Below are 45,374 nucleotides of genomic sequence, written 5' to 3' on the forward strand. Positions count from 1 at the left end.
CCGCGGGTTTCCAACGGGGTTTTCTTTGGCAGGGTCAGTTTTGTTTAAGAGACAGGCAACTACGGCGTCATCAGGGTCTTCGCCTTCGCCAGTGTCGACGTCCGCGACCCCAGTACTGCCGTCTCACCCCCCGGCACCGGCACCAGCGTGATCCCGTCGGCCGAACCGAAGGGAATGATCAGCGGGGTCCGCCGGATCGGCCGGTACAGTCGCGGTTCCTTGCGGTGCCTGCCCGAACTCTCCAGGTACGCGCGGATGTTGTGCGCGGCGATGTCCGCCTGGGCGAACGCGACGGGGGAGACCTTCAGCTCGCTCACATCGTTCACGTCACCGACCGCGAACACGTCGAGCCGCCCGTCGACCCGCAGCATCCGGTCGACCTTGACCTGCCCGGCCGCGTTCAGCCACGCCCCGTGGCCGGCCAGCCGCAGCCAGAGTGTGTTCGGGGTGGTGCCGTTGGCCCAGAACGCGAGGTCCGCCTCGAAGAGACCGCCCCGGCCGTCCCGGTACGTGCCGAAGTCGGGTCCCTGGGAGACGAACGAGTCGAGCCGTACCTCGACGTCGTGCGACTCCAGCCAGGTCAGGGCCCGTCGGCCCGCCCACTTGCTGCCGGTGGAACTGAGCAGCTCCGATCCGGCGTGCGCGAGGGTGACCCGCGCGTCCGGCCGGGCCAGCCGGATCTCGGCGGCGAGCTCCACACCGCCGGGCCCGCCGCCGACGACCAGGACGTGCTCGGCGGCCGCCACGCTCTCCTGGTGCGCGGCGAAGGTCTTGCCCGCCTCCTCGGGGGTGGTGCCCAGGAAGCGGGCCGGCTCGGGATAGTCCGCGCCGGTCGCGATCACCACCACGTCGTACGGCAGCCGCTCACCCGTGGCGAGCTTCACCCGGCGCTCGCCGGTGTCGATGTCGACCGCCTTGCCCACGACCACTCGGCCGTGGCGCAGCAGTCGGTCGTACGGGATGAAGGGGGTGGTCGTCCATGCCTCGTGCACGCCGGCGCGTAGCGCGGCGATGCGGTGGAAGAAGACCTCCTTGCGGTCCACGAGGGTGACCCGTGCGATCCCGTCCAGTTGTCTGGCGAGGCGGATGCCTCCGTATCCGCCGCCGATCACGATCACTTCGCCGTCAGGCACGCCGATTCTCCTGTGCTGGGTGGGGGGAGAGATGACGACCCTAACGTTTGAAACCTCAAGCTGCTGGCGGGGTTCGTGGTTGTTGTGTGAAGCGACGACGGACGACACGAGTCAGCCGCTGCCTAGGCTGGTGCCGTGACCGACAACGACCGGCCCCTCGCCGTATTCGACCTGGACAACACTCTCGCCGACACCGCGCACCGGCAGCGGTTCCTGGAGCGCAGCCCGCGCGACTGGGACGCGTTCTTCGCCGCCGCCCCGCAGGACCCGCCGCTGGCCGAGGGCGTCGCGCTCGCGCGGGAGAGCGCCGAGGAGTGCGAGGTGGTGTATCTGACCGGGCGCCCCGAACGCTGCCGCCGCGACACCGTCGACTGGCTCGCCGCGCAGGGGCTGCCGGAAGGGCGGATCTGGATGCGCCGCAACAACGACCGCAGGCCCGCCCGCCGCACCAAGCTGGAGATCCTCCGCGACCTCGCCCGGACGCGCGAGATCCGCGTCCTCGTGGACGACGACGAACTGGTCTGCGAGGACGCGGAGCGGGCGGGCTTCACGGTCGTACGGGCGCGCTGGGCCGCGACCTCCGCCGCGCTGAAGGTGGCGCAGGAACGGGAGGGCCGGACCTGAGGGCCGGGGGCCCTCAGGCCGGACCGTCGCGGCGGTCCGTCATTCGGCGTCGTCCAGCCGGAAACCGACCTTGAGGCCTACCTGGTAGTGCGCGATCTGCCCGTCCTCGATGTGCCCCCGGACCTGCGTCACCTCGAACCAGTCGAGGTTGCGCAGGGTCTGGGCGGCGCGGGCGACGCCGTTGCGGATGGCGTGGTCGACGCTCTCGCCCGAACTGCCGACGATCTCGGTGACCCGGTACACGTGGTCGGTCATGCGGGTTCTCCTTGTCGCGTGCTCCACCGGTGGCAGATGCGCCACACGTCACTCCACGGTGCCTCAGGCCCCGCCGGTTCGCGAGGGGGCGGGGTGGGGGTGCCTGTTTCGTCGCCGGGTGCGGGTGAGTGGGGGCTGGTCGCGCAGTTCCCCGCGCCCCTGAAAAGCCGGGGCTACGCCCCGTGCTTTTCAGGCCCGCAGGGGCCTGGTCTTTTAGGGGCGCGGGGAACTGCGCGAGAAGCCCCACCGGGCCGCACCCGACAACGCACCTCACCGCGCTCCTACCCCACCCCGCTCAACGACAACGCGAACCGCCCCTGCTCATCCGTCCACCAATGGGTCAACTCCAGCCCTACAGAACCCAGTTCGCCCCGCACCCCCTCCCTCCTGAACTTCGCCGAGACCTCCGTCCGCAGCTCCTCCCCGGCCTCGAAATCGACCGCGAGATCCAGCGCCTGGATCTTCACGGTCTGCGCCGTACGGGACCGCAGCCGCATCTCGATCCACTCGCACTCCGCGTTCCAGAGGGCGACATGGTCGAAGGCGTCGGCGTCGAAGTCCGCCCCCAGCTCCCTGTCGACCACGTCGAGGACGTTCTTGTTGAACTCGGCCGTCACCCCGGCCGCGTCGTCGTACGCGGCGACCAGCACCGCCTCGTCCTTGACCAGGTCCGTGCCCAGCAGCAGCGCGTCCCCCGGCGCCAGCAGGGCCCGTACGGCGGCCAGGAACGCGGCGCGCTCCACGGGCACCAGATTGCCGATCGTGCCGCCCAGGAACGCCACCAGACGCGGCCCCGGCGTCTCGGGCAGTTCGAGCCCGGCGGTGAAGTCGGCGATCAGGGCGTGCACGTTCAGCCCCGGCCGCTCGGCGACCAGCGCCTCGCCGGCCTGCCGCAGCGCGCTCTCGCTCACGTCGACCGGCACGTACGTGTGCAGGCCCGGCATCGCGTCCAGCAGGTGCCGGGTCTTGTCGGAGGAGCCGGACCCCAGCTCGACCAGGGTGCGCGCACCGCTCGCCGCGGCGATCTCGCCCGCCCGGCCGACGAGGATCTCCCGCTCGGCACGGGTCGGGTAGTACTCGGGCAACTCGGTGATCTTCTCGAACAGTTCACTGCCGCGCGCGTCGTAGAACCACTTGGGCGGCAGCGTCTTCGGGGTGCGGGTCAGGCCCTCCAGGACATCGGCGCGCAGGGCCGCGTCGGTGGCGTCCTCGGGCAGGGTGCGGGTGAGAACGAACGGGCTCACGCGGAAGGCTCCTTCGGCGGTGCGGAGGCGGACTCGTCGTGCGGGCGGCTGGGTTCCTCCAGCTCCTTGAGCGGGGTGAGCAGGACGTCCGTACGGCTCGCCGCCAGCAGCGTGCGGTCCGGGACCTCCACCCAGTGCGGGTCGTCGTCGTACGGCTCGGACGCCACGACCGTGCTGCGGCCGGGCTCGGCGAGGTACCAGAGCGTGTCGCCCCAGGCGGTCGCCGCGATCGCCTCCCCGTTGGTCAGGAGCAGGTTGAGCCGCGAGCCGGGAGCCGCCCGGGCGACGTCGAGCACCGTGTCGGCCAGCGCCTGGCCCTCCTCGTCGCCCGCGCGCAGCCGGTTGAGGACCAGCGCCCACACGAGCGCGGAGTCGTTGCGGGCCTCCATCGAGAGCAGTTCCGCGGCGGGCAGACCGTCCGCGAGGTGCCCGAGCGACCGGGGCCAGCCGGCGACCGCCCCGTTGTGGCTGAACAGCCAGGGCCCGGCGGCGTACGGCGCCGCGGCGGCCTCGTTGTCCGCCCCCGGCACCGTGGCGTCCCGTACGGCGGCCAGCAGCGCCCCGGAACGGACCACCCGGGCCAGGTCGGTGAAGGACAGGTCCCCCCAGATGGGTCCGGACCGGCGGTAGCGCCCCGGCACCGGGTCGCCCTCGGCGTACCAACCGACCCCGAACCCATCGGCGTTGACCGTCCCGTGCCGCTGCCGCCGCGGCGCCCACGACTGGCGGAACAGGCTGTGCGGCGGATCCACCAGCACCCTGCCCAGCGCCGATTCCGGCCCGAGATAAGCGAGATGACGGCACATCAGCGGACCTCCGAAGAGGCGTCCCGGGCGGTGCGGAAGCCGCTGAAGATCTGCCGCCGGATCGGATAGTCCCAGTTGCGGAACGTCCCCCGGCACGCCACCGGGTCCACGGCGAACGCGCCACCGCGCAGCACCTTGTACTCGGGGCCGAAGAACACCTCCGAGTACTCCTTGTACGGGAACGCCGTGAACCCCGGGTAGGGCAGGAAGTCGCTCGACGTCCACTCCCACACGTCACCGATCAACTGCCGTACACCCAGCGGTGATTCCCCTGCCGGATAGCTGCCGGCCGGTGCCGGGCGCAGATGCCGCTGCCCCAGGTTGGCGTGCTCGGGCTCCGGATCGGCGTCGCCCCACGGGTAACGGCGGGAGCGGCCGGTGACCGGGTTGTGGCGGGCGGCCTTCTCCCACTCGGCCTCCGTGGGCAGCCGCCGCCCCGCCCAGCGGGCGTACGCGTCGGCCTCGTACCAGCACACGTGCAGCACCGGTTCGTCGGCCGGTACGACCTCGGTGACCCCGAAGCGCCGTCGCAGCCACTGCCGGCCGTCGCGCCGCCAGAACAGCGGCGCGTGGATGCCGTGCGCGCGGATGTGGTCCCAGCCCTCGGCCGTCCACCAGCGCTCGTCGTCGTAGCCGCCGTCCTCGATGAACGCCTGGTACGCGCCGTTCGTCACCGGCGTGGTGTCGATGTGGAAAGCGGGAACGGTCCGCCGGTGCGCCGGCCGCTCGTTGTCCAGCGCCCACGGCTCGGTCGAGGTGCCCATCGCGAACTCCCCGCCGGGCACGAGGACTTCGGGCGGGCCGGTGTACAGCGGTACCGGCTCCGGGTCCGGCGCAGACAGCGCCGCAGGCCCCTTGCGGAGCTGATGAGTGATCAGCATCGTCTCGTCGTGCTGCTGTTCGTGCTGGGCGATCATGCCGAAGGCGAAGCCCGCGTCGGTGAGCCGGGTGCCGTGGAAGTCGGTGCTCTCCAACACGTCCAGAGCCCGCCCCCGCACCTCCGCCAGATAGCGCCGGGCCTCCTCGGGCGGCAGGAGCGGCAGCGAGGGCCGCTCGGCGCGCGGGTGCTCGAAGGCGTCGTACAGCCCGTCGATCTCGGGCCGCATCGCCTCCCGTCCGGCGACGTTCCGCAGCAGCCACAGCTCCTCCTGGTTGCCGATGTGGGCGAGGTCCCACACCAGGGGCGACATCAGCGGCGAGTGCTGCGCGGTGAGATCGGGGTCGTCGACGGCGGTGGTCAGGAGCGCGGTGCGGGCCCGGGCGGTGGTCAGCGCCGCCAGCGCGCGCTCCCGGAGTATGTCGGGGTCGGCGTCGGCCGCCGGGGCCGGCGTCTGCGGTGCGGTCATGCGGGGAGGTCCTTCCCGTGGAACAGGTCGAGCAGATCGTCGGCGGGGCAGCGGCCCCGGGCCACATAGCGGTCGGTGTACGCCGCGACCGCGTCCAGCACCTCGGAGCTCGCCCCGAGTCTGGGCAGCGCCTCGGCCGCCGCCGCGAAGCAGACGACCGCCGCCTCCCGCAGTTCGGGATCGGCCAGCCCGTCCCGGGAGGCCGCCTCCCACAGCGGATTGCGTGGTGGCGGTTGCGAACCGGCCCGTTCCGCGAGGGGCTTGACGGTCCGGTAGGCGGTCTCGGCGGCCGCCGGGTCCTCGAACAGAGCCGCCGTCACGGCGAGCGGCACGATCCACCCGTCCTCGCCCGGCTGCGCGTCGATCATCCGGAACTCCAGATGGCCGCGCGGGCGCACCGGAGGGAACAGCGTCGTCAGGTGGTAGTCGAGGTCGGCGCGGCTCGGCGGGGTGTCGGACCGCGTCCACTCCCGGAACGTCATCGCTCCGGGCACACCCCAGGGGCCCTCGTCGGCGCGGACGCACATCACGGGCGCGTCCAGTACCAGCCGGGCCCACGCCGTGCGCGGGTCGCCGTCGAGCGAGGGCGCGTCCGTGCGCCCGGGGTCCATGGCGGCCCACAGCGCCTGCCGGGTCGAACGCCATCCGGTGACCTTGCCGCGCGCCAGCGGGGAGTGCGCGAACGCCGCCACCAGTACGGCGCCCAGCTGGTGCGACAGCCACCAGCGCCGCTGGTGGCCGAGGGGGCCCGGCTCCTCGTACCCGGCGTCGAGACACACCTGCACCGAGGCGGAGGAGCACATCATGGCCCGCCCCTCGGGCCCGAAGCGGTCGAGATAGATCTCCATCGCGTCGTAGCGGGGTTCGTGGAGGTAGCGGGTCGGGGGGTTCCAGGGTTCGTGGCCGTAGCCGCTGATGCCGAGGTCCGCCTCGCGCAGTGTCGCGCGTACGGCGGTGAGGTCGGCCGAGACGGACCCGACGCACTCCATCAGGGAGCCGGCCGGTGCCGAGCTGAGCTCCAGCTGGCCGCCGGGTTCGACGGTGAGGGCCGAGTTCAGGGTCAGGGTCCGCAGTGCGGCGTAGGCCGCTTCGAGTCGTTCGGGTGTTGCCGGGAGCCGTGGGTCACGCAGCTCGTGGACGTGCCATTCCAGCTCGACACCGAGGGTGCGGGGTGGGCCGGTCTTGAAGCAGATGCCCCGTACCAGGGCCTCCACCTCCGCCTCGGTGACCGGGGAGCGGTGCTCCGTACAGCCACTCGTCGAATCTGACATGTCGGGATCCTCCTGAGATGCCATCTCGTCAGCCAAGCCGCCGATCCCCGCCCGGTGGGGCCGGACCGGCAGCGCTCGTCCCACCCAAAACCCTCGCGCCGCATTCGCACAAGGGGGCACATCGTGGCAATGCGGATCGGTGATCTCCGTTTCCGGGGACTCCTGGCACCTCTTCCCGTACCCGTACCGGGTCATTCACTCGAGGAAATTCCGTTGTGGTCACTCACCAGCATCGTCCAGGATGCGCCCATGAGCACGACGGGGGAGCACGCGCGGGCAGCGCTCGCGGAGCACACGGAGTACGCGGAGCCCATGGAGTACACGGAGCCCATGGAGTACGTGGAGCCCGCGGAGCACACGGCGGTGACGCGATGAGCGCCCGCCTCCGCGGAATCGCACACGAGACCGAGCAGATCGTCGCGGCGGGCGGCTACCGCGCCCCCGCCGGCCACGAGGTCTCCCTCACGGCCGAGATCGAGGCCGCACGGTCCGGCACCCGCCTCTACGGCCCGGCCCCGGTGCCGATCCCACCGGTCGACCCCGTCCCGTCGACGGTCGAGGTCACGGGCGAGAGCAGCCTGGAGGCCGCCCACCGCCTGACGGCCACCGGCGCCACCCCCGTGGCCGTCCTCAACTTCTCCTCCGCGCGCAACCCCGGCGGCGGCTACCTCAACGGCGCCCAGGCCCAGGAGGAGGCCCTCTGCCGGGCCTCCGCCCTCTACGCCTGCGTCCGCGAGGCCCGGGCCTTCTACGACCACCACCGCGCCCACCGCGACCCGTTCTACACGGACCGGGTCATCCACTCACCCGCCGTCCCCGTCTTCCGCGACGACCGGGGCACCCTCCTCGACACCCCGTACACGACCGGCTTCCTCACCTCGGCCGCCCCGAACGCGTCGGTCGTCCGCCGTACGACGCCGGAGCGCGCCCAGGAACTCCCGCGCGCCTTGGCCGTACGCGCGGAACGCGTCCTGGAGACGGCCGCTGCGCACGGCTACCGCCGCCTGGTCCTGGGCGCCTGGGGCTGCGGGGTCTTCGGCAACGACCCGGCGCAGGTGGCGACCGCCTTCCGTACCCTGCTCACGGACGGCGGCCGGTTCGAGGGCCGCTTCGCGCACGTGGTGTTCGGAGTGCTGGACCGCACGCGGGGTGCCACGGTCCGCACCGCCTTTGAACGAGCGTTCAGCCCCGGTCCCGCACGGCTCCGGTAGGCGGCGCGATCCGCCCGGACAGCCCGCGAACGACCGTGACAGACCGCCCGGCCGACGTTCACGTGCCGTCACCCGTCGTGGGCGGCAGGTCGGCGAGGGCCTTCTCCGCCGCCGCGAGGACCGCCAGCGGCGCCTTGTCCAGCGGTTCGCGCAGCTCCCGCCCCCGCCACCTCCGCGTCGTACGCCGGAACGCCTCCGCGCACGCCTCGCCGATGTCACGGATCGCGTCCAGCGCGGACCGGTACGCCGCATCTGGCCCGGGTTGACGGAGCCGTCCTCCAGCATGAAGTCCCATCGTTCCCAGACCGTGGTCGCGCCCATGGTGACGGGACCGATCCCGGCGTGGGCCTTGGCGTCCCCCGGCCGCTCGGGCGGCGCGTCGGGGTCCAGTCGGTCGCCGAACTGCAGCCCTCCTCCCACAGCACAACTCGCGCCGCAGGCCGCCGGCTTGGCCATGGAAGTCCCGGCGGCCCGGGTCACGGTTGGGTCACGGCATCGGCCGGACGGAACGTGTCAAAGCGAGGCACCCATGGGATTCCCCTGACCCATCAGATACCTCGCCGTTATCGCCGTACATAACTGTGAAGCGCGGCTGTCGGTCGCCGCACACGACCTCCACGGACGTCTGGCACATTGCGTGCGCTCCAACTTTCAAGCACCTGGTGTGCACCCCCCACGGAAAGGCGCAAGACCCATGAACAGTGCTGGACAGCCGCAGCGCAGAGCCATACTCGCCGGAGGGCTGCTGGCCGCCACGACAGCCCTCGTCACCGGCTGTTCGTCGAAGGCCGACGGCGCGGAGAAGAACGTGGTGGGCGCGGCGAAAACCCCCTCGACCGCGGCGAGCCCGAGGCCGGAGACGCCCTGGGCCGCGTTCGCGAGGCTGATGGACGGCAACAAGCGCTGGGTCGACGGGAAGCTGCAGCACCCCGACCGTGACCCGAAGCGCCGCGAGTTCGTCGCCGAGGAGCAGGACCCCTTCGGCGTGATCCTCTCCTGCATCGACTCCCGGGTGCCGCCGGAGCTGGTCTTCGACACCGGGCTCGGTGATCTCTTCGTCATGCGCACCGGCGGTCAGGTGGTCGACGCCGTGGTCACCGGATCCGTCGAGTACGGCCCCATGACGTCCGGGACCCCGCTGATCGTCGTCCTGGGACATCAGCGCTGCGGCGCCATCAAGGCCGCGTACGAAGCGATGCGCGACGGCAAGGAGTTGCCGGGCAACCTCCAGGCGATCTCCGAAGCGCTGCGGCCGGCCTACGAGGCGACCTCCAAGGACTCCGACGACCCGGTCGACGCCATGATCCGCGTGCACGTGAAGCAGACCTCCGCCGGCCTGCGGTCCAACAAGGACCTCGCCCCGCTCGTGCGCAAGGGAGACCTGGCCGTGGTCAGCGCCTACTACTCGCTGGACACCGGTCGGGTGGAGGTCCTCACCGGAGCCCCGTCCCGCTGACCGGACCGCGCGACGGCCGCACGCCGTGACCGAGGCCGTTGAGGAGTCGCGGACGGGCGCGCGTGTCCGAAGAAAAGGGCACCCGCACAAGGGCACCCGCCCGCCCGCGACCTCACAGCGACAGACCGAGCGGACAGGCCCTCGCGTCTACCGCCACCCGTACCGTTCCCGCAGCCGGTGCACCACGGAGTTGAACCGCATCCGGTCCAACGCGCACGCCTCCCGCCGCATCCCCGCCTCGTGCAGCCGCAGCACCCGGTCCACGTCCACCCACGAGTCCCGCCCCGACCGGTCCCACGGCCCGCTCCCGATCGGCACCCACTCCCGGTCCCCGTCGTGCCGCTTGCTCGACAACTGCACGGCGAGCAGGGTCCCTCCGGCCTCCCGGGCCACGACCAGCACGGGCCGGTCCTTCCCCCGCCCGTCGTTCTCCTCGAACGGCACCCACGTCCAGACGATCTCCCCGGGATCCGGATCCCCGTCGTACGCGGGCGAGTACTCGGTCCGCACCCGCCCGACCTCTCGGGGATCGGCCTCGGCGGTGGCGGAGGGCCCGTAGCGCCCCGGCGCGTCCTGCTCGGCAAAGGAAGTCACAGCGCACACGCTAACCCGCGCCCCGTCAGGGGCGCGGGCCAGTGTGTCGAGGTGCGACTCCGCCGCGTGGGCGCGCTCAGCCACCTCCCGCCTGCGGCTGCCCGCCCATGGCCGGAGCCACGGCGCTACGACTCCCTGTCGACCTGCACCTTCTCCACGGCCGTCTTCTCCACCGGCACCCCATTGACCCCGGCCGAGCCGCCGGCGGGCACCCCGTTCTGGTTCATCGAGGCCAGCAACTGCCGAGCCAGCCCCAACCCCGTCCCGCCCATCGTGAGCGCCTTGGCGAACATGTCCGCCATCCCGTCGGCCCCGTTGAGCAGCACCATGTTGTCGACGTTTCCGAAGGCGGACGCCCCCGCCTGCACGATCTCCGGCCACCGCTCGGCCAGTTGCTGCGCGATCACCGCTTCCTGGTTCTCCGCCAGCGCGGCGCTGCGCGCCTTGATGCCCTCGGCCTCGGCGAGCCCCTTCGCCCGCGTGGCCTCGGCCGCCGCGAGTCCCTTGGCCTGCCGGGCGGCGGCCTCGGCCTCACCGGTGACCTGCGTCGCGGTCGCCTCGGCGGCGGCCGCCAGCTCGGTCTCCTTGGCCTTGGCCTGCGCGGCGGAGATACGGGCGTCGCGCTCGGCCTCGGCGAGGGTCCGCTTCTCGTAGGCCTTGGCGTCGGCCGGCTTGCGGACGTCCGCCTGGAGCTGCTGCTCGCGCCGGGCCGCCGCCAACTCCGCGACCCGCGTCTCCTGGACGACGACCTCCTGGAGGGCGGCCGCCTCGGCCAGCGGACCGGCCTGCTTGGCCCGCGCCGAGGCGTTGTCCCGCTCCGCCTGGTAACCGGCCTGGAGGATCTCACTGTCCCGGGTGGCCTCCGCCATGCGCGCGGCGGCCTGCTGCTCGGCCTCGGTGGCGAGCCGGTTGGCCTCGGCCTGGGCGATACGGGCGTCCCGCTGGACGGCCGCCGCGTGCGGCATGGCCAGGTTCTTGATGTAGCCGGTCGGGTCCTCGATCTCGTGGATCTGCAGCGAGTCGACGATCAGACCCAGTTTCTCCATCTCAGTCCCGCACGCGGCCCGCGTCTGGCCGGTCAGTTTCTCGCGGTCGCGGATCATGTCCTCGACCGTCAACCCGCCCACGATGGACCGGAGATGACCGGCGAACACGTTGTGCACCCGTTCCGAGACCCGTTTCTGCTGGCCGAGGAAGCGGCGCGCGGCGTTGGCGATGGACACGAAGTCGTCGCCCACCTTGAAGATCACCACGCCCCGGATCTTCAGCGGAATGCCTTGGAAGGTCACGCACTCCACGGCCAGCTCGGTCTGGTTGAGGTCGAGCGACAGCTTGCGCACCGCCTGCACACCGGGGAGCACGAGCGTGCCGCGCCCGGTGACGATACGGAAGTTCATGCCTTCCGTCAGGCCCTCCATCTTGTGCTTGGAGCCCGAGATGATCAGAGCCTCGTTCGGTTCGGCGACACGCCACATGAGCTTGAACAGAGCGATCAGTACCAGAGCCACCGCTGCGGTCGCCCCCGCGATGATGCCGATGAACATCGGCACACCCCCCTCGGCCAGGTGCCCTTTCGGCACCGAACGTCGGGAGTGTCCCGCGTGGTGCAGCGGGGGTACAGGTACCGGGAGACCGTTGTTGCAGTCCTGATGCCAACCGGTTCCCGAAAGCCGACAGAGCGCGGCCCGAGCATCTCACGGACCGTCAACTGTCGTACGCCGCAGACACATACACGGTGCGCGGCGGCAGGTACTCGATCACCATCACCAGGGTCCCCGGTTCGATCCGGTCCTTCGCGGAGGCGGGGTAGGCGAGGAAATGCTCGGCGCCGCCCCGCACCCGGACGATCACCTCGCCGACGAGCCCGGGACCGACCGCACCGGTCACCCGTCCCATCAGACCGACCATCGACGCTTCGTCCATGGTCACAGCCTACGGGGCATGCCCCGTGCTCCGAACCCGCTCACACGGCGGGCGAGTTCGCGGTGGTGTGCTCCGGCGGCCACCTCTCGTGCCAGCGCTGGTCCGCCTCCAACTGCGCGGCCAGCGACAGCAGGAGAGGCTCGCTGTTCGCGGGGCCGAGCAACTGCGCGCCCACCGGCAGCCCGCCGTCCACGAACCCCGCCGGGACGTTCACCCCGGGCCAGCCCAGCACGTTCCACGGCCAGGCGTACGGGCAGGCCGCGATCATCGCGCGGTCGGTGCCGAGTCCGCCGAGGTTCAGCATGGACCCGACACGGGGCGGGGGTGCGGCGGTCGTCGGCGCCAGCAGCACGTCGTACGACGAGAAGAGCGCGCCGATCCGCCGGTGCAGCGTGACCTCCGCGCGGCGGGCCAGCCGCAGGGGCGCCCCGCCGAGCAGCCGGCCGAGGCGGGCGGCATCGAGGGTGCGGCGGTCGAGGAGGCCCTGCTCGGTGATGGCGCCGACCCGTTCGGCGATACCGGCGGTGGCGCGCGGGACGAACGTCAGTCCGATCTGCCCGTACCGGGGTTCCGCCTCCTCCACCACGTGCCCGAGCGCGGCGAGGCGCTCCGCCACCGCCCGCACCCGCTTCTCCACCCGCGCGTCGAGCCGCGCGGGCACCGCGGTGAACGGCGGCTTCAGCGACAGGGCGATCCTGAGCCGGCCCGGGTCCCTCCCGACGGCCTCGGAGGCGTTGACCGCGGTCGGCCGGTGCAGGTCGCCCTCGTGGTTGCCGCTCGCCGCGTCGAGGAGGAGCGCGGCGTCGGCGACCGTGCGGGCGAGGGTGCCGTTGACGGTGATGCCCTGGAAGGACTCCGCGTGCGGCCAGGTTGAGATGCGGCCCCGCTGGGGCTTGATGCCGACGAGGTGGGTCCAGGAGGCCGGGATGCGGACCGAGCCCGCGCCGTCCGAGCCCAGCGCGGCCGGTACGAGTCCGGCGGCCACGGCCGCCGCCGAGCCACCGGAGGAGCCGCCCGGGGTGTGGTCCGGGTGCCAGGGGTTCCGGGTGGCGCCGAAGGCCGGCCCCTCGGTGAACGGCCACTGCCCCAGCTCGCAGGTGTTGGTCTTGCCGACGACGATCGCCCCGGCCGCGCGCAGCCGCCGTACGGCCTCGCCGTCCTCCGGCAGCGAGGGGAACTCGCCCTGGCAGCCGAACGCGGTCGGTTCCCCCGCCACGTCCATGTCGTCCTTCACGGCCACCGGGACGCCGAGCAACGGCCGCCGCCCGCCCGCCGCCAACTCCCTGTCCGCCGCCTCCGCCTCCACGAGCGCCGCCTCGGCGCGCACCCGCCGGAACGCGTTCACGGTCCCCTGGCTCGCCTCGATCCGCGCCAGCGCCGCCTCTGCCAGCGTCCGCGACGTCACCTCCCCGGCGGCCAGCGCCCGAGCACACTCCACGAGACCCGGCGCACGGTCCACACCCATACGGAACACCTCCGGAAGCAGGACTTTCTACCGAACGGTAACGTCCGCGCGGCCACGGTGGTACGGGGAGGACGACTTCGCTGACGGGGGCGGCGATTCGTGCGAGGAGGAGGGGCGGGCGCCGCGCCGGTACTCCACCCTCCAGGACCGGCTGATCCACGCCGAGGCCCTCGTCGGCGTGATCAGCGGGTCCGCACCCCGAAGTCGACCCCGAGATCGAGCCCGAGATCGGCCCCACCCCGAGATCGGCCGCGGACTGCAGACCGGCCGCGGCCCGCGGACCAGCCGTCGTGGTGACCGCGTGGGCCGTGGCCGCCGTCCAGGGCCGGTCCGCCGCCGCCCACTCCAAGTCCCGCACGCCGGGTGGGGGTTCGGCTCCCGCCGTTCGGCGGGCTGCCGTGGGCAGGCCGAAGCGGCGTCGCCCCCACAGCCAACACATAGTTCACGCCATAGCTTTCGGGCATCATCGTCACAGGAAACCCACACCGGCGACCGGGGACCGGACGGGGAAGAGGCGCCCAAGTGCACGGCCGCACACCGGTCGTACGCCCTTGGCCAGGCACGGCGTGACCCGTCGCGCACGCAGGCCGACACGTCGTACGTCTGTGCGGGGTGCCCCTCGGCCCGCCCTTGTGGAGATGGCGCGAAATGGCTGCCGGGTTGCACAGATTTCGAACACATTCGCCAAACTGCCCTGCCACAAAGATCGGTGGCCCGACCCCGAGCTCCCGCATGGCCGGTACGCCCCCGGCCGGAACGACCTTCACCGCTTCTGCAAGGATGCCGTCCTCATGGTGCAGATACCGAAAGAGCCCGCCCCGCCCTCGCCCCTGCAGCGATCCGTGCCCACGAGCGCCGACGTGGCTCGACTCGCGGGTGTCTCACGCGCGACGGTCAGCTACGTCCTGAACAACACCAGCGCGGTCCGTATCAGCGAACCCACCCGCCGCCGGGTCCACGAGGCGGCCAAGGAACTCGGCTACGTCCCCCACGCGGCGGCCCGCAGCCTGCGCGCCGGCCACAGCCGCCTGGTCCTCATGCCCACCCCGAACGTGCCCATCGGCCCGCTCTACAGCCAGTTCATCAACGAGATCCAGTGGGCCCTGAGCCGGCTCGACTACACCGTCGTGCAGCACGGCGGCATCGGCCTGCGCGGCGACGACGCCGCCCGCGCCTGGGCCGAACTGCGCCCGGTCGCCGTGATCGTGCCCGGTGTGGGTATCGGCCCGCAGGGCGTGGCCGTTCTCAAGCGCTCCGGAGCCAAGGCCGTCGTCACCCTCACCCCCGAACCCGTCGAGGGCGCCCACGCGTTGATCCTGGACCACGCGGGCGTCGGCCACAGCGCGGGACGGCACCTGGTCGAGCGCGGCCGCCGCCGGATCGGGGTCGTCGTTCCCGAGGAGCCCGGCTTCGGGGTCTTCTCCCTGCCCCGCCTCGCCGGCGTACGACGCGCGGTGCAGGGCACCGAGGCGACGGTCACCGAGCTGCCGCTCGCGTACGACGAGGCGGCCGCGGCCCGGCTCGCCCGTGACTGGCGTTCCCTGGGCCTGGACGCGGTGTTCGCGTACAACGACGAGTACGCGATGCTGCTGATGCGGGCCCTTCAGGACGAGGGCATCGGCATCCCCGACGAGACGGCCGTGGTCGGGGCCGACGACCTGATGATCGGGAGGCTGCTGCGGCCGCGCCTGAGCACCGTCCACCTGGAGCTGCCGTCCGGACGCGACCTCGCCGAACTGGTCGACCGCGTGGTGCGCGACCCCGCCACGATCCCCACGACACACGACGTGCTGGCCGCGAGGATCGTCCACCGCGAGTCGAGCTGAACGCCGAGTCGACGGGTCCGGCTCACTGACCGTTCTGTTCGACCTGTGCCTGCTGCTCGGCGACGGCCTTGCGGACCTCGTCCATGTCCAGCCTGCGGGCCTGCCCGATGACGTCGGTCAGCGCGGCCTCCGGCAGCGCGCCCGGCTGCGCGAACACGGCGACCTGGTCACGGACGATCATCAGCGTCGGGATCGACTGGATGCCGAAGGCCTGGGCCAGCTCCGGCTGGGCCTCGGTGTCGACCTTGCCGAACACCAGGTCGGGGTTGTCGTCCGCGGCCTTCTCGTAGACCGGGGCGAACTGCCGGCACGGCCCGCACCAGGACGCCCAGAAGTCGATCAGGACGAACTCGTTGTCGGTGACCGTCTGGTCGAAGTTCTCCTTGGTGAGCTCCACGGTGCTGCTCATGGCGTGCATCCCTCTTCCTGGTCTCTCTGGGTACTCGGGCGAGCCGCTCTCGACAACGCCACCCCACGGGGGCGTATTCCGCGCGCGTACCCGTGTGGCCACGGCGCACACCACCAACCAGACTGGCCCCATGACGGATACGGAAATCACCGGAACCACCGAGAGCGCGGCTGAAGCGACGGCGATCGAGTACGACGTCGTGGTGCTCGGTGCCGGACCCGTGGGGGAGAACGTCGCCGACCGCACCCGCGCCGCCGGACTCTCCACCGCGATCGTGGAGAGCGAACTGGTGGGCGGCGAATGCTCGTACTGGGCGTGCATGCCCAGCAAGGCCCTGCTGCGCCCCGCGATCGCCCGCGCCGACGCCCGCCGCGTCCCCGGTCTGCGCGGGCTGGTCGACGGCCCGCTGGACGCCGCCGAGGTGCTCGCCCACCGCGACTACGAGACCGCCCACTGGAAGGACGACGGCCAGGTCGGCTGGCTGGAGAGCATCGGAGCGACCCTGTACCGGGGGCACGGACGCCTGGCCGGGCCCCGCCGCGTGGTCGTGGACGCCCCCGACGGTGGCCGCCATGTCCTCACCGCCCGGCGCGCGGTGGTCGTTTCCACCGGCAGCCGTGCCCTCCTGCCCGACCTGCCCGGGCTCGCGCAGGTCCGCCCCTGGACCAGCCGCGAGGCCACCAGCGCGCAGGAGGTCCCCGGCCGGCTGATCGTCGTCGGCGGCGGTGTCGTCGCCGTCGAGATGGCCACCGCCTGGCGGTCCCTGGGCTCCGAGGTCACCGTCCTCGTCCGCGGCAAGGGCCTGCTGCCCCGGATGGAGCCCTTCGCCGGCGAACTGGTCGCCGAGGCGCTCACCGAGGCCGGTGCGGACGTCCGCACCGGCACCTCGGTGACGGCGGTCTCCCGCGAGAACGGGACCGTGGTGGCCCTCACCGACGCCGGCGACCGCCTGGAGGCCGACGAGATCCTCTTCGCCACCGGACGCGCCCCGCGCACCGACGACATCGGCCTCGACACGGTCGGCCTGGAACCCGGCTCCTGGCTGCCCGTCGACGACAGCCTCCGGGTGACGGGCAGCGACTGGCTGTACGCGGTCGGCGACGTCAACCACCGGGCGCTCCTCACCCACCAGGGCAAGTACCAGGCCCGAATCGCCGGGGCCGCCATCGCCGCCCGCGCGGCCGGCGTCCCGCTCCTGGAGAGCGACCCGTGGGGCGCCCACGCGGCCACCGCCGACCACGCCGCCGTCCCCCAGGTCGTCTTCACGGACCCCGAGGCCGCCGCCGTCGGCCTCTCCCTCGCCGAGGCGGAACAGGCCGGACACCGCGTCCGCGCGGTCGACGTCGAGTTCTCGTCCGTCGCGGGCGCGGGTCTGTACGCCGACGGCTACCGGGGCCGCGCCCGCATCGTCGTCGACCTGGACCGCGAGATCCTGCGCGGCGTCACCTTCGTCGGCCCCGCCGTCGGCGAGCTGATCCACTCCGCCACCGTCGCCGTCGCCGGAGAGGTCCCGATCAGCCGCCTCTGGCACGCGGTCCCCTCGTACCCGACGATCAGCGAGGTGTGGCTGCGGCTGCTGGAGGCGTACCGGGGCTGAACCGGCCGTCGCCGAGCCGCGTCAGTCGGGCAGGAGGAAGCCCAGCTCCCGCGCGGCCCTGGCCGGGGTCGGGTCGTTCCAGCGGTCGGCCATCGCCTGGTTCGAGGAGAGGGACCGCGGTTCGGCGTGGTCGAGGTAGAGAGTGCCGTTCAGGTGGTCCGTCTCGTGCTGGACGATCCGGGCGGGCCACCCCGCGAACTCCTCGTCCACGGCCCGCCCGTGCTCGTCGAGCGTCCGTAGCCGCACCTTGGCGTGCCGGGCCACCACGGCCTGCCAGCCCGGCACGCTCAGACAGCCCTCGTAGAACGCGTCACGGTACGGCCCGACCGCCTCGTACGCCGGATTGACCAGGACGCGGAACGGCTGCGGCACCCGGCCCCGGGCCAGCCGTACCTCCTCCGGAACCGGCGCGGGGTCCTCGATCACCGCGAGGCGCAGGGGGACGCCGACCTGGGGCGCGGCGAGACCGACGCCCGGGGCCGCGTGCATGGTGGCGCGCAGCGCGGCGACGAAGCGGGCCAGGAGACCCGGCTCCAGCTGGCCGTCGAAGGGCTCGGCGGTGCGGCGCAGCACCGGGTCGCCCGCGGCGACGATCGGCAGCGGCCCCTCGTGGGCGAGGAGTTCCTCGACCCGGTCGCTCAAGGGGCGGGACTCGGTGCGATCACGTTCGGAAGCCATCGGGCCAGGATGCCAACCGGGTACGCGCGACGCGAGGCGGCTCTCGCGGGGCGGCCGCCCTCGGCGCGGCGTCGACCCGGGAGGGTGTGACCCGCATCACAGGAGGCGCCGGGAACTCGGAGCGCGCACGCCCCGACTACTGAACCGCCACGACGTCCCCGCATCCCGGAGCACCCGCCGATGACCATCGCCCCCTCGACCGAGACGGACGAGCCCCAGAAACCCCTCGCCAAGCCGGAGGGCTCGACGAGGGGCTGGGCCTCGCTCCGGCCGCTCGTCCTGCGGCTGCACTTCTACGCGGGCGTCCTCGTCGCCCCGTTCCTGCTGGTCGCCGCGGTGACCGGCGGCCTGTACGCCGCCTCGTTCACGGTCGAGAGGATCGTCTACGCGGACCAGATGACCGTCGCGAAGACCGGCGACGAGAAGCTGCCGATCTCCGAACAGGTGGCCGCCGCCCGCAAGGCGCACCCTGAGGGCACCATCTCCGCCGTGCGCCCCTCGCCGGAGGACGACGCGACGACCAGGGTGATGCTGACGGGCGTCGAGGGCATCGACGAGACCAACACCCTCGCGGTGTTCGTCGACCCGTACACGGCGGAGGTGCGCGGGGCGCTGGAGCAGTACGGCTCCACGGGTGCGCTGCCGGTGCGGACCTGGATCGACAAGTTCCACGCCAACCTCCAGCTCGGCGAGACCGGCCGCCTCTACAGCGAACTCGCCGCCAGCTGGCTGTGGGTCATCTCGGGCGGCGGTCTGGTGCTGTGGTTCGCCCGCCGCCGCGCCCAGCGCAAGGTGCGCGGCACCTCCGGCCGCCGCCGCACCCTGGGCCTGCACGGAACGGTCGGCGTCTGGGCGGCCCTCGGGTTCTTCTTCCTCTCGGCGACCGGTCTGACCTGGTCCACGTACGCGGGCGCCAACATCGAGGTCCTGCGCACCGAACTCCACCAGGCGACCCCGGCGATCTCCGCCGCGGCGGGCGACCACGGCGCCCACGGGGGCGGCTCGACGGGCGAAGGGGCGGCCGCGGAGGGCGACCTGGACAAGATCCTGGCCGCCGCGCGGGCCGAGGGCCTCGGCGACCCGGTGGAGATCGTGCCGCCCGCCGACGCGACCTCCACGTACGTGGTCAAGCAGGTCCAGCGCAGCTGGCCCACCAAGCAGGACGCGGTGGCCGTGGACCCGGCGACCGCCGAGGTCACCGACACCCTCCGGTTCGCCGACTTCCCGATCCTCGCCAAGCTGTCCCGCTGGGGCATCGACGCCCACACCGGCGTCCTGTTCGGCCTCGCCAACCAGCTCCTCCTGATCGCCCTGGCGGCCTCCCTCGTCATGCTGATCGTCTGGGGCTACCGCATGTGGTGGCAGCGCGGCCGCGCCTCGTCCTTCGGACGCCCGATCCCGCGCGGCGCATGGCAGCACGTGCCGCCCCAGATCCTGGTCCCCGCGCTCGCCGTCATCGCCGTCCTCGGCTACTTCGTGCCCCTGCTCGGCATCCCGCTGGCGGTGTTCATCGCGGTGGACGTCGTCCTGGGCGAGATCGCCCATCGGCGCGGCAAGCGGTCGTACGGCGGCAAGGTGGAGGCGAAGTAGCGCGGGGCGTGGTCACCGGGGCTGTGGCGGGCCGGCGGGTGCCGGGGTCGGCCCGCTCCGGCGCGTCCGCTGGGGGATGCCCCTACTTCATGCCCTCTTTCATGCCCTATCTCAACGCGGCCAGCTCCGCGTCGGCCCGCTCGGTGATGAGTGTCAGCGCGCGACCGGCGGCGGCCAGCTCCTCGTCCGGGATGCCGGCGTAGATCCGGGCGGAGACGGGTGCGACCTCGGCGGTGGACCCGCTGTAGGCGTCCCGCCCGGCATCCGTGATCCTGAGTCGGGACGGCCGCGCCGGGTCCGCCTCCACCAGCCGCGCGGCGACCAACTCCTCGACCACGGACCGTATGTCGGCCTTCTCGACCTTGAGCGAGTCGACGACCTGGTCCACGACCCCCTCCCGGTCGACGGGTCCGTCGGCGACCGCGACGACCCGGAGGGCCACCGACTGCTGGAACGTCAGACCGTGCCCGGCCAGCACCTTCTCCAGGACCGCGCGGGCGGCGTAGTGGGCGAGGCCGATGACCCGGGAGTTCAGGACGGGCGTGGTGGTGGTCATGGTTGCTCCTTCTCGTGTTCCTGTTCGGCGGACGGGACGAGCGGTACGTGGGGCGGTACGTCGAGCGGCACGTCGAGCAGGGTGGTCAGCTCGCGGGCGAACTCCCGGGTGCGGGCGCCGTCGAGACCGCCGAGCGGCTCCAGCAGCTGCCCCATCAGCCCCTGTACGACCTCGATCGCGCGCCGGGTGACCTCGTGCCCCTGCTCGGTGAGCGTCAGCTGCACGGCACGGGGGTCGCGGGGGCCCCGGGCACGTTTGAGAAGTCCGGCGGTCTCCAGGGCGCGGGCCAGCTTGGAGACGTACAGGGCCTCCAGGCCGGTGTGGTCCGCGAGCTGCCGCTGACTGGGCCGCAGCCCGTCCCGGTGCATGCCGTGCAACGACGCCACCAGCGCGTACTGCGCGTGCGTCAGCCCCAGCGGCGCGACCGCGCGGTCGACGGCGACCCGCCACTTCATGGACAGCCGCCAGACGAGAAAACCGGGCGTGGCGCCCTCGATGACCGAGCTCATGCCAAATACCGTACATGGCTACTGTAGCCATGGCTACTATATTGCCATGGAGGGCCACGTACTCCACGCGTCACCTTGGGCGGGGCTAAGTTGTGAGACATGAGCAATCTTGATCGCGAAGCGGTGCCCGCGGTGTGCGGCGGCCGGGGCTTCGTCGTGGCCGAGCCGGTCCGTGAACTCCTCAGCCCCCGCAGGGTGAAGCTCGGCGAGTCCACCGAGGTGCGGCGACTGCTGCCGAACCTGGGCCGCCGCATGGTGGGCGCCTGGGCCTTCGTCGATCACTACGGTCCCGACGACATCGCCGACGAGCCCGGCATGCAGGTGCCGCCACACCCGCACATGGGTCTGCAGACGGTCAGTTGGCTGCACCAGGGCGAGGTACTGCACCGCGACTCCACGGGCAGCCTCCAGACCATCCGCCCGCGCGAGTTGGGCCTGATGACCTCCGGCCGGGCGATCAGCCACTCCGAGGAGAGCCCGAAGTCGCACGCCCGCTTCCTGCACGGTGCCCAACTGTGGGTGGCACTGCCGGACAGCGACCGGCACACCGACCCGCGCTTCGAGCACCACGCGGAGCTGCCCGTCGTCACGGCGGCCGGCCTGAGCGCGACCCTCATCCTCGGCAGCCTGGACGGCGCGACCTCGCCGGGTACGACGTTCACCCCGATCGTCGGCGCGGACCTCACCCTCGCACCGGGCGCCGACCTACGCCTGCCCCTCGAACCCGACTTCGAGTACGCGGTCCTGTCCATGTCCGGCGAGGCCCACGTCGACGGCGTCCCCGTCCTCCCCGGCTCCATGCTCTACCTCGGCTGCGGCCGCACCGAACTCCCCCTGCGCACCGACACACACGCCTCCCTGATGCTCCTCGGCGGCGAGCCCTTCGAGGAGGAACTGATCATGTTCTGGAACTGGATCGGACGGTCGCAGGAAGAAATCGCACAGGCCCGTCAGGATTGGATGGAAGGGTCGAGGTTCGGGGAGGTGAAGGGGTACAACGGGGACCCGCTGCCGGCACCAGAGCTGCCACCGACGCCCCTGAAGCCACGAGGGAGGGCCCGTTGACCTGCGAAAATCGCTGACTCGTCGGTGGCGGGCGAGCGACCCGTCTCCGGGTGCCGCCGACAGCGCTTAGACCGGCCTCAGGAGGGCGGCTTAACTCGTGGGAGGCCCAATGGGTGCTGCCGAGCGAGTCCACGGTCTGGCTGTCTTTGGGTAGCTGTGGCAGGACTCTTGCCAGAAGCAACCTGCTGGCCTGCGGATATGGGTTCGGTCGAGATTCCGCCGGGACCGCTGGCCCTGGGTTGGTCCGGATCTTGGGCTGATTTGGGGGTGGCCGCGGTTGTCGGCGTGGGGACTGGTCAAGCACGGTCCCAGACGACGTGGAGCCCTTCGTCGGCGGCGAATCGTTCGAGGTGTACGGCGATGACATGCCGGACCTGGGACAGGGCGCCCTCGTCCGGGCCTGTGGCGGCGAGGTGCAGGGCCGTGTCGTCGTACGTCATGGCACAGGCACCGCCTGCGAGGAGCAGGGTGATCGTGTCGTCGTCGTGCACCACCTCACACCTGCGGCCGAGGTGGGAGGCGAGCTGCTTGCGCCAGCGCTCGCCCCGTGGGGTGGATACGTCGGCGTTGGACCGTAGAGTCGTCTTGTGCGTGGTCATGTGGTTCTTCCTGTCCGTTGGTGTCTTGGTGTGCCTGCCGCCATGTCGTGGCCAGGCCGTCGGGGGGGCCGGTGACCGGGTCGGGGCGGGAAGGGACGGAGGTGCTGGGGCTGGTACGGCAGCTGCCGTTGCTCGGGGCCGTGTCCCGGGTCGCCCGGCGGGCCGTGCGACGGCAGGTCTCGCAGGAGCGGCTGCCCGATGCGCAGATCGAGGTGCTGCGCACGGTCGAGGCACATCCGGGTATCGGGACGCGGGCGGTGGCCGAGCGGCTGCAGTTGGTGCCGAACACGGTGTCGACCATCGTGGGCGACCTGGTGCGCGCCGGGCTGCTCAGGCGTGCTCGTGACCGTTCGGACCGGCGGGCCGCGCGGCTGTACCTGACCGAGGAGGCGGTGGCCCGTCTGAAGGCCTGGGTGGCGGCCGGGGACGAGGTGCTGTCGACGGCGCTGCTGCTCCTTGACGAGGCCGACCGCCGGGCGCTCGAAAGGGCGATGCCCGCGCTGCGCCGGCTGCTGGACGTCCTTGACGAAGCCGACGGGGGTGACGGGGAACGGGAGGGCGACCGAGGTGGTGAGCCCGCTCATGGAGCGAGCCCCCGGGGCACGACCAGCGGGCGGTCGGAGCCGGGGTCGCGCAGTACGTCGGCCTCCACGCCGTAGAGGCGGCGGATCAGCTCGGGTGTGACGATCTCTCGCGGGGCGCCTTCCGCGACCACGCGTCCGGCTTTCATGGCGACGAGATGGTCCGCGTAGCGGCAGGCCAGCATGAGGTCGTGCACGACGATCACGACCGTCCGGCCGGCGGCGGCCAGTTCCCGGAGCAGTTCGAGGACTTCGAGTTGGTGGCCGAGATCCAGTGCGGACGTGGGCTCGTCGAGGAGCATGACGGCCGTCTCCTGGGCGACGGTCATGGCGATCCAGGCGCGTTGCCGCTGTCCTCCGGACAGGGTTTCCAGGGGGCGGCCGGCCAGGGCCTTCATGTCGGTGGCGCCGAGCGCCCGGTCGACGGCCTGCTGGTCCTGCGGCGACCACTGACGCAGCAGGCCCTGGTGTGGTTGTCGGCCGAAGCGGACCAGGTCGGCGACGGTCAGTCCGTCCGGGGCAAGGGCCGACTGGGGGAGCAGGCCGACACGGCGGGCGGCCTCCCGGGCGGGCAGCCGCGCCAGGTCCCGACCGTCGAGCGATACCGTGCCACCCGCAGGCCGGTGCAGTCGGCTCAACCCGGCCAGGAGCGTGCTCTTGCCGCAGCCGTTCGGGCCGACGACGGCGGTCAGGCGGCCGAGTGGGAGAGCGAGCCGCACGGCGTTCACGGCGATCGCCTGTCCGTGGGCGAGGGAGAGGTCGTCGGCGCGTAGTACGGCCGACGGGGTGGCCGCGGTCGCCGACGTCGCCGTCACGAGGGAAGCGGTGCCGTTCCTTGCGGGCGCCCTGGGTTTCACCTCGGGCGGAGCAGCGGCCGCCTGCGCTGAGGTCGGATGTGAGGGCGTGTTCGGTAGGGGCAGGGGCAGGGCCGTCGCGGCATCCGGGGACGGAGTGGCGGGGCGGGTCATGGCAGCCTCCGGGGGCGCGATGCGAGCAGGAGCCAGAGCAGGTAGGGGCCGCCGATGACGGCCGTGACGAGCCCGGCCGGGACTTCGACGGGTGCGGCCAACGTGCGTCCGGCGGTGTCGGCGAGAAGGACGAGCGTCGCTCCGGCCAGTGCGCTGCCGAGGACGGGAACGCCGTGCGGACCGCAGACGCGGCGGGCGGCTTCGGGGGCGAGCAGCGCGGCCATTCCCAGCGGTCCGCCGACGGCGACCGCGAGCCCGGCGCACACGACCGCGACCGCGAGCGCGGCGAGCCGTACCGCACGGACCCACACTCCGAGTCCGGCCGCCACAGAGTCGCTCAGGCGCAGCACGGTGAGCCGCCGTCCCGCCAGCAGCGCGAGGGGCAGGCACCCGGCGAGGCCGTAACCGAGCAGGGCCACCGGAGTTGGGGGGCGTGCGTTGAGGGTGCCGACCGCCCACGGGAACGCGGCGTTCGCGGCATCGATCGGCGCACGGACCAGCAACAGGCTGGTGATCGAGCCGAGCACCGCGCCCACCCCGAGCCCCACGACGACGAAGCGATAGCCGGAGGTGCCCGCCCCGCCCGCGAGGCCGAGAGCCAGCGCCGCGGCGGTGGCCGCTCCGGTGAGGGCCATCGCGGAGGGGGCGAGGGAGGTGGACGCGCCCACGACGGAGGCGACCGCGAAGGCCGTGGCGCCGTCGTCGATACCTACCGTGCCGGGGGTGGCGAGCCGGTTGCGCGCGAGGGTCTGCATCAGGCACCCGGAGACGCCGAGTGCGGCGCCGACGAACAGCCCGGCGACCAGTCGCGGCGTCCGCAGTCGCTGCACGACGAGCACGTCGGCCGGGTCACCGGCGCCGGCCAGCGCGGGCAGGGAGCGTAGCGGGTTCATGGGTACGGTGCCGACGGCGAGGGCGGCCGTGACAGCGAGGAGGACCGCCCCGGCGAGCACGGCGCACCCGAGGGCCGCCCGCAGGCGCACCAGTACGGACATACAGCCGACGCGCAGCAGCAGGGTGCCCGACGGGGACCGCAGGGCCGGGGCGGTGGTCGTGGTCACAGCGTCGGCACCCGTCGGGAGCGCACCACGGCGACGAGCACGGGAGCGCCGATCAGGGCGGTGACCACGCCGAGCGGCATCTCGTACGGGCGTACCAACAGCCGTGAGACGACATCGGCGGCCAGGACGACGACCGGCCCCAGCAGCAGGGAAGGGACGAGTACCCGGCGCAGGTCCGGTCCGACCAGCGCCCTTGCGGCGAAGGGGACCACGAGGCCCACGAAGCCGATCGGCCCGGCGATCGCGGTGGCGCCACCCACCAGCAGAGCCACTGCCACGACGGCGGTCAGGCGGGTGCGGCGCGGCCGGTGGCCGAGCCCTGCGGCCACCCGCTCCCCGAGGGCCATTGCGGAGAGCGGGCGGGCCACCAGCAGCAGGAGCAGTCCGCCGAGCAGCAGCGCGGGAGCCACATCGGCCAACATGGCGAGGTCCCGCCCGGCAACCCCTCCGACCGTCCAGAACCGCACCTCGTCGGCGGTGCGGCTGTCCATCAACAGCAGCACGGAGGTCAGCGACCCCAGCAGGCCGCTGAGCGCGGCACCGGCCAGGACGAGCCGCAGCGGGTCGTCGCCGACGCCCCGCAGCCGCGCCGCCCCGACCGCGGCGAGACAGCCGAGCAGGGCACCGAGCACGGCGGCGTACGGGCCGAGCGTGGCCACGCCGCCGCCCAGCGCGATGACGAGAACGACGCCCGTGGACGCGCCGGCGCTGACACCGAGCAGGCCCGGCTCGGCGAGTGGATTGCGCGCGGCCGCCTGCAGCACCGCTCCGGCCGTGCCCAGCGCCGCGCCGACGGTCACGGCCACGAGTGTGCGGGGCCGGCGCAGGTGCCACACGGCGAAGGCCGCCTCCGGGTCCCCCGAACCGCCGCTCACCTCCCGCCAGGAGCGGACGGGGCCCACCTCGCCGCTGCCGATCAGCAAGGACGCGAGGGCGCTGAGTGCGAGGAGGGCGAGCGGTACGGCGATGCCGACCGTGGTGGTGCGGCGGCCCGTCCGCCTACGGCGACTGAGGGTTCGGCCCCCAGGTGCGGCAGCGCTGCTGGTGGACCGCTCGTGTCTTCCGACGAGCACGTGGCTGACCTCCGACGGCTCTCGCGCCGAACGGGGCGCATGTGCTTAGGTTAGCCGAACCATACCTCTGTCACAGAGGTTTATCTAATACCTCTCCGATTGCCCCTCCGTTCATTGCTCCTCTGGCTGCCCCGCCGGTTCAGAGGTCTCATCTGCTCTCCTCACTCACTGGGAGTCATCGTGCGTCGTCCACTGCCTTCGATGCCGCGCCGCCGGTTCGTCTCCGCCCTTGCCGCCGCAGTCCCTCTCGCCCTGCTCACCGCATGTGTCTCCGGATCGCCGGCCCCGGCCTCGGCGGATCGTGAGGGCGCGTCGTCGGCCTCCGTACGCACGGCATACGGGACCGTCGAGGTGCCGACCGCTCCGAGAAAGGTCGTCGCACTGGGAGACACCGCGCTGGACAGCGCCCTCGCCCTGGGCGTCCAACCGGTCGGCACGCTGTCCAGCCGGGGCGGTGACTCCGTGTCCGCCTACCTGGCCGCTGAGGTTCCGGACATCTCCCTGGTCGGCACGGTCGCGGAGATCAACCTCGAAGCCGTCGCCGCGGCGCGGCCCGACCTCATCCTCGCCGCGTCCGGCACGCCCCGGGAGCAGTACGACGCGCTCAGGGCGATCGCGCCGACGGTCGTGCCCGAACCCGCCCGCTTCGGCGACTGGGAGAGCGAGACCCGTTCCGTCGCCGCCGCGCTCGGCAAGGAGGCCGAGGGGGAGGGGCTCCTCGCCGGCATCGAGCGGCGCGCCGAGGGCATCGCCGGCCGCCGCTCTGCCGAAGGCGGCGAAACGGCGGTCGTCATCCGCTGGATGCCCAGCGGTCCGGTGATCCTGTCCTCCGCGCTGATGCCGGGCCGCCTGCTGAAGTCGACCGGCGACCGGCCCTCTCCCGCCGCGGACTTCACCGGCAAGCCGCACACCGACCCGCTGAGTCTCGAGAACCTGGGCAAGATCGACGCCGACCGTATCTACCTCACCACCCTCACCGCCGACGGCGAGAGGGCCCTGGCCGCAGCCGAGGCGCAGCCGGCCTTCGCCCGTCTGAGGGCGGTGAAGGCCGGGAACGTCGACGTGGTCGACGGAGACGTGTGGAGCAGCGCTGCCGGTCCTCTCGCCGCAGGCAAGGTCCTCGACGACGTCGAGCGGCTCCGCACCACCGCATGATCATTCTGTGCGGCCTGCTCTCAGGCCGCCGCAACGTGCGGTGGGGCGGCGGAAGCCGTCCCGGCGCGGGGAGTTGGTCACCGACGCCCGGTTCGCAGGGGGTCAGGCGCGCGGCCGCTTCACCTTCTGCTGCAGGACCAGTTCCAGCAGGTTCAGGGCATCGACCACCCGGTCGCGGTCGTCGCCGAGGCCCTCGAGCAACTCGACCTCCGCCGCCAGCTGGCGAGGGAACATCTCGTCGATCGCGTCGCATCCCGCCGGCGTGACGGTGACGAGGGCGGCGCGGCGGTCCGCGGGGCTCGGGCGGCGCTCGACGAAGCCGCGCTTCTCCAGCTTGGCCAGTGTCTTGCTGACGGCCGCGCGGGAGCAGCCGAGGGTCTCGGCGAGCCGACGGGCGATCACCGGGCCTTCCGCGTGCCGCAGTTGCACCAGGGCGTCGAGCTCCGGTGCGGTCAGGGGGGCACCCTCGTACAGCGGCTCCACGGCGGTGGTCAGCAGTGCCTCGATGCGCTTGATCGGGCGCACGACGTCCATGGGGGACGTGTCGAGATCGGGGCGTGCTGCTGTCCACATGGCGCGGAAGTCCTCGGGGGTCGGCGGCGAAGTCATTGTTGATCCCAATTGTTAACCAGTAGACAAATGGTTTACCGTGCAGTTCATGGTACCCACCACGACTTCCGAACCGGTGACCCGGACACCCGCAATCACCGCCCCGCCCGGACGGGTTGGTGTGCTGATCGTGCTGCTCGGCGCACTGACCGCGCTCGCGCCGCTCGCCACCGACATGTACGTCCCCGGCTTCCCGGAGATGGGTCGCACGCTGCACGCGAGCGACTCCGCCGTGCAGTTGTCCATGACGTCCTTCCTGGCCGGGCTGGTCATCGGCCAACTGCTCATCGGCCCGCTCAGTGACGGCCTCGGACGCCGACGGCTGCTGGTCTCCGGCACGGCGCTGTTCGCCGTGCTGTCGCTGGTGTGCGCCTCCGCCCCGACCATCGAGATGCTGGTCGCTGCGCGCTTCCTTGAGGGCGTCGCGGGTGCCGCGGGCATGGTGCTGGCCCGCGCGGTCCTCACCGACCGCTTCCATGGTCCCGAACTGCCGCGCTACTTCTCGCTGTTGACCATGGTGCTGAGTGTGGCGCCGGTCGCGGCACCAGTGATCGGCGTGGCCTGCTGTCCGTCGGGGGCTGGCGGGCCACCTTCGTGATGCTCGCGATCTTCGGGGCCCTGCTCTTCCTGGCGGTCCTGCCCGGAGTCCCCGAATCCCTCCCGCCGGAGCGGCGCCACGCGGGCGGGGTCGCCAGCACCTTCCACGCCATGGGACGGCTGCTCGGCCGGCGCGCCTTCCTCGGCAGCGTGCTCACCCTCGCGTTCGCGGCAGCCGCACTTTTCGCCTGCATCGCCGGCTCCAGCTTCGTCTTCCAGGAGGTGTACGACACCTCCGCCGGGCTCTACAGTCTGATCTTCGCGGTGAACGCGTGCGGCATGCTGCTCGCAGGTGCGGTGTTCGGCGTGCTCTCGCGGCGACTGACGATGGGGACGTTGCTGAGCGCGTCGGTGGCGGTCGCGCTGGTCGCCGTACTGGTCCAGGTGCTCCTGCTGGCCACGGTCGGCGGCAGCCTGGCCGGCACCTGGGTCACCCTCTTCTTCGCCGCCTTCGGTATCGGCGGCATCTTCCCGGCCAGCATGAGCCTGGGCCAGTCCCTCGGACGGGAGGCGTCCGGAGCCGCGTCCGCGCTGCTCGGCGGGATCCAGTTCCTGTTCGGCGCTCTCGCGTCGCCGCTCGTCGGTGCATTCGGCACCGCCAGCGCCATGCCGATGGCGGCCATCATGCTCGGTTCGTTGATCTGTGCCGCGCTGTGCCTGGTCTTCCTGGTGCGGCCGTGGCGGAGATGAGGGCGGAGTCGCTGACGGGCGGCGCGTGAGGACTCTGATCGTCCTGCGCGCGTGGCGCTTGTCGCGGCGATCGCTCTGCCGATAGTGGCTGCTTTGCGTGATGACGTCCGACTCATGTGTCTCTGTCGCCTCATTCCCCTCTGGGCTATCGTCGGATCAGGCGACTTGTCCGCACTGACATGAAATGCGGTCTTGGCCATGGGCAGGCGGTGCGATGGCAGAGCACGTGGACGGCGGTGCGTCTGTGACTCCGGGAGCGGTGCGACTGCGGCTGCTGGAGGCGCCAGGGCGACGCTCTGCCCGAACCCGAGGTGATGAGGCTCGCGCTGCAACAGGCGACGGCCGCGCTTGGGGCGCTTGGGGGGCTGGTTCACCTTCGCCGTGAGGGGGACGACGAGCTGCGGCTTGTCGCCGCTGCCGGCCTGCCCGGCAGCGTCACACAGGTGTGGCTGCGGCTTCCGGACAGTGGTGACTCGGCTCCGGCGCGTGCTATGCGGGACGCCGCGACCCACTGGGCGGAGAGGGCCCGCGAGGATCTCGGAGCCGCTGGCATGATCGCCGTTCCGCTGCTCGGTCCCGAGGGGCCGCTGGGCGCGATTTCCCTGTTCCTGATGGAGAGGGGCGAACCGGACGCCGCTCGACGCTCTTTCCTGGAAGCGGTGGCGGCGTGGGCTGCCCAGCGGCTACGGCGGTTCCCCGTGCTCCGGGCTCCGGCGGGAGGCGAACCTGTGAACAACAGGGCAGCGGACCCCGCCGAGGGCGGAGGCGGTCCACCGCGAGCACCCGTGGTCCCCGCCGCGGACCGCGCAGCGGTCGAGCGCACCGCCCGGATGGGTGACCTGACCTCCGCCTTGGCCGAAGCACTCACGGCCAAGGACGTCGTCCAGGCGGCCGCCGAGCATGTGCTGCCGCCGCTCGGGGCGGACGGGCTCGTCATCGAGGCGATCGAGGGCCGTCGACTGCACGTTGTCGGATCCGTCGGCTACGCATCCGACTTCTTGGACCGCTTTCTCGACGGCATCTCGCTGGAGTCAAACACCACGGTCGCGGACGTCCTGCGTCGGCGCACCCCCGTGTTCGTGGAGTCCGAGGCCGAGTTCCTCCGGCTCTATCCTGAATTGGGCCACATGACTCCGCTGTCGGGCAAGCAGGCGTGGGCGTTCCTGCCCCTCATCGCGGCGGGACATCCGATCGGCACCTGTGTCATCGCCTTCTCCGAGCCACGAGGTTTCGGGGAGGCGGAACGGACGCTGCTGACGGCACTCAGCGGTCTGGTCGCTCAGGCCCTGGGGAGAGCCCGCCTGTACGACGCGGAGCACGGCCGCGCCCAGTCACTTCAGCGCGGACTCCTGCCCAGGTCGCTGCCGTCGCTGCCTGCGGTCACCGCTGCCGCCCGCTATCTGCCCGCCGGTCGGGGCGCGGCGGTGGGTGGTGACTGGTACGACGTGATCCCTCTGTCCGCGGACCGGGTCGCCATGGTCATCGGCGACGTCATGGGTCACGGCATCACCGAAGCCGTCACCATGGGGCGGCTCCGGACGGCGGTCCACACCCTGGCCGGCCTCGAACTCGCACCGGAGGAGATCCTCGGGAAACTCAACGACCTCGTCGCCGACCTCGGCGACGACCAATTCGCCACATGCCTGTACGCGGTGTACGACCCCGTCAGCCGGGTCTGCACCTTCTGCCGGGCCGGCCACCCCCCTCCCCTCGTGCTGACTTCCGACGGAACGCCGCGGTGGCCTGACATCCCGGCCAATCCGCCGCTGGGCGTGGCGGAACCTCCTTTCGAAACCGGGAAGCTGCGCCTGCCCGAGGAGAGCCTGCTGCTGTTCTACACCGACGGACTCATCCGGCCGGTCGGTCAGGACATCGACGACGAGACCGCGCGGCTCATGGAGACGGCCGTTTCCGCCGTTGCCGAGACCCCTGTTTCCGTTGCGGAAGGACATGACGGCGGACACGAACGGATCGACACTGTCTGCGGTCTGATCACCCAACGGCTGCTGCACGATGGAGCTCGAACGGACGACGACGCGGCGCTGCTGGTCGCCCACACGCATCGGACCCCAGCCGAGGACGTCGTGTCGTGGCCCCTGCCCGAAGATGCCCGAGCTGCGGCCGAGGCCCGCGCACACGTGCGTCGGCAGCTGGCCGTATGGCATCTGGGCGACCTCGAAGCCACCACCGAGATCGTCGTGAGCGAGCTGGTCGGCAACGCGGTCCGGCATGCAAAGGGCCCCTTGCGCCTCCGCCTGCTCCGCAGCCGGTCGCTTGTCTGCGAGGTGTACGACGGCAGCCTCGCGACCCCGCGTATCCGGCGTGTCACGTACATGGACGAGGGAGGCAGAGGGCTGTTTCTGGTGGCCGCACTCTGCAGCCGGTGGGGCGCCCGTTATCTGGAGGAGGGCAAATGCCTGTGGGCCGAGCAGGAGTTGGCGCCCGCCGAGCCCCGTCAGCTCTGAAAAGTTCCTGCTGCGGCTCGTAGCGGGCTGCCCGGCGGCCGGGCCGGCCAGGATGTCTCCAGGTGTGCGGCGAGGGACATCCCGTCGTGGCGCCGGCCCGGCCGCCTGTCCGTGGGAGGCAGGGGTAGGGCCGTCCCACGGGGTTTCAGAGGCGGGCTCTCCCGCGCTTCACAGCTCCTCGGCCATGCGTCCGGTGAGTGCCGCCAGCATGCGCGGGCTGCCCTGAACCGCGGTGCGCTGCATGTGGTGCAGGACGCCGCGGATGCCGCCCATCTCCTCGCCGCCGCCGGCCCGTCCGGGGCCACCGTGGATCAGGGCGGGCAGCGGGGAGCCGTGGCCCGTGGACGCCTTGGCGGACTCGGTGTCGAGGACCAGGAGCCTGCCGTGCCAGGGGGCGGCCCCCAGCACCACTTCTCGCGCGAAGGCCGCGTCGCCGGTGACGACGGACCCCGCGAGGCTGCCCCGACCCAGAGAGGCCAGGAAGGACACGTGCTCCGCCGACGTGTAGGGGATGAGCGTGCTGACCGGGCCGAACGCCTCCACCTCGTGCGGCGCGGAGGCGCCCGGGTCGTCGCAGCGCAGCAGCAACGGGGAGAGGAACGCGCCCCGTTCGGCGTCGGCACCCCTCACGTCCACCCGGTCGGGGTGCCCGAAGACGAGGCGCGCGGAGTCGAGGAGCGCCTTCACACAGCGGCGTACCTCCTCGCGCTGCGCGAGCCCGGCCAGGGCTCCCATGCGCACGGTCGGGTCGGCCGGGTTGCCCACGACGACCTCCGCCAGCCGGGCGGCCGCGGCCTCACCGACCGCGTCCATCAGGTCCACGGGAACGAAGGCACGGCGGATGGCCGTGCACTTCTGTCCCGCCTTCACGGTCATCTCGGTGACCAACTGGTCGACATACAGGTCGAATTCGGGAGTGCCGGGGATGGCGTCCGGGCCGAGCACCGAGCAGTTGACGGAGTCCGCCTCGGCGTTGAACCGTACGGCCTGGCGTACGACCGCCGGATGTGTCCGCAGCCGTTCCGCCGTGGCCGCCGAGCCGGTGAAGGACACCAGGTCCTGTTCGGTGAGGTGGTCGAGCAGGTCGCCGGCGCCGCCGCAGACGTACTGCAGGCTGCCGGGGGGCAGCAGACGGGATTCCACGATCAGTTCGATCAGGCGGCTGGTCAGCACGCAGGTCGGGGTGGCAGGCTTGATCAGGCTGGGTACGCCGGCCAGCACGGCCGGGGCCAGCTTCTCCAGCGGTGCCCAGACGGGGAAGTTGTACGCGTTGATCTGCACCGCCGCACCCCGCAAAGGCGTGAGAATGTGCCCGCCGAGGAAGCTGCCGTCCCGGCTCAGGGACTCCTGCGGGCCCTCGGCGTAGACCAACCCCTCGCCACCGCCCGGCAGTTCGCGCGCACCCCGGTCGGCGTAGTGACGCAGCACGTTGATGCCGCCGTCGATGTCGAACTTCGAGTCGTACAGCGTCGCACCCGTCCGGGCGGAGAGCGCGTACAACTCCTCGCGGTGTCCGCGCAGGTGGGCGGCGAGGTCCGCGAGCAGCCCCGCGCGCTGGTGGAAGGAGAGCGCGCGCAGCGCCGGTCCGCCCACGGTGCGGGCGTGGTGCAGCGCGGCCGCCATGTCGACGCCCGCGGAGGAGGCCCGGGCGATCTCGCCGCCGGTGACCGCGTCGTACACCGGTGTTCCGTCCCCGGTCGGGGTGTACCACCGGTCCTGTACATAGCTCGGCAGCAGGTTCATCGGGCCGTCCTTTCCGTTCCGGCGTACGCGTCGTCGCCGTCGTTGACGGGGTGGTGGCCCCAGATGTCCGAGTGGTAGACGCGGCTCACCCAGGTCTCGTCGTCCACCCGCCGTCCCTCGGCGCCGACTTCGATGCCGAAGCCGGCGGGGGAGCGCATGTAGAAGGAGAACATCAGGTCGTTGGAGTGCCGGCCGAGCGTCGCCATGAGCGGGACCTTGTGGGTGCGGGCCCGGTCGTGGGCGCGGCCCACGGCGTCCATGTCCGACACCTCGCACAGGATGTGGTGCGTGCCTTCGCGCTTGCGGGACTCGACGAAGGCGATGCTGTGGTGGCGCGGGTTGCAGCCCATGAAGTAGAAGGTTCCGCCCAGGGGCAGGTGGGTCACATCGCTGAGCCGGAAGCCCATGACGTCCCGGTAGAAGTCGACCGCCTCCATCGCGCGGGGCGACTTCAGGACGACGTGCCCCATCCCCTGGTCGCCGGTCATGAACGTCACGCCGAGCGGCGAGACGAAGGGGGCGGTCGCCAGATGCCGTCCGGTGAACAGCTCGGTGCGCACCGAGCAGGGACCCTCGAACCACAGCAGGCGGTCGACCTGACGGTCGGCGCACTCCTCGGACGAGCCCTCGTGGACATCCACCCCGTGGGTGGTCAGGCGCAGGGCCAACTGCTCCAGGCCGCGCGGATCGCCGACCTCCCAGCCGATATGGGTGACACCCCCGGACTCGGCGCTCTCGATACGGAACCGGTACGGATGCTCGTCCAGCCGCAGCAGCCGCGCCTGCGGCGAGCCAGGCGGTCCAACGGGCATGGTGCCGATGACGTCGTTGGCGTAGGCGACCCAGCCGTCGGGGTCGGGGGTGCCGATGCCGAGGTATCCCAGGCTGCGAATGCTCACCGAGACCTCCCATGGTCGATGTGTGGGCCTGCTCGTGGCGCCGCGAGGAGTGTCGGGCGCCGACAGGATCCGATCGTTCGATCTCTGATCGTCAAAATTCATACAGACTGATTCGGTAAATGTAAACCTGTTGACTATCAGCGTTCTATCTATCTATGGTCGCTGCCGTGCACCAAAGCCGGTCACCCCTGAAGGGCCAATGACATGCCTGTAAGTGAGCCGCGCCTGCCTCCGGTCGACGAGAAGGACATCCCGGAAAAGGCACTCGAAGCCCTGCGGCCCTACCGCAACGGTGAGGGCGACATCTACGCCATCTGGGCGACCCTGGCCGCCCACCCGGACGCGCTGCGCCGCTTCCTGGTCTTCGGCAACCACGTCCTGGGCAAGAACACCTTGCCCGTGAGGTGGCGCGAGCTGGTGATCCTGCGGATCGCCTGGCTCGCCCAGGCCGAGTACGAGTGGTTGCAGCACGTCGTCATCGCCCGTCGGGCCGGAGTGTCCGACGACGAGATCCGCGCCCTCGGCCGACCCGGCGATCCCGGTTTCGGCGGCGCCGAGCGCACTCTGCTCGCCGCGACCGACCAGCTGTTCGAGAGAGCCGATCTCGACGACGTCGTGTGGCGGGAGCTGCGCGAGCACCTCACCACCGAGCAGCTCATCGATCTCGTGTACACGGCCGGCCAGTACCAGACCGTGGCCATGGCGATCAACGTCTTCCGCATCCAGCCCGAACCGGACATCGCCGCGCTGCGCGAGGAGCTCCCGCTGCCCGCGCCGACGGTGTCCTGACCACCCCTACCGTCCCAAGGAGACATTCGAATGAAGCTCGCCAACCTCGCCGGCCGGGCCACCATCGTCGTCGGCGACCGCGCCCTCGATGTGGAGAAGGCCAGCAACGGGGCGCTCGGCCCCGACCCCGCCGTGCTGTACGACCTCGCCAACCACGCCGAACTGCGTCGCCTCGCACAGGCGGCGACCGACGCCGACCTGATCGCTTACGACGAGAAGCAGCTCGGCCCGGTCTCTCCGCGAGCCGGGAAGATCCTGGGAGTGGCGCTCAACTACCGCGGTCACGCCGAGGAGTCGAACATGCCCATCCCCGAACAGCCCGGAATCTTCGCCAAGTTCACCAGCTCGCTGGCCGGCGCGTACGAGCCGGTGTCCGTGCCCGTAGGTGTCGACAAGGTCGACTTCGAGGCCGAGGTCGTGGTGGTGATCGGGCGGACCATGCGCTCCGTGGAGCCGGCCGACGTGTGGGTGGGCATCGCGGGCGTGACCGCCGGTCAGGACGTCACCGACCGCAAGGAGCAGTGGCGCAAGCCGCTGAACCAGTTCAGCCTCGCGAAGTCCTACGACACCTTCAGCCCGTGCGGGCCGCTGATGGCGACCGTCGACGAGTACGACGACCCGAACGACATCGAGGTCGCGGGCTGGGTCGACGACCTGGAGGTGCAGCGCGGCCGGACCTCGGACCTGATCTTCAGCGTTCCCGAGCTGGTCTCCTGGCTGTCCCGGTACGTCACCCTGGAGCCGGGCGACCTGGTCTTCACCGGAACCCCGGCCGGCTGCGGGGTCCGGCGCACGCCGAGGCTGTACCTGGAGCCGGGTATGACACTGACGACCGAGGTCTCGGGCGTCGGTACGATGCGCAATCCGATCAGCCGCTGACGCCCGCCGGCGTTCGTTGTCCGAAGGGAGCCCTGTTCTTGTCCGAGATCCGCGGTGACGCCGTCCACCATCCGCGCTCCCGTGAGTTCGCCGCCAAGGTACGGGCGCACCACGAGGAACTGGGGCACAGCGAGCGCCAGATCCGGGGAGTCGAACTGGTCACCCACCTCACCCGGCTGGTGGCCCGGCTGGTCCAGGACTTCGAGGGCACCGTGCACCGGCCCCTCGGGATGACCTGGGCCGGGTTCCGGATCATGAACACGCTGTGGATCTTCGGTGATCTGGAGCAGCGGGAGATCGCCCGTATCTCGGGCACCTCCCGGTCGAGTGTCTCCAGCGCCCTCAACACCCTTGAGGACCGCGGACTCGTCGAGCGGCGCAGGGAGAGCGACGACCGCCGGGTCGTCCGTGTCTCGCTGACGCCGGCCGGTCTGGCCCTGCTGCACAAGGCCATCGCAGGGCAGACCCCCCGGGAGACGGCCTGGACGGCCGTCCTCGACGACGACGAGATCTCCCAACTCGTGTCCCTGCTCGGCCGACTGGTCAACCAGGAGCACCCGGCCTAGCCGTTCGCCGGCCGGCTCCGGCCGGCGAAGGCACAGCACCACCACACCCCCGTGGTGCACAACGCCGCACCGCTGCCACTCCTCGCGGCAGTGAGCCGCCACCCCACCGGCAGTCCGGCGATGAAGCAGTCGTTCCACATCTCCAGCAGTTCGAGCGATACGGCCTGTCCAAGGTCCGCCCCTCGCCGAGTCCGGCCAGCCCGGATTCCCACGAGCCGCGTCCGCCGCATCGCGATCTGCCGCTTCGCCATACGCACGCTTCGCCATACGCACAGCTTCGCCCTCTGCGAGCACCCCACCCCGCACCTCCCCATCCGAGGAGCCGCACCATGCCCCGGAGAATCGTCACAGGCCTGGCGGCGGACGGGAAAGCCGCCGTCGTCCAGGACGGTCAACCGCCCCGCACCAACGCACTCCAGCACACCCCGGGCTTCGTCTCGTCCCTCGTCTGGGCCACCCCGGCCCAGCCCGCCGTGCCCTTCGCCGGCACCGACCCGACGCCCGCCGTCACCTCCTACGTTCCCGAGCCCGGCGCCACCCGCGTGCTCCATCTGGTCATCCCGCCGGACACGGTCTACCGGAGCGAGGGCTTCGACCCGGCCGCCGCCGTCGCCGAACGCCTGCGCAACAGTCCCGGCCTGGCCGAGCTGTTCGAGCCGGACGCCCCCGGCATGCACACCACCGACACCGTCGACTACGGCGTTCTGCTGGAGGGCGAGATCGTCCTCGAACTCGACGCCGGTAACGAGGTCACCCTCGCCCCGGGCGACGTCGTCGTGCAGAACGGCACCCGTCACGCCTGGCGCAACCGCTCCACCTCACCCGCAACCATGCTCTTCGTTCTCATCGGTGCCCGGAGGAACTCCTGATGCCCCACCTCAACCCCGTCGACGCCCTCGACCTGGACAGCCAACTCGACGACGACGAACGACTCATCCGCGACACCGTCGCCGCCTTCGTCCGCGACCGTGTGACCGACCACGTGGCCGGCTGGTTCGAGTCGGGCACCTTTCCGACCGATGAACTCACCCCCGAAATAGGCAAGTTGGGTCTTCTCGGCATGCACCTGGAGGGCTACGGCTGCGCCGGCGCGAGCGCCGCCGCCTACGGTGTGGCCTGCCGCGAACTGGAGTCCGCCGACTCGGGGCTGCGCAGCTTCGTCTCCGTACAGGGCTCCCTGGTGATGTTCCCGATCCACCGCTACGGCTCGGAGGAGCAGAAGCAGCAATGGCTGCCGAAGCTCGCCTCCGGCGAGGCGATCGGCTGCTTCGGGCTCACCGAACCCGACCAGGGCTCCGACCCGGGCGGCATGCGTACGGTCGCCAAGCGCGACGGCGACGACTGGGTCCTCAACGGCACCAAGATGTGGATCACCAACGGCTCGATCGCCGACATCGCCGTCGTCTGGGCCCGCACCGAGGAAGGCATCCGCGGCTTCCTCGTCCCCAAGGACACCCCCGGCTTCACCACCAGCGAGATCCACAGCAAGCTCTCCCTGCGCGCGTCCGTCACCGCGGAACTCCACCTGGAGGACGTGCGGCTGCCCGCCGACGCGGTGCTCCCGGGCGTCACCGGACTGCGCGGTCCGCTGTCGTGCCTGTCCGAGGCCCGCTTCGGAATCCTGTGCGGTGTCGTCGGCGCGGCCCGCACCTGCTACCTGTCGGCCCTGGACTACTCGACCACCCGTGAGCAGTTCGGCCGGCCCATCGGCGGCTTCCAGTTCACCCAGGGCAAGCTTGCCCGCATGCAGGTCGACCTCGTGCACGCCCAGCTGCTGGCCCTGCGCCTGAGCAAGCTCAAGGACGCCGGGCAACTGCGTCCCGAGCACGTCAGTCTCGGCAAGCTCGCCAACGTCCGCGCCGCCCTCGACATCGCCCGGTCCGCCCGTACCGTGCTCGGCGCGAACGGCATCACCACGGAGTACCCGGTGCTGCGGCACGCCAACAACCTGGAGACGGTGCTCACCTACGAGGGCACCGAGGAGATCCACGCCCTGGTCGTCGGCGAGTCCGTCACGGGACTCGCCGCCTACCGCTGACCGGGCGGCGGTGAGGCCGGCCCCGCGCGGCGCCGCACCACCGTCATCGGGGTCGGCGGGACGATCCCGGGACGCGGAGGCTGACGCACCGTCGCCGGGCCGCTCACCAGCCCGTACGAGTAACAACCCACCGTGGGCCTGACGTTCGGTGAGACACCGAGACGCTCGCTCACCGGACCCGTGGAGCCACCGGAAGACCGCGGCGGCAGCGGCCTTTGACACCCATCACCCCGTGCCCGGCCCTGCCGTACCCGGAAACAACTCCGCCCCATGTGAGGAGAAGCCATGACCTCGACCATGCGCGCAGCGCGAATGCACCACGTCGGTGAGCCGATGAAGATCGAGCGGATTCTCGTTCCGGTACCGGGCCCCGGCGACGTCCGGGTGGCCGTGCACGCCGTGAACATCGTACCGAACCTCGCCAACATCCTCCAGAACTGGACCACTTGGTTCCCGCTCAACCCGCTGCCGCCCCTGCCGGCCGTGTTCGGGCTCGACCCCGCCGGAGTCGTCGAGGAAGTCGGTGACGGCGTCGAGGGCGTCGAGGTGGGGGACCGGGTGTACGTCAACCCGGGCCGCACGTGCGGCGCCTGCCGGGCATGCCGTAGCGGCCGGACCGTGCACTGCGCGAGCTACGCCTTCGCCGGCTACTTCGGCTTCTCGGCCACCTCGGTCCGTCTGCTCGACCGCTACCAGGGCGGCCTCGCGGAGAAGATGATCGCGCCCGCCTCCGCTCTCGTCCGCATCCCCGACTCCCTGCCCTTCGAGGCCGCGGCACGCTTCGGCTACCTGGGCACCATGTACTCGGCGCTCCGCAAGGCCGCCGCCGGACCCGGGCGCAGCGTCCTGGTCAACGGCATCACCGGCACCCTCGGCATCGGCGCGGCCCTGCTGGCCCCGGCGCTCGGCATCACGACCCTGTACGGCACCGGCCGCGACCGCGAACTGCTGGCCGAGATCGACAAACTGGCCCCGGGACGGCTGCGACTGCACTCCCTGCACGACGGCCCCGTGGACGAGTGGATCGCGGCGGAGACCGGCGGGGCCGGAGTGGACGCCTACATCGACGCCCTCGGCCCCGGCGCACCGCACGAAACCCTCCAGCAGGGCGTGCGCGCACTGGCCAGGGGAGGCATCGCCGTCAACGTCGGCGCCGTAGCGGGAGAAGTGCCCCTCGATCTGCACCGAATGATGGACATGGACCAGAGCGTCCGCGGATCGGTCTGGTTCACGCCCGGCGAGGGACAGGACATGGCCGACATGGCCGAAGCGGGCTCGCTCGACCTGTCCCCCCTGCGCCACCACGTCTTCCCCCTCGAAGAGGTCAACGACGCGATCAACAACGTGGGTTCGCGACACGGCGGGTTCAGCAACTTCATCATCTCGCCCACCTCCGGGCGCTGACCGGCACGACCCGAAACTCCTCCCCGCCCCCCACACCGGCAGGTCACCTCACACGCGTTCACCTCGGAAGGAACTCCCTATGGCCAGATCCGACACCGGCGTCGGAAACGGCGCCGGCTCCCGGCCGCCCGCCCGCACGGCGATGGCGAAGCAGTCGAGCGAACAGGTCCACGCCACCGACACCCTGGCGCGGGGCACCCTCATCGCGGCAGCGCTCTGCGTCTTCATGGCCCAGTTCGCCCTCACCGTGCCCGCGGGCCTGAACGGCCTGTTCCAGCAGGACTTCCACACCTCGGCATCGGAACTGACCTGGATCACCGACGCCTTCCTGGTCCCCGTCACCGTCCTGGAGCTGACCTTCGGACTGCTCGGCGACCTGTTCGGACGGCGGCGGCTGCTCGTCGGCGGTTCGGTGCTGGTGGCGGTCGGGTTCGTGGTCTGCGTGGCTACGCCGGGCCCCGAGACCGACCACATGACCCGGCTGATCGTGCTGTGGACCGGCCAGATCCTCGCCGGCATCGGCGCGGCGGCCGTGATCCCGACGACCCTGGCCATGATCGCCGCGGGCACCCACACACCACGCGCACGGGCCCGTTCCATCTCCGTCTGGGCGGCCGCGCTGTCGATGGGCAGTGTGCTGTCCCCGCTGGCCTGTGGCCTGCTCGCGCAGTCGCAGTACAACTCGTGGCCCAACTCCGGGTGGCGGTGGGCGTTCCTCCTCGTCGTCGCACTCGCCGCGGTCTCGGCCGTGCTCGCCTTCGTCCTGGCCGAGGACTCGAAGTCGCCCGAGGGGCGTTCCCTAGACTGGCCGGGGCAGATCACGATCGCCGTCGCCGCCGTCGCCCTGCTCTTCGCCGTGATCCAGGGGCCCACGAGCGGCTGGGGCAGCATCGAGGTCATCGGCGGGTTCACCGTCGCCGCCGTCTTCATGGTCGCCTTCGTCCTGGCCGAGCGCCGTTCGGCGTCTCCGCTCCTGGACCTCGGTCTGTTCGCCAACCGCAACTTCACCGTCGCCGCGATCGTGACGGTCGTCGGCATGTTCTGCTACCTCGGCACCGGCTACGTGACCAGCATCCGCCTCACCGCCATCCAGGGCTTCACCCCCCTCAAGGCGTCTCTGGCGTTCATCGTCTTCAACGGCGTCTCGGCCCTGATCCAGGTGCCCATCGCCTCCCGCCTCATCGAGCGCTACGACCCGAAGTGGATCCTCGGCGGCGGCCTCCTGCTCATCGGGGCGGGCGACTTCTGGATGGCGTCGATACCCATCGGCCACCAGTCCGTCACACCGCTCATCGCCCCACTCGTCGTGGCCGGCGCGGGCGTGGCGTTCGTCCTGTCCGCGGTCACCGCCGTGGTGATCAACACCGTGCCCCACAACCTGTCCGGCATGGCCGCCGGCTGGACCAGCCTGCTGCGCGACTTCGGGTTCACCCTCGGCCCCGCCGTCGTGGGCGCCATCGCCCTCAGCCGGGCTGCGCGCGAGATCAGCGACGAGGTCGCCTCCGACCCGGAGCTCAGCCAGGCCCTGGACACCTTCAACGCCTCGCCGGCGACGGCTCCCGAGGGACAACAGGAAGCCGTGGAGGGAGCGGTCGCGGCCGTCAACTCCGGCCCGCTCGGCGCCAACGCCGTCCCGTCGACCGTCACCCTGCCCGACGGTTCCACCGTGCCGTTCAACCCGCTCAAGGACACCGCCTTCCAGGCCCTGGGCAGCGCCTACTCGCTCGGCTACCTGATCGTCGGGCTGTGCGCGGTCGCGGCGGCGGTGGTCACGGTGGCCCTGATCCGCGGACGCCAGGCAGACACGCCAGACACACCAGACCTGCCGGACGCACCGGACGCGCCGGCCACTCCGGCTACGACCGACGCCTGACGGACCGTAGGAAGAAAGGAGCGCTGACATGACCGGCCCCACCCGCCCACGACCCATGTTCCGCCTGGGCCATCTACTGGAACGCCGCGCCCAGTCGCACCCCGACCGCACGGCGCTGGTCTTCGGGGACCGCGCGTGGACCTACGGGCAACTGCGGGACTGGATCGTGACCACGGCGAGGCAGCTACGCCTGCACGGGGCCGGCCCCGACAGTGTCGTCGCCTACGCGGGCGCCTCACGCCCCGAGGTCTTCGTCCTGATGTACGCCACGGCCCGCCTAGGAGGCGTGTTCGTCCCGGTCAACGGGGCGGCCACGCCCCCCGAGATCGCCTACCTGCTGGCGGACTCGGGAACGGACATCCTGGTCACGGACGCCGCCTGCGCCACCAAACTGGCCGGCGACGGCACCGTTCCGGCGGACATCACCCGCCTGTGCCTGGACGAGGAGCCACCTGACGGACATGCCCCACTGACCCGCACGGTGGACGAACCCGTCGCCGACGACACCCCGGCACCCGTGGCGGAGGAGGACCTCGCCGTCATCGCCTACACCTCCGGCACCTCCGGCCGGCCGAAGGGCGTGCTCCTCACCCACGGCAACATCTTCTGGAGCTGCGTCAACGGACTCCTCGGCCTCGACCTCGCCCGTGACGACGTCACGCTGATCACCACACCCGTCTTCCACATCGCGGTGCTGAGCGGGGTCGGCTCCTACACCTGGGCCAAGGGCGGAACCGTCGTCCTGGAGCCCGCCTTCAGCGTCGACGGCTTCCTGAAGACCGTACGGCAGCACCGGGTCACCGTGACCTTCGCCGTCCCGGCGATGCTCGCCCTGATCGCACGGCACCCGTACTTCGCCGCGGCCGACCTTTCCTCGCTGCGCTGGATCCTCAGCGGGGGAGCGGCGGCACCGGCGTCGGTCGCCGAGGCGTTCCACCGCCGCGGCATCCCGGTCCTCAGCTCGTACGGCCTGACCGAGACCGCCGCCGGCGTCACCTACCGCGACCCCCGCGACGGCCCGGGTTGCTCCGGCGAGGCAGGACTCTGCGCCCCGCTGACGGAGATCCGGATCGTCGACCCCGAGAACCGCCCCGTGCCGCGCGGGACGACGGGAGAAATCGTCGTCCGCGGGCCCAGCGTGGCCTCCGGATACCTGGGCCTGCCGGAGGAGACGGCGGCGATCCGCGACGCCGAGGGCTGGTTCCACGGGGGCGACCGGGGCTACCTCGACCCCGAAGGGCGCCTGGTGGTGGCCGGCAGGATCAAGGACACCATCATCACCGGCGGGGAGAACGTCGACCCGACCGAGGTGGAAGAGGCGTTGGAGGCATGCCCCTCCGTGTACGAGGTGGCGGTCGTCGGAACGCCCGACCCCGTCTGGGGAGAGGTCGTCACCGCCGTCGTCGTACCGGCCGGCGGCGCGGACTGCTCCCTGGAGGACATCCAGACGTTCCTGTCTGCCTCCCTCACCCGCCACAAGATCCCCCGCCGCCTCGAACTCCGGGACCACTTGCCCCGCACCGCCACCGGCAAGCTGCAGCGCAACCTGCTGCGGGGCTGAGCTCGGCCGCACCAGAAACGTTGGAGAGGTACCTCATGCCCACACAACCGTCCGGCACCTCGTCCGGAGCCCCACCGAACAACACGACTCCCCCGCCTTTCCATCGCGTGGGCGTCGTCGGAGCGGGCCTCATGGGCAGCGGCATAGCCGAAGTCTGCGCCCGCGCCGGCCTCGACGTACTCGTCGCGGAAACCGGCCCCGAGGCGGTGGCGGCAGGCCGCGACAGAATCACCAAGTCCCTGGCGCGCGCGGTACGCAGCGGCAAGCTCGCCCCACAGGACAGCGTCACGTCCCTCCGCCGGATCGGTTTCACCACCGACCTGGCCGACCTCGCCGACCGCGACATCGTGATCGAAGCGGCGGCCGAGGACGAGCAGGTGAAGACGGAGATCTTCGCGGCACTCGACAAGGTGGTCGTCCGACCGGACGCCATCCTCGCTTCCAACACCTCGTCCATCCCCGTCATGAAACTCGGCACTGCCACCGGACGCGCCCAGCAGGTGATAGGCGTGCACTTCTTCAACCCGGTGCCGGTCCTGGGCCTCGTCGAACTCGTCCCCTCCCTGCTGACCAGCGACCAGACCCTCGACCGCGCGGCCGAGTTCGTCGGCCGATCCCTGGGCAAGCAGGTCATCCACGCCAAGGACCGGGCGGGCTTCGTTGTCAACTCCCTGCTGGTGCCCTACCTGTTGTCCGCCATCCGCATGCTGGAGTCGGGCATCGCGTCGGCGGACGACATCGACGACGGCATGGTGCTGGGCTGTGCCCACCCCTTGGGCCCGCTGCGGCTGGCCGACCTGATCGGCCTGGACACCCTCAAGGCGATCGCGGACTCCATGTACGAGGAGTACAAGGAACCGCTGCACGCCGCGCCGCCCCTCCTGCTGCGCATGGTGGACGCCGGTCTCCTCGGCAGGAAGACAGGCCGGGGCTTCCACGACTACTCCGGTTGAAAAGGGCTGAAAGGAAAGTCAGATGAGTTTGAGGATCGTTGTCACTGTGAAGTACGTGCCCGACGCCACCGGCGACCGGCACTTCGCCGATGACCTGACCGTCGACCGTGACGACGTGGACGGTCTGCTCTCCGAGCTGGACGAGTACGCGGTCGAGCAGGCGTTGCAGATCTCGGAGAACTCGGCCGACGACATCGAGGTCACTGTCCTGACCGTCGGCCCCGAGGATGCCAAGGACGCGTTGCGCAAGGCGCTGTCGATGGGCGCGGACAAGGCGATCCACGTCGAGGACGACGATGTGCACGGCACCGACGCGATCGGTACCTCGCTGGTGCTGGCGAAGGCGATCGAGAAGGCGGGTTACGACCTGGTGATCTCCGGTATGGCCTCCACCGACGGCACGATGGGTGTCGTCCCGGCGCTGCTGGCGGAGCGCCTGAGCGTGCCGCAGGTCACGCTGCTCTCCGAGATCTCCGTCGAGGACGGCACGGTCAAGGGCCGCCGCGACGGCGACGCCGCCTCCGAGCAGCTTCAGGCCTCCCTGCCAGCCGTGGTCTCGGTCACCGACCAGTCGGGCGAGGCGCGTTACCCCTCCTTCAAGGGCATCATGGCGGCGAAGAAGAAGCCGGTTCAGTCCTGGGACCTGTCCGACCTGGACATCGAGGCGGAAGAAGTCGGTCTGGAGGGCGCCTGGACGGCTGTCGACTCCGCGGCCCAGCGCCCGGCACGTACCGCAGGCACGATCGTCAAGGACGAGGGCGAGGGCGGCAAGCAGCTCGCTGAGTACCTCGCAGGCCAGAAGTTCATCTGATTCAACAGGAGTTGCTGTCCCATGGCTGAAGTTCTCGTCTACGTCGACCACGTGGACGGTGCCGTCCGCAAGCCCACCCTGGAGCTGCTGACCCTGGCCCGCCGTATCGGCGAGCCCGTCGCCGTCGCCCTCGGCAACGGCGCGGGTGACACCGCCGCCGCGCTCGCCGAGCACGGCGCGACCCGGGTCCTCACGCACGAGGTCGCCGAGTACGCCGACTACCTGGTCGTACCGAAGGTCGACGCGCTGCAGGCCGCCGTCGCCGCCGTCTCCCCGTCCGCCGTCCTCGTGCCCTCCTCCGCCGAGGGCAAGGAGATCGCCGCCCGTCTCGCGCTGCGCATCGGCTCCGGCATCATCACCGACGCCGTCGACCTCGAGGCCGGCGACGAGGGCCCGGTCGCGACGCAGTCGGTGTTCGCCGCCTCCTTCACCACCAAGTCCCGTGTCGCCAAGGGCACCCCGGTCATCACCGTCAAGCCCAACTCGGCCGCCGTCGAGGCCG

43 protein-coding genes and 2 pseudogenes are annotated in these 45,374 nt (G+C 71.6%); 23 read left to right on the plus strand and 22 right to left on the minus strand.

Features of this window, described 5'->3' with window-relative positions:
• Positions 1–59: 59 nt before the first annotated feature.
• Positions 60–1,133 (minus strand): NAD(P)/FAD-dependent oxidoreductase, encoded by a 1,074-nt coding sequence (locus tag P1P70_RS04840; RefSeq protein WP_319234873.1) that lies wholly within the window; start codon positions 1,131–1,133, stop codon positions 60–62.
• Positions 1,134–1,268: 135 nt separating this feature from the next.
• On the opposite strand from P1P70_RS04840, the gene P1P70_RS04845 reads away from it, so the two are divergent.
• Entirely contained in the window at positions 1,269–1,757 is a 489-nt protein-coding gene (locus P1P70_RS04845; RefSeq protein ID WP_319234875.1) for an HAD family acid phosphatase, read from the plus strand.
• A gap of 39 nt (positions 1,758–1,796) precedes the next feature.
• On the opposite strand, the gene P1P70_RS04850 is transcribed toward P1P70_RS04845, so the two are convergent.
• The 5 genes from P1P70_RS04850 to egtA form a co-directional block, all read right to left on the minus strand.
• Positions 1,797–2,012 (minus strand): dodecin, encoded by a 216-nt coding sequence (locus P1P70_RS04850; RefSeq protein WP_319234876.1) that lies wholly within the window; start codon positions 2,010–2,012, stop codon positions 1,797–1,799.
• A 281-nt stretch (positions 2,013–2,293) separates the two neighbouring features.
• Entirely contained in the window at positions 2,294–3,256 is a 963-nt protein-coding gene (gene egtD / locus P1P70_RS04855) for an L-histidine N(alpha)-methyltransferase (protein WP_319234877.1), read from the minus strand.
• Positions 3,253–4,062 carry an ergothioneine biosynthesis protein EgtC gene (egtC, locus tag P1P70_RS04860; RefSeq protein WP_319234878.1) on the minus strand — a complete coding sequence of 270 codons (810 nt, stop codon included), beginning with the start codon at positions 4,060–4,062 and terminating at the stop codon, positions 3,253–3,255. Before egtC ends, egtD begins: the two co-directional genes overlap by 4 nt.
• Positions 4,062–5,408: an ergothioneine biosynthesis protein EgtB gene (gene egtB, locus P1P70_RS04865; RefSeq protein ID WP_319234880.1), complete on the minus strand. Its 1,347-nt coding sequence runs from the start codon at positions 5,406–5,408 to the stop codon at positions 4,062–4,064. The genes egtC and egtB overlap by 1 nt, the downstream gene beginning before the upstream one ends.
• Entirely contained in the window at positions 5,405–6,679 is a 1,275-nt protein-coding gene (egtA, locus tag P1P70_RS04870; RefSeq protein ID WP_319234882.1) for an ergothioneine biosynthesis glutamate--cysteine ligase EgtA, read from the minus strand. Before egtA ends, egtB begins: the two co-directional genes overlap by 4 nt.
• Before the next feature lie 249 nt (positions 6,680–6,928).
• On the opposite strand from egtA, the gene P1P70_RS04875 reads away from it, so the two are divergent.
• Together P1P70_RS04875 and P1P70_RS04880 are read left to right on the plus strand one after the other, a co-directional pair.
• Positions 6,929–7,054: a hypothetical protein gene (locus P1P70_RS04875; protein WP_319234884.1), complete on the plus strand. Its 126-nt coding sequence runs from the start codon at positions 6,929–6,931 to the stop codon at positions 7,052–7,054.
• Entirely contained in the window at positions 7,051–7,890 is an 840-nt protein-coding gene (locus P1P70_RS04880) for a TIGR02452 family protein (RefSeq protein ID WP_319234885.1), read from the plus strand. Before P1P70_RS04875 ends, P1P70_RS04880 begins: the two co-directional genes overlap by 4 nt.
• A gap of 58 nt (positions 7,891–7,948) precedes the next feature.
• Here P1P70_RS04880 and P1P70_RS04885 read toward each other — a convergent pair whose 3' ends face one another.
• Positions 7,949–8,185: a hypothetical protein gene (locus P1P70_RS04885; RefSeq protein ID WP_319234887.1), complete on the minus strand. Its 237-nt coding sequence runs from the start codon at positions 8,183–8,185 to the stop codon at positions 7,949–7,951.
• Positions 8,186–8,584: 399 nt separating this feature from the next.
• On the opposite strand from P1P70_RS04885, the gene P1P70_RS04890 reads away from it, so the two are divergent.
• Positions 8,585–9,346, plus strand: a complete 762-nt coding sequence (locus P1P70_RS04890) for a carbonic anhydrase (RefSeq protein ID WP_319234889.1) — start codon at positions 8,585–8,587, stop codon at positions 9,344–9,346.
• A gap of 147 nt (positions 9,347–9,493) precedes the next feature.
• On the opposite strand, the gene P1P70_RS04895 is transcribed toward P1P70_RS04890, so the two are convergent.
• From P1P70_RS04895 to P1P70_RS04910, 4 genes are all read right to left on the minus strand, one after another.
• The gene (locus P1P70_RS04895; RefSeq protein WP_319234890.1) at positions 9,494–9,940 is read right to left on the minus strand and encodes a type II toxin-antitoxin system PemK/MazF family toxin; all 447 of its coding nucleotides are present in this window, start codon (positions 9,938–9,940) and stop codon (positions 9,494–9,496) included.
• Between the two features lie 125 nt (positions 9,941–10,065).
• Positions 10,066–11,484, minus strand: coding sequence for a flotillin family protein (locus tag P1P70_RS04900; RefSeq protein ID WP_319234892.1), 1,419 nt, complete (start codon positions 11,482–11,484; stop codon positions 10,066–10,068).
• Positions 11,485–11,644: 160 nt separating this feature from the next.
• Positions 11,645–11,869 carry a hypothetical protein gene (locus P1P70_RS04905; RefSeq protein ID WP_055513823.1) on the minus strand — a complete coding sequence of 75 codons (225 nt, stop codon included), beginning with the start codon at positions 11,867–11,869 and terminating at the stop codon, positions 11,645–11,647.
• A gap of 34 nt (positions 11,870–11,903) precedes the next feature.
• A complete protein-coding gene (locus P1P70_RS04910; protein WP_319234894.1) occupies positions 11,904–13,328 on the minus strand; it encodes an amidase in 1,425 nt (474 codons plus the stop codon).
• A 791-nt stretch (positions 13,329–14,119) separates the two neighbouring features.
• Between P1P70_RS04910 and P1P70_RS04915 the strand changes: the two genes are divergently transcribed.
• Complete coding sequence (locus P1P70_RS04915; protein WP_319234896.1) at positions 14,120–15,154, plus strand: LacI family DNA-binding transcriptional regulator; 1,035 nt, start codon at positions 14,120–14,122, stop codon at positions 15,152–15,154.
• Between the two features lie 22 nt (positions 15,155–15,176).
• On the opposite strand, the gene trxA is transcribed toward P1P70_RS04915, so the two are convergent.
• Positions 15,177–15,563: a thioredoxin gene (trxA, locus tag P1P70_RS04920; protein ID WP_319234898.1), complete on the minus strand. Its 387-nt coding sequence runs from the start codon at positions 15,561–15,563 to the stop codon at positions 15,177–15,179.
• A 130-nt stretch (positions 15,564–15,693) separates the two neighbouring features.
• On the opposite strand from trxA, the gene P1P70_RS04925 reads away from it, so the two are divergent.
• Positions 15,694–17,160: an NAD(P)/FAD-dependent oxidoreductase gene (locus P1P70_RS04925; protein ID WP_319234900.1), complete on the plus strand. Its 1,467-nt coding sequence runs from the start codon at positions 15,694–15,696 to the stop codon at positions 17,158–17,160.
• A 21-nt stretch (positions 17,161–17,181) separates the two neighbouring features.
• Here P1P70_RS04925 and P1P70_RS04930 read toward each other — a convergent pair whose 3' ends face one another.
• Positions 17,182–17,838, minus strand: a complete 657-nt coding sequence (locus tag P1P70_RS04930) for a peptide deformylase (protein WP_319234902.1) — start codon at positions 17,836–17,838, stop codon at positions 17,182–17,184.
• Between the two features lie 180 nt (positions 17,839–18,018).
• On the opposite strand from P1P70_RS04930, the gene P1P70_RS04935 reads away from it, so the two are divergent.
• Positions 18,019–19,428, plus strand: a complete 1,410-nt coding sequence (locus P1P70_RS04935) for a PepSY-associated TM helix domain-containing protein (RefSeq protein WP_319234904.1) — start codon at positions 18,019–18,021, stop codon at positions 19,426–19,428.
• 106 nt (positions 19,429–19,534) lie between these two features.
• On the opposite strand, the gene P1P70_RS04940 is transcribed toward P1P70_RS04935, so the two are convergent.
• Both P1P70_RS04940 and P1P70_RS04945 read right to left on the minus strand, forming a co-directional pair.
• A complete protein-coding gene (locus P1P70_RS04940) occupies positions 19,535–19,984 on the minus strand; it encodes a MarR family winged helix-turn-helix transcriptional regulator (protein ID WP_319234906.1) in 450 nt (149 codons plus the stop codon).
• A complete protein-coding gene (locus tag P1P70_RS04945; protein ID WP_319234908.1) occupies positions 19,981–20,493 on the minus strand; it encodes a MarR family winged helix-turn-helix transcriptional regulator in 513 nt (170 codons plus the stop codon). The genes P1P70_RS04940 and P1P70_RS04945 overlap by 4 nt, the downstream gene beginning before the upstream one ends.
• Positions 20,494–20,592: 99 nt before the next feature.
• Here P1P70_RS04945 and P1P70_RS04950 point away from each other — a divergent pair, with 99 nt between their 5' ends.
• Entirely contained in the window at positions 20,593–21,558 is a 966-nt protein-coding gene (locus P1P70_RS04950; protein ID WP_319234910.1) for a pirin family protein, read from the plus strand.
• Between the two features lie 296 nt (positions 21,559–21,854).
• On the opposite strand, the gene P1P70_RS04955 is transcribed toward P1P70_RS04950, so the two are convergent.
• On the minus strand, positions 21,855–22,157 hold the full coding sequence (locus tag P1P70_RS04955; RefSeq protein WP_319234911.1) for a DUF2218 domain-containing protein: 303 nt from the start codon (positions 22,155–22,157) through the stop codon (positions 21,855–21,857).
• 101 nt (positions 22,158–22,258) lie between these two features.
• Between P1P70_RS04955 and P1P70_RS04960 the strand changes: the two genes are divergently transcribed.
• Entirely contained in the window at positions 22,259–22,816 is a 558-nt protein-coding gene (locus tag P1P70_RS04960; RefSeq protein WP_319234913.1) for a MarR family winged helix-turn-helix transcriptional regulator, read from the plus strand.
• Here the strand turns inward: P1P70_RS04960 and P1P70_RS04965 are convergent.
• From P1P70_RS04965 to P1P70_RS04975, 3 genes are all read right to left on the minus strand, one after another.
• The gene (locus P1P70_RS04965) at positions 22,738–23,553 is read right to left on the minus strand and encodes an ABC transporter ATP-binding protein (RefSeq protein WP_319234915.1); all 816 of its coding nucleotides are present in this window, start codon (positions 23,551–23,553) and stop codon (positions 22,738–22,740) included. The two genes, P1P70_RS04960 and P1P70_RS04965, sit on opposite strands and share 79 nt — an antisense overlap.
• Before the next feature lie 149 nt (positions 23,554–23,702).
• Positions 23,703–24,767, minus strand: coding sequence for an iron ABC transporter permease (locus tag P1P70_RS04970; RefSeq protein WP_319234917.1), 1,065 nt, complete (start codon positions 24,765–24,767; stop codon positions 23,703–23,705).
• The gene (locus P1P70_RS04975; RefSeq protein WP_319234919.1) at positions 24,764–25,840 is read right to left on the minus strand and encodes an iron ABC transporter permease; all 1,077 of its coding nucleotides are present in this window, start codon (positions 25,838–25,840) and stop codon (positions 24,764–24,766) included. The genes P1P70_RS04970 and P1P70_RS04975 overlap by 4 nt, the downstream gene beginning before the upstream one ends.
• A 201-nt stretch (positions 25,841–26,041) precedes the next feature.
• On the opposite strand from P1P70_RS04975, the gene P1P70_RS04980 reads away from it, so the two are divergent.
• Positions 26,042–26,995 carry an iron-siderophore ABC transporter substrate-binding protein gene (locus P1P70_RS04980; RefSeq protein ID WP_319234921.1) on the plus strand — a complete coding sequence of 318 codons (954 nt, stop codon included), beginning with the start codon at positions 26,042–26,044 and terminating at the stop codon, positions 26,993–26,995.
• 102 nt (positions 26,996–27,097) lie between these two features.
• Here the strand turns inward: P1P70_RS04980 and P1P70_RS04985 are convergent, their stop codons facing one another.
• On the minus strand, positions 27,098–27,604 hold the full coding sequence (locus P1P70_RS04985; RefSeq protein WP_179202399.1) for a MarR family winged helix-turn-helix transcriptional regulator: 507 nt from the start codon (positions 27,602–27,604) through the stop codon (positions 27,098–27,100).
• 199 nt (positions 27,605–27,803) lie between these two features.
• Between P1P70_RS04985 and P1P70_RS04990 the strand changes: the two are divergent.
• Positions 27,804–28,891, plus strand: a pseudogene (locus P1P70_RS04990) (multidrug effflux MFS transporter).
• 314 nt (positions 28,892–29,205) lie between these two features.
• On the plus strand, positions 29,206–31,356 hold the full coding sequence (locus tag P1P70_RS04995) for a SpoIIE family protein phosphatase (RefSeq protein WP_319234922.1): 2,151 nt from the start codon (positions 29,206–29,208) through the stop codon (positions 31,354–31,356).
• Between the two features lie 168 nt (positions 31,357–31,524).
• Here P1P70_RS04995 and paaZ read toward each other — a convergent pair whose 3' ends face one another.
• Together paaZ and P1P70_RS05005 are read right to left on the minus strand one after the other, a co-directional pair.
• Entirely contained in the window at positions 31,525–33,099 is a 1,575-nt protein-coding gene (paaZ, locus tag P1P70_RS05000) for a phenylacetic acid degradation bifunctional protein PaaZ (protein WP_319234923.1), read from the minus strand.
• A complete protein-coding gene (locus tag P1P70_RS05005) occupies positions 33,096–33,998 on the minus strand; it encodes a VOC family protein (protein ID WP_319234924.1) in 903 nt (300 codons plus the stop codon). Before P1P70_RS05005 ends, paaZ begins: the two co-directional genes overlap by 4 nt.
• 204 nt (positions 33,999–34,202) lie before the next feature.
• Between P1P70_RS05005 and P1P70_RS05010 the strand changes: the two genes are divergently transcribed.
• The 11 genes and pseudogenes from P1P70_RS05010 to P1P70_RS05060 all read left to right on the plus strand — a co-directional run.
• Entirely contained in the window at positions 34,203–34,787 is a 585-nt protein-coding gene (locus P1P70_RS05010; RefSeq protein WP_319234925.1) for a carboxymuconolactone decarboxylase family protein, read from the plus strand.
• A 30-nt stretch (positions 34,788–34,817) separates the two neighbouring features.
• The gene (locus tag P1P70_RS05015) at positions 34,818–35,666 is read left to right on the plus strand and encodes a fumarylacetoacetate hydrolase family protein (protein ID WP_319234926.1); all 849 of its coding nucleotides are present in this window, start codon (positions 34,818–34,820) and stop codon (positions 35,664–35,666) included.
• Positions 35,667–35,704: 38 nt separating this feature from the next.
• The gene (locus tag P1P70_RS05020; protein ID WP_319234927.1) at positions 35,705–36,232 is read left to right on the plus strand and encodes a MarR family winged helix-turn-helix transcriptional regulator; all 528 of its coding nucleotides are present in this window, start codon (positions 35,705–35,707) and stop codon (positions 36,230–36,232) included.
• Positions 36,233–36,561: 329 nt separating this feature from the next.
• On the plus strand, positions 36,562–37,101 hold the full coding sequence (locus P1P70_RS05025) for a cupin domain-containing protein (RefSeq protein ID WP_319234928.1): 540 nt from the start codon (positions 36,562–36,564) through the stop codon (positions 37,099–37,101).
• Positions 37,101–38,270, plus strand: a complete 1,170-nt coding sequence (locus P1P70_RS05030) for an acyl-CoA dehydrogenase family protein (protein WP_319234929.1) — start codon at positions 37,101–37,103, stop codon at positions 38,268–38,270. The genes P1P70_RS05025 and P1P70_RS05030 overlap by 1 nt, the downstream gene beginning before the upstream one ends.
• 285 nt (positions 38,271–38,555) lie before the next feature.
• Entirely contained in the window at positions 38,556–39,674 is a 1,119-nt protein-coding gene (locus P1P70_RS05035; RefSeq protein WP_319234930.1) for an alcohol dehydrogenase catalytic domain-containing protein, read from the plus strand.
• A 79-nt stretch (positions 39,675–39,753) separates the two neighbouring features.
• Positions 39,754–41,547, plus strand: coding sequence for an MFS transporter (locus P1P70_RS05040; RefSeq protein ID WP_319234931.1), 1,794 nt, complete (start codon positions 39,754–39,756; stop codon positions 41,545–41,547).
• A gap of 28 nt (positions 41,548–41,575) precedes the next feature.
• A complete protein-coding gene (locus tag P1P70_RS05045) occupies positions 41,576–43,108 on the plus strand; it encodes a class I adenylate-forming enzyme family protein (protein ID WP_319234932.1) in 1,533 nt (510 codons plus the stop codon).
• Between the two features lie 35 nt (positions 43,109–43,143).
• Positions 43,144–44,061 carry a 3-hydroxybutyryl-CoA dehydrogenase gene (locus P1P70_RS05050; protein ID WP_319234933.1) on the plus strand — a complete coding sequence of 306 codons (918 nt, stop codon included), beginning with the start codon at positions 43,144–43,146 and terminating at the stop codon, positions 44,059–44,061.
• A 22-nt stretch (positions 44,062–44,083) separates the two neighbouring features.
• Complete coding sequence (locus P1P70_RS05055; protein ID WP_319234934.1) at positions 44,084–44,872, plus strand: electron transfer flavoprotein subunit beta/FixA family protein; 789 nt, start codon at positions 44,084–44,086, stop codon at positions 44,870–44,872.
• Positions 44,873–44,893: 21 nt separating this feature from the next.
• Positions 44,894–45,374: pseudogene (locus tag P1P70_RS05060) on the plus strand (electron transfer flavoprotein subunit alpha/FixB family protein); the annotation flags it as partial.

This window comes from Streptomyces sp. MB09-02B, assembly GCF_033794485.1.
Taxonomy (GTDB): domain Bacteria; phylum Actinomycetota; class Actinomycetes; order Streptomycetales; family Streptomycetaceae; genus Streptomyces.

Excerpts from the sequence above, each read along its gene's own strand:
- P1P70_RS04850 (WP_319234876.1), bottom strand. The coding sequence starts at position 2,012 with ATGACCGACCACGTGTACCGGGTCACCGAGATCGTCGGCAGTTCGGGC.
- egtC (WP_319234878.1), bottom strand. The coding sequence starts at position 4,062 with ATGTGCCGTCATCTCGCTTATCTCGGGCCGGAATCGGCGCTGGGCAGG.
- egtB (WP_319234880.1), bottom strand. The coding sequence starts at position 5,408 with ATGACCGCACCGCAGACGCCGGCCCCGGCGGCCGACGCCGACCCCGAC.
- egtA (WP_319234882.1), bottom strand. The coding sequence starts at position 6,679 with ATGTCAGATTCGACGAGTGGCTGTACGGAGCACCGCTCCCCGGTCACC.
- P1P70_RS04875 (WP_319234884.1), top strand. The coding sequence starts at position 6,929 with ATGAGCACGACGGGGGAGCACGCGCGGGCAGCGCTCGCGGAGCACACG.
- P1P70_RS04880 (WP_319234885.1), top strand. The coding sequence starts at position 7,051 with ATGAGCGCCCGCCTCCGCGGAATCGCACACGAGACCGAGCAGATCGTC.
- P1P70_RS04885 (WP_319234887.1), bottom strand. The coding sequence starts at position 8,185 with ATGGGACTTCATGCTGGAGGACGGCTCCGTCAACCCGGGCCAGATGCG.
- P1P70_RS04890 (WP_319234889.1), top strand. The coding sequence starts at position 8,585 with ATGAACAGTGCTGGACAGCCGCAGCGCAGAGCCATACTCGCCGGAGGG.
- P1P70_RS04900 (WP_319234892.1), bottom strand. The coding sequence starts at position 11,484 with ATGTTCATCGGCATCATCGCGGGGGCGACCGCAGCGGTGGCTCTGGTA.
- P1P70_RS04910 (WP_319234894.1), bottom strand. The coding sequence starts at position 13,328 with ATGGGTGTGGACCGTGCGCCGGGTCTCGTGGAGTGTGCTCGGGCGCTG.
- P1P70_RS04915 (WP_319234896.1), top strand. The coding sequence starts at position 14,120 with ATGGTGCAGATACCGAAAGAGCCCGCCCCGCCCTCGCCCCTGCAGCGA.
- trxA (WP_319234898.1), bottom strand. The coding sequence starts at position 15,563 with ATGAGCAGCACCGTGGAGCTCACCAAGGAGAACTTCGACCAGACGGTC.
- P1P70_RS04925 (WP_319234900.1), top strand. The coding sequence starts at position 15,694 with ATGACGGATACGGAAATCACCGGAACCACCGAGAGCGCGGCTGAAGCG.
- P1P70_RS04930 (WP_319234902.1), bottom strand. The coding sequence starts at position 17,838 with ATGGCTTCCGAACGTGATCGCACCGAGTCCCGCCCCTTGAGCGACCGG.
- P1P70_RS04935 (WP_319234904.1), top strand. The coding sequence starts at position 18,019 with ATGACCATCGCCCCCTCGACCGAGACGGACGAGCCCCAGAAACCCCTC.
- P1P70_RS04940 (WP_319234906.1), bottom strand. The coding sequence starts at position 19,984 with ATGACCACCACCACGCCCGTCCTGAACTCCCGGGTCATCGGCCTCGCC.
- P1P70_RS04945 (WP_319234908.1), bottom strand. The coding sequence starts at position 20,493 with ATGAGCTCGGTCATCGAGGGCGCCACGCCCGGTTTTCTCGTCTGGCGG.
- P1P70_RS04950 (WP_319234910.1), top strand. The coding sequence starts at position 20,593 with ATGAGCAATCTTGATCGCGAAGCGGTGCCCGCGGTGTGCGGCGGCCGG.
- P1P70_RS04955 (WP_319234911.1), bottom strand. The coding sequence starts at position 22,157 with ATGACCACGCACAAGACGACTCTACGGTCCAACGCCGACGTATCCACC.
- P1P70_RS04980 (WP_319234921.1), top strand. The coding sequence starts at position 26,042 with ATGCCGCGCCGCCGGTTCGTCTCCGCCCTTGCCGCCGCAGTCCCTCTC.
- P1P70_RS04985 (WP_179202399.1), bottom strand. The coding sequence starts at position 27,604 with ATGACTTCGCCGCCGACCCCCGAGGACTTCCGCGCCATGTGGACAGCA.
- P1P70_RS04995 (WP_319234922.1), top strand. The coding sequence starts at position 29,206 with ATGAGGCTCGCGCTGCAACAGGCGACGGCCGCGCTTGGGGCGCTTGGG.
- paaZ (WP_319234923.1), bottom strand. The coding sequence starts at position 33,099 with ATGAACCTGCTGCCGAGCTATGTACAGGACCGGTGGTACACCCCGACC.
- P1P70_RS05010 (WP_319234925.1), top strand. The coding sequence starts at position 34,203 with ATGCCTGTAAGTGAGCCGCGCCTGCCTCCGGTCGACGAGAAGGACATC.
- P1P70_RS05015 (WP_319234926.1), top strand. The coding sequence starts at position 34,818 with ATGAAGCTCGCCAACCTCGCCGGCCGGGCCACCATCGTCGTCGGCGAC.
- P1P70_RS05025 (WP_319234928.1), top strand. The coding sequence starts at position 36,562 with ATGCCCCGGAGAATCGTCACAGGCCTGGCGGCGGACGGGAAAGCCGCC.
- P1P70_RS05030 (WP_319234929.1), top strand. The coding sequence starts at position 37,101 with ATGCCCCACCTCAACCCCGTCGACGCCCTCGACCTGGACAGCCAACTC.
- P1P70_RS05035 (WP_319234930.1), top strand. The coding sequence starts at position 38,556 with ATGACCTCGACCATGCGCGCAGCGCGAATGCACCACGTCGGTGAGCCG.
- P1P70_RS05040 (WP_319234931.1), top strand. The coding sequence starts at position 39,754 with ATGGCCAGATCCGACACCGGCGTCGGAAACGGCGCCGGCTCCCGGCCG.
- P1P70_RS05045 (WP_319234932.1), top strand. The coding sequence starts at position 41,576 with ATGACCGGCCCCACCCGCCCACGACCCATGTTCCGCCTGGGCCATCTA.
- P1P70_RS05050 (WP_319234933.1), top strand. The coding sequence starts at position 43,144 with ATGCCCACACAACCGTCCGGCACCTCGTCCGGAGCCCCACCGAACAAC.
- P1P70_RS05055 (WP_319234934.1), top strand. The coding sequence starts at position 44,084 with ATGAGTTTGAGGATCGTTGTCACTGTGAAGTACGTGCCCGACGCCACC.